The sequence below is a fragment of the Leifsonia sp. 2MCAF36 genome, assembly GCF_052115525.1.
Classification (GTDB): Bacteria; Actinomycetota; Actinomycetes; order Actinomycetales; family Microbacteriaceae; genus Leifsonia.
In genome coordinates, this window is the sequence record NZ_JBFRGV010000009.1 from 56,195 (window position 1) to 111,617 (window position 55,423).

Here is a 55,423-nt window from a genome sequence, read left to right on the forward strand (position 1 = left end):
CGACGAGCGGATGCTTCACGGTCTGCGCCGTCGCGAGCGCTTCGAGAGCGCGGCGCGGGCGGCCGGCGTCACCCCGGTCATCGTCCCCACCGACTTCTCTCCCGAGCAGGGCGCCGAGGCCACGAAGGCCCTGCTCGAGCGGGAGGACCGCCCCACGGCCATCGTCTACGGGAACGACCCCATGGCGATCGCCGGCATGGGCGTCGCGCACGAACGAGGTCTCGACCTTCCGGGCGAGCTCTCGGTCACCGGGCTGGACGGCTCCCAGATCGGGTCGTTCGTCTACCCATCCCTCACCACCCTCGACAACGACCCGGCCGGCTTCGGGCTCGCCGCCGCCACCGCACTGCTGCGGCTGGTGGAGGACGGCGAACCGGGCGACGTCGCCCTGCCCCCCGCCCGGCTGGTGGTGCGCGCTTCCACGGCGCCACCCGCAGGACGCTGAACACAATCCCATCGAAAGGCAACACCATGCGACAGAACTCCAAACGAGTGAGCAGACTCGCCGTCTCACTCCTCACCGCCGGCGTCATCGCCGGCACGCTGGCGGCGTGCGGCTCCAGCGGCGGAGGTTCCAGCGACGCCATGAAGGCGCACGGCCCCATCACCATCTGGTACTCGAACAACGCGCAGGAGGTGCAGTGGGGCAAGTCGATCGTCTCGGCCTGGAACTCCGCGCATCCCAAGGAGCAGATCAAAGCTCAGGAGGTGCCGGCGGGCAAGAGCACCGAGGAGGTCATCGGCGCCGCCATCACCGCCGGCACGACGCCGTGCCTCGTCTTCAACAACCTCCCCGCCGCGACCGGTCAGTGGCAGAAGCAGGGCGGCCTGGTCGACCTCTCCAAGTTCTCGGACGGCGCGAAGTACATCGAGGCGCGGAGCGGGGATGCGGCCAAGCAGTACAAGTCGGCCGACGGCGACTACTACCAGATGCCGTGGAAGCAGAACCCGGTGATGATCTTCTACAACAAGGCGATCTTCCAGAAGGCCGGGCTCGACCCGGAGAACCCGAAACTGTCGACCTACGCCGACTTCATGGCGGCGGCCCAGCAGATCAAGTCCTCGGGGGCAGCGCCCTACGCCATCTACCCGGCGCCGACCAGCGAGTTCTTCCAGGTCAACTTCGACTACCTGCCGCTGCTCGCGGCAGAGAGTGGCGGAAAGACCTTCATCGAAGACGGCAAGGCGACGATCACCAGCCAGGCTTCGCTCGACGTGGCGAACTTCTGGAAGCAGATCTACGCCGCCAACCTGGCCGGCAAGGAGCAATTCCAGGGTGACGCCTTCGAGGCCGGCAAGTCGGCGATGGCCATCGTGGGCCCGTGGGCGATCGCGTTCTACGGCGACAAGGTGCAGTGGGGTTCCGTCCCCGTCCCCACAAAGGACGGCAAATCGGCCGACCAGACGTACACCTTCCCGGACGCGAAGAACATCGGCATGTACACCTCGTGCAAGAACCAGGGCACGGCGTGGGATGTGATCAAGTTCGCGACCAGCAAGGCGCAGGACGGCAAGCTGCTCGAGATCACCGGCCAGATGCCGATCCGGACCGACGTGGCCACGACCTATGCGGACTACTTCAGCTCGCACCCGGCCTACAAGGAGTTCGGCGCGCAGAGCGCCCACACCGCCGACGACCCGACCGGCACCAACACCATCGCCCAGATGCAGGCTCTACGTGACGCCTACACGAAGGCGGTCGTGAACGGCAGCGGTTCGGTCGAGGACGCCTTCAAGGCCGCCGCCCAGAAGATCGACAAGCTCCAGGCCCAGAAGTAGCCATGAGCGCCATCTCCACACGACCGGCGGCGGGCACAACGCCTGCCGCCGGTCCGGGCCGGCGCCACCGCGCGCCGATCGTGCAACGCATCCTCGGCAAGAACCCGCTCGGCTGGCTGTTCGGCGCGCCGTACATCGTGTTCGTGCTGGTGATCTTCGCGTTCCCGCTGTGCTTCGCGGTGTACATGTCGTTCTTCGACTACTTCTTCGCGGCACCGGGCGCCACGGTCAACCGGCCGTTCGTCGGCCTGGACAACTACATCCAGGCGTTCACCGACCCTGCCGTGCTGCAGTCGTTCGTCAACGTCGGCATCTTCCTGATCATCAACGTGCCGCTCACCGTGGTGCTCTCGTTGCTGCTCGCCTCCGGCCTCAACAGCGTCACGCGCTTCCGCACCTTCCTGCGGACGAGCTACTACGTCCCCTACGTGACCGCCAGCGTTGCGATCATCGGAGTGTGGCTGTTCCTGTTCGGGCAGAACGGGCTGGTCAACAACATCCTCGGGTCGCTCGCGCCGAGCCCCAGCTGGCTCTCCAGCCCGACACTGGCCATGCCGACCATCGCGATCTACGTGACCTGGAAAGGCCTCGGGTTCTACATCCTGCTGTACCTCGCAGCGCTGCAGAACGTGCCGACCGAGCTGTACGAATCGGCCGCGACCGACGGGGCGGGCAAGGTCCGCCAGTTCTTCTCGGTCACCGTGCCCGGCGTGCGAACCGCCACCGTCCTGGTGCTCCTGCTCGCGACGATCACCGGCGCCAACCTGTTCACCGAGCCGTACCTGCTGACCGGAGGCGGCGGACCGGACGGGCACTCCACCAGCCCGGTGCTGCTGATCTACCAGCAGGGCATCCAGCAGGGTCACCCGGGCTACGCCGCCGCCATCGGGGTCGTTCTCGTGATCGGTGTGCTCATCATCGCGTGGCTCCAGAACCGTTTCGTAGGAGAGAGGGACTGATGACGCAGACAGCACCGCGCAGAACCGCCGAACCGTCGCCTGCCCGCAAGCGTCGGCGTGACCTCGCTACTCCGAGCCACCTGAGCCGGCGGCAGGCGATCCTTCAAGGCATCGTGCTCGCCATCGGCGCGATCGCGTTCCTGTTCCCGTTCTATTACATGTTCGTCGGGTCACTGCAGACGTCGCCCGATACGACGGTCGCCGGCGCCTTCCCGAACCCGGGGAACCTGACGCTGAACAACTATGTCGCGATCAACTCGCGCATCAACCTGCTCAGCGGCCTCGTGAACTCGGGCATCTTCACCGGTGGCGTGCTGCTCGGGACGGTCGTGTTCGGCGTCCTCGCCGGGTATTCACTGGCGATCCTGCAGTGGCGCGGTCGGGGTGCGACGTTTGCCCTGGCGCTCCTGGTGCAGACGATTCCCTTCCAGCTGCTGATGATTCCGCTGTACGTGCTCATCGCGCGCAGCTACGGGCTCGCCGACAACTACCTCGGGATGATCCTGCCCTTCGCGATCAACTCCGCCGCTGTGCTCATCTTCCGCCAGTACTTCCTCCAGTTGCCGCGCGAGCTGTTCGACGCGGCAAGGATCGACGGCGCGGGCGAGTTCACACTGCTGTGGCGGATCGCGCTCCCCCTGGTGCGGCCGGCACTCGTGACCGCGCTGCTGCTGACCTTCATCGGCCCGTGGAACGAGTTCCTCTGGCCGTTCCTGATCACGAAGGAGGCGAGCCTGCAGCCGCTCGCCGTCTCGCTGGCGAACTACATCTCGACGGTCTCGGGGTCCACCGCAAACCCGTACGGGTCGATCCTGGCCGGCGCGGTCGTGCTCGCGGCGCCTGTCGTCGTGCTGTTCATCGTGTTCCAGCGCTACTTCACGTCGAGCGACCTCGGCTCGTCCGTCAAAGGCTGAACAGACACAGATAAGGAACCATGGAAGACCTTCACACGGCACCGGCCGAGCGCGACGCTCTGCTCGCCAGCTACCGCGAGGCCCTGGCGCACACCAACGCGCTCACCGACCGCATCTCGACCGACCAGTTCTCGGCGCACTACCCCGAGCGCCCGGACTGGGCGATCGGTCCGTTCCAGCGGGACGACGACCTGACCTTCCGCCAGGAGGGCCAGTGGGACGACCCGACGGATGTTGGATGGACGAGCGACTCCATCTTCAATCCGACGGTCATCGAGCGTGGCGACGAGTTGCACCTCTTCTATCGCGCATCACCGCGCAAGGAGTCGACCGCGAGCCGGATCGGTCACGCCGTCCGCCGCGACGGCGCCTGGCACGACTCCCCCGAGAACCCGGTGGTGTACCCGACGCTCGCGAACGAGACGCTCGGTTGCGAGGACCCGAAGGTCTACGCGCTGGACGACGGCTACGTGCTGTTCTACAACGCGATCTGGCGGCGGGAGGACGGCACGGTGGCCGTCGACATCATGTCGGCCGTCTCCCACGACCTCGAGCACTGGGAGAAGCGCGGCCTTGTGGTGCCGTACGACGTCTCCGAGTACTGGGCCAAGGGAGCCGTCCTGCCTCGGGACGAGACCGGCCGCGCGGTCCGCATCGGCGGCGACTACCTGATGTTCCTGTCGGAGGGATGCGGCGGCCGCCCCACGATCGGACGCTCCAGCGACGGGCTCGACTGGCGGTTCGAGACGCAGCCGTACCTCGACCTGACACCGCTGGCCGGCTCCCTGTTCGAGGTCGCCTGCGCGGTCGTCGACGGAGATCGCCTCGTGCTGGACTTCTTCTACGCAGACGAGCACGGTGACTTCGCCGCCGCTCAGGCGCTGTACCGGCTCGACGACCCCTTCGCGCAGCTGGAGCTCAACCGGGGCGGCTCCCTCGCCTGGGGCGGCCTCCAGAAGATCGCAGGCCGCTGGTCGTTCGCGCAGGGCTGGGACGCGCCGAAGGACACCCGCGAACTGTACTTCTACCGGGAGGTGGACGCATGACCCCGTTTCCGTATCGGCTGACCCGCGCCGGCGTGGTGATGACCCCCGCTGCCGGCGACCCGCTCGAGGCGGAGGGCGTCCTCAACCCGGCCTCCGGCCGCGGCCCCGACGGTGAGCTGTACCTGCTCCCCCGGCTGGTCGCCGAGGGCAACGTTTCGCGCGTCGGCCTCGCCCGTGTGGTGATCGAGGACGGCACCCCGGTCGCGGTGGAGCGGCACGGCGTCGTGCTGGAGCCCGACCGCGCGTTCGAGCGCGGGCGCAGCAACGCCGGCGTGGAGGACCCGCGCATCACGTTCATCGCGTCGCTCGGGCTGCACGTCATGACCTACGTCGCCTACGGTCCGCTGGGCCCGCGCACGGCGGTCGCGGTCTCGGACGACCTGCGCGCGTGGCGGCGGTTGGGCCCTGTGTCGTTCCAGTACGACGACGAGCTCGGGATCGATCTGGCTCTGTTCCTCAACAAGGACACGGTGTTCTTCCCCGAGCCGGTCACCGCCCCCGACGGCACGCCGAGCCTCGCGGTGCTGCACCGGCCGGTCTGGGACCTGGGCGACATCCGGCCAGGCGAGGGTGAGCATCCACCCGCCGGCGAGTCGCGGCCGAGCATCTGGATCGCGTCCATCCCGCTCGACGCGGTGCAGCGCGACCTCGGCGAGCTCGCCCGCTGGAGGCAGAACCGCTTCCTGGCGGGACCGGAGTTCCCGTTCGAGGAGCTGAAGATCGGCGCGGGCCCAGCGCCTCGCCGCGTCCCCGAGGGGTGGCTGCTCCTCCACCACGGCGTCACCGGGCGACTGGAGTCGGGTGTTGCCCAGCAGAAGAACGTGAACTACGCGGCCGGTGCCATGATCCTGGACGCCGACGAGCCGTGGCGGGTGATCGAGCGCACCGCGGAGCCGTTGCTCTCCGCCGAAACCCCGGACGAGCGGAGCGGGATCGTGCCGAACGTCGTGTTCCCGACCGCGATCGAGTCGGTGGACGGGCGTGACTGGGTCTTCTACGGCATGGCCGACTCGAAGATCGGTGTGGCGCTTCTGGAGCGCGTCGAGGAGGCTGGGTCGAGATAGTCCGCAGATGCCGCCGAGCTGTCGAATATGCGGCAGGACGTTCGTGTAGACGGTGAGAGCGCCGCACTTTCAGTCGACGGCGCCCGGAGAGGATCACGACCATGACCCAGTACCTGCTCAGCGTCTACCAGCCCGACGGCCCCATCCCGGAGCCGGAGGTGCTCGCCCGGATCGGCCGGGACCTCGACGCCGTCAACAACGACCTCCGCGCCGCCGGCGCCTGGGTGTTCTCGAACGGGCTGCTTCCGCCCTCCTCGTCGACCGTGCTGCGCCCGTCCGGCGGCGACGTGCTGGTGACCGACGGACCGTTCGCCGAGGGCAAGGAGCATCTCGGCGGCTTCACGATCGTCGAAGCGCCCGACCTGGATGCGGCACTCGAGTGGGGCAGGCGCGTCGCGCTCGCATCCACTCTGCCGGTCGAAGTGCGGCCGTTCGCCGGGTGAGCACCGGGATGAGCCCGACCGACAGCGCGCGTGTCGTCGCCCCCACCTTCCGCGAGGAGTACGGCCGGGCCGTCTCGGTGCTGTACCGCGTCCTCGGCGATCTCGATCGCGCCGAGGACGCGGTGCAGGAGGCGTTCGCGGTCGCCACGGAGCGCTGGCCACGCGACGGCGTCCCGCCGGCCCCGGCCGGGTGGATCATCACGACCGCACGGAGGCGCGCCATCGACCGGATCCGCCGGGACGCCGTCGGCCGAGAGAAGGAGGTGAGCGCCGAGGTGCTGCGCGAGCTGACCTCCGCAGAGCCGGAGCTGCCGGCCGACGACATCGGCGACGACCGGCTGCGGCTCATCTTCACCTGCTGCCACCCCGCCCTCGCGCCCGAGGTCCGGGTCGCCCTGACGCTTCGCCTGCTCGGCGGCCTCACCACCGCCGAGATCGCGCGCGCCTTCCTCGTTCCGGAGCCGACCATGGCGCAGCGGATCTCGCGGGCGAAGTCCAAGATCAGGGATGCGCGCATCCCGTACCGCATCCCCTCGGCCGCCGACCTGCCCGGCCGCCTCAGCGCGGTACTCGCCGTGCTCTACCTGGTGTTCAGCGAAGGCTACGCAGCGAGCGCCGGCGAACGGCTGATCCGTGAGGAGCTGTGCGACGAGGCGGTCCGTCTCGCGCGCGTGCTCCGGTCGCTGCTGCCGGACGAGGAGGAGGTGCTCGGCCTCCTGGCGCTCCTGCTGCTGGTGGATGCGCGCCGCGCCGCCCGCGCGGACCCCGACGGCGCCCTCGTCCCGCTTCCCGAGCAGGACCGCACGCTCTGGGATGCCGCCGCGATCGCCGAGGGGCATGCCCTCGTGCGCGACTGTCTGCTGCGGGGCCGGCCCGGTCCGTACCAGCTGCAGGCGGCCATCCAAGCGGTCCACGACGACGCCCGGACCGCCGACGAGACCGACTGGGCGCAGATCGTGGCGCTGTACGACCAGCTCTTGCGCGTCGCCCCCACGCCGATCGTCGCCCTGAATCGCGCGGTCGCCGTCGCGGAGGTGGACGGCGCGGAGCCGGCGCTCGCGGCGGTCGACCCGCTGCGCGAGCCGTTGGCGCGCTTCTACCTGCTGCACGGCATCCGGGCGGGGCTGCTCGCGCGACTGGGGCGAACGGCCGAGGCGGCGGACGAGTACGAGATCGCAGCCTCGCTGTGCGCGGGCGACGCGGAGCGCGATTTCCTGTTGCGTCGCCGGGATGCGCTGACCGGCTGACCCCCTTCCGTGCGCGTGTCGGTGAGCGCAGAGTGGGGGCCATGGACATCGCACTGCTCGGACTCGGCCGCATGGGCCGCGAACTCGTCACCCACCTGATCGACGCGGGCCACCACGTCAGCGCGTGGAACCGCTCACCCGGGCCGACCGAGACCGTCGGCCGACGCGGAGCGAGGATCGCCGCCTCACCGGCGGAAGCCGTCCACGGTGCCGACGCCGTCCTCACCGTGCTCTTCGGACCGGACGCCGTACGCGAGACCGTCATCGAGCCGGCGCTGCCCATCCCCTCCGGTGCGCTGTGGATCGATGTGACCACCGTGGCCCCTTCGGACACCGAGGACTTCGCCGCCTGGGCGGCGTCCGCCGGCATCCGCTACGTCCACTCCCCCGTCGTCGGCTCGCTCGCCCCCGCGCGCGCCGGAAGCCTGGCGGTACTGATCGGGGGCGAGCACGACGCTGTGCGTGAGGCCCGCGGCATCGTCGGCCTGTGGGCGGATCCGGACAAGATCCGCACCTTCGACTCGCCGGCGAAGGCCGCGGCCGCGAAGCTCGTGGCGAATCTGGCGCTGGCAGTCTCCATGGAGGCGCTGAGCGAGACCCTCCGCCTGGGCGGCGCCGGCGGTCTCTCCGCCGACGAGGTGCTCAGCATGCTGCCGCTGACGTCGATCGCACCCATCGCGGCGATGAAGGGGCCGGTCGTCACCTCCGGCGACTTCGACGACACGCAGTTCTCGGCCTCCCTGCTGGCCAAAGACCTCCGGCTGATGCTCGCCACCGCCGACGTCCCGCTCCCCGCCGCCGCCCTCGTCGCTGCGGAGCTGCAGCGCGCGGTCGATGCCGGCTACGGCGAGAAGGACTTCTCGGTCATCGCGCGCGACCGGTGAGTCCGCCGCGTCCTCCCTTCGTCACCGGGTGGACGCCGTGCGCACCTTCCCGCCGGCGGGTGCGGCGTCGGCGCCGTGGACCGGACCGCAGCGCACCTGGGCGGTGTCGCAGGCGGCGACGTCCGCATCCATGCGCTGCTGGTTCCAGCCGTTCACGAAGTCCGCGTGCCCGGTGATCGGCGGACCCTGCGTGTGCGGACCCGTCGAGAGGGTGATCCCGGCTCCGCTGCTCGTGGGGTAGCTGACGTGGAGCACGATCTGCGGGATGTGGATCGGGTGCGACGCCGGGCAGCCGCTGTCGGTCGCGTAGACCGCGCCCGACTGGTTCCGGCCGTCGAAGGTATGACCGTCCCAGCAGTTCGGGAAGGTGATCACCAGGCGCAGCTGCGATCCGGCCGGGCAGTCGCGGGGCGTGTCCGCGCGGCGCGGGTGCGAGCCCGGGCCGGCCGTACACGTCCAGTCGATGACCGACGTGCTCTGCGGGGCGGTCGCCGTCTCGTTTCCCGCGATCAGGCTGATGCCGCTGGGCATCGTGGTCGTCGTGGAGGCGGTGGCGGAGGAGGTCCGCCAGTAGAGCAGTGTGCGGGAGGGGGTGAGTGCGTGGCCGTTCTGGTAGACCACCGGAGTCCAGTAGGCGGAGGCGTCGGAGGTGGTCGAGCACGTCGTCTGACCGCCCCGCAGGGTGCCTGCGGTCGACGAGGCGGTCACCGTGCGGTTGCCGAAGAAGTCGTGCTGCATCGACATCCCGGTCATCCCCGGCATCATGATCGGGTCGTTCGGCGCGGTGGATGCCTTCTCGCAGGTGTCGGTGAAGATGCCCGGGTTGCTGCCGCCGGAGGGGAAGCCCGTGGTCGAGACGCGGGGTGGAGTCACGGTCGTGACGGCGGCGGCCGTGACCGCGGCGGTGCCAGCGGCGAGGACGAGCGCGACCGCCGCGCCCAGCGCGACGGCGGTGGAGCCGCGGAGGCGGAAACGTGAGGGAGACATACCGACAGTCGACGCCCGCCCGGTTCGGGCCGTGAGAGGGGAATGTAAAGAAACGGTAAGGCGGCTGCGAAAGCGCGCTCACGGTCGGCGCCCACCGCCAAGATGGAGGGGTGGGCGAAGACAAGGGCCTGATTCTGGTCGTCGAGGACGAGGCGACCATCGTCGACCTCGAACGGCTGTACCTCAGCAACGGCGGCTTCGGCGTCCACGTGGAGACCGACGGCGCCCGCGCGCTCGACGCGGTCGCCCGGCTCCGCCCGGCCGCGATCGTGCTCGATATCGGCATCCCCGGTCTCGATGGGCTCGAACTGTGCCGCACCCTCCGGGCCCGCGGCGACTGGACGCCGGTCGTGTTCGTCACGGCGCGCGACGACGATGTGGATCGCATCCTCGGGCTCGAACTCGGAGCGGACGACTACCTGACCAAGCCGTTCTCGCCGCGTGAACTCGTGGCGCGGGTCCGCGCACTGATCCGCCGCTCCACCCTCCAGTCGGCGCCGGGGCAGCGCCGGATCGGGGATGTCCAGCTCGACCCGGTCCGCCGGCGTGTCGACGTCGCGGGCGCCCGCGTCGAGCTCACCGCCACCGAGTTCGACCTGCTCGAACACCTGATGTCGCAGCCGGGCCGTGTGTTCTCTCGCGAACAGCTCCTCTCGTCGGTGTGGGGCGTCGCCGACTACAGCAGCAGCCGCACGGTCGATGTGCACGTCGCCCAGTTGCGGCTGAAGCTGGGCGCAGCATCCGGTCTGATCCGCACCGTCCGTGGGGTCGGCTACGGCGCGGCGGAGCAGGATGCCTGAGAGCGGGAAGCGGCGAGGATGGTGGAGCGGCTCGCTGACCGGTCGGATCATGCTCGCCACGTTCGCAGTGAGCCTCATCGCCGTCCTCGTGACCGCCATCGTCTCGGTCCAGGTCGTGCAGAACGTCGCGGAGAATCAGGCACGGCAGCAGCTGAGGGCGCAGGCGACCGCACTGGTGAAGGCACGCGCGACCGGCTCGCATGTGGCGGCGGCGAAGCTGGGGGCGCTGGGCGACAGGTTCGCCGTGGTGCAGCCCGATGGAACCGTGACTGGCAACGCCCGCGAGTCGGTGAGCCCTGCGGTGGTGCACCAGCTGCAGACCGGCCGTACGGTCTCCGGCTCGACGACGCTGGGCGGCAAGGATGCGGTGCTCATCGGTCTCCCCACCGCCGACGGCGGCGGCATCGTCGGAGTGCGCAAGGTCGCGGACATCGCCGCGGCGAACGCAGAACTGGTCAGGTGGATCCTCGTCGCGCTCGTGATCGGGCTCGCGGTGGCCAGCGTGGCCGGTGCGCTGGTGGCCCGCAGGCTCGGCAAGCCGCTCAGTCGCCTGTCGGGAAGCGCGCGAGAACTCGCCGCCGGCCGCCGCGGCGTGGTCATCGCGGACGAGTCGGTGACCGAGATCGACGACATCGCCCGGGCGCTGCGCGGGCTGGACACGGCCCTCAGCGTCAGCGAGGACCGGCAGCGCGAATTCCTGCTCTCCATCTCGCACGAGATCCGGACACCGCTGACCGCCATCCGCGGCTACGCCGAGGCCCTCTCCGACGGCGTGGTCGCCCCGGAGGATGTTGCGCACGTCGGCAGCATCCTCTCCGGGGAGTCGGAACGGCTCCGGCTGTTCCTCGGCGACCTGCTGGAGCTGGCCCGGCTGGAGGCGGACGACTTCGCCCTCGACCCGCAGCACTTCGACGCGCGGCAGACCGTGCAAAGGGCGGTGGACGCCTGGAGCGGAGTCGCATCCCGCGCCGGAGTTCGGCTCGCGCCGGACATCCCGGACAGCCCGGTCTTCGTCACGACCGACGAGATGCGGCTGCGACAGGTGGTGGACGGCCTCATCGAGAACGCCCTCCGCGTCACGCCCGAGGGTGCACCGGTCGTGGTCGCGGCGCAGGCGACCGTGGACGGCGCCCGACTGGTTGTCCGCGACGGCGGTCCCGGACTCAGTGCGGATGACATCGCGGTCGCCTTCGAGCGCGGCGCCCTGCACGCGCGCTACCGGGACGTCCGCTCCGTCGGGACGGGCCTCGGACTCTCCATCGCGCGGCGGCTCGTCGGAAGGCTCGGGGGCTCGATCGCGGTGGAACCGGCAACGGAAGGCGGGGCCGCGTTCTCCGTCTCCTTACCGTCCTCTTACATTCCCCCGGCGGAGCGCTGACATGCCGCTGCGAGCCTGGGCATCATGAACACGAACGACACCCCCGAGGGCGACGACTTCGCCACCCAGCCGCTCGATCACACGACCACCCAGCCGGCACCGACCGTGGTTGACTCCCCTCTCCGCCGGCACTCCGTCGGCATTGCGATCACAGCCGGCGTCCTGGCCGTGATCGTGGTGGCGGGCGGGACGGCGTGGGGCGTCTCGGCCGCCGTCGCCGGCAGCCAGACCACGGCGTCCGCGCCGATGGCCGCCGCGTCGCACTCGACAGGAGCGAAGGCCGGAAAGCACGGCAAGAGCAAAGCGCACGGTGCCGTCGGGACCATCACGGCCATCAACGGCGACACCTGGACGCTCAACGCCGCGTCCGGTGCGACCCTCACGGTGAAGCTGAGCTCGACCACCGCGTTCGGCACCAAGAAGGCGCCGTCGACGGCCTCCTCCTTCGCCGTCGGCGACAAGGTGGGCGCACTGGGATCCCGCGCGGGCGACACCGTCACGGCGACCCGGATCGTGCACGCCCCGGCGCAGGCGCACATGTCCACGTCCACGCCCGCCCCGACGGCCGGCACCTGACCTGGCGCGCAACGGCGGGACCTCGACCGCCACCGGAAAGGGAGGCGATCGCGGCCCGAGACGGCCGGGCATCCTCCGCATGCCACCATTTCCCGCCGGAACGTCGAGAACTCCTCCGTTCGCTCGCCAACCCCCACGGAGTACCGCGCCGGGGACGGAGGAACTCGGGCCGCCGATCGCATGGAATCAACGAAAGGGAGGAACCGTCGGCCGGCCGTGGCCGTTTCCCCTCCCCGACGCGAGGTCAGGTAATAAGGCGTTTGGCGAGTTCGTTGGCGAGATCCTCGCCGAGACCCGCCTTCAGGTTCGCCGACAGCGTGTCCAGCTGCGCCTCCGTGATCGGTCCGCCCTCCGCCGGGTGCGCGGCGACGGCGGCCAGGATGGCCGGCACCTGTGAGACGAGCACGTCGATGGGCCGGAAAGGACCCGAAAAAGGGACGGCTTCGTCAGCGCGTCGACGGCCGCCTGAGCGGCGTTGCTCGCTGCGTTGCCCCAGGAGTAGCCCTGTCCGGGCACCAGCTCGATCTTGCGCAGTTCGCGAATCTTCTGCAGGAGTTCGGCCTGCTCGTCGTCGCTGAGTGCCATGAGGAAACCTCCCGTGAGAAATGATGCGCTGAGGGATGCCGTGCCGGCCGGGGTGAGGGACTCCCAGTGCCACGCCTCGCCCGACCCGTCACCGGTCGCCCAGTCGTAGCCGTACCCGGCGGCGTGCGCTTGCAGCCAGCTCCACACGGTGAGGTCGACCGCGTACGTGTGACCGGTGCGCGGACTGCGCCACGTCGAGTTGCCCTCGTACCCGGTCATATCCACGGCGCGGCCCCAGCCGTGATTCGAGGTGCCGGGTACCGCAGCGACGGGCGACCCGTCGCGCAGGTACGTTGCGTAGAAGTCTTTCTGGATCGAAAGCGGACGGTAAGCGGACGACCCCGGTGCCGGGGCAGGAGCCACACCCGTCGCCGCCTTGCATGCCGCAGCCATGTTCCGCCACTGCACGGCGGCGGTCGGCTCGAGGTAGTCGCCGCGCCCGGACACGTCGATCAGGGTGCTGGTATCGAGTTGCCCATTCCTCTGGGAACCCCATTGCAGGTTGATCATCAGCCCCCACCCTCGCGAGCTCTGCGCCACCATCGATTCGGGACCGAGGATAGCGCCAGCACGGCGGCCGGTGAATGCACCACTTGCTCGCTCCGTCTAAAGGAAGTTCTGGACGGACACCGAGAGCATGGTCACCGCGAGTGCGAGCATCCCGTCGCGCGCAGGCCGATCACTGCAGCAGCGTCACTGTGGTCATGGACAGCGCGAACCCGAACCCGTGGATGTTCTTGCACGTGACGGTGCCGCCGCTCACCGAGCAGGTGATCACCCCGACCGTGATGTTCTTGCCGTCGGGGAGGACAGGAATCGTCCTCGCGGGCTGAGCGTAGAGGTCGGCCTCCATGTACGTAGCGCCGCCGCCGTTGGCCAACGGACGAACCCTTCTTCGCGGCCTCGCGCTCATCCCTCAAAGATCGAGGGCAGCCGCGGCTAACGAGAGATCACGCCTGGGTCGCTGGCGGCCAGTTGAACTCGACCGTCTCATAGAGGAGTCCGCCGGGGAGATAGCGATGACACGTTCCGCACTCCAGGAATCCGTCGTCGAGGGCGAGCAGCTCACCATCCGCCGGACAATGCCATTCGCTTCCGCGGCCGAGGCTCGAGGCAGCCGGCTTCACAGGATGGCTCGCCACAAACCGCTCGAGCTCCCCCCGAAGATGCGGCGAGACCTCTACACCCTCCCGAGTGCAGGTCAGCCAGCCCTCCACCTCTGACATCGGCGACCCACATCGCGGGCAGAACACATCCATGCCCCGACCCTAGGCCACAACGTCACGGGGCCATCAATGGCGTCGGCAAGGAGAAGTGTCACGACTAAGACAGCTCAAACTGTCACCGATCCATTGAGACAGAACTGTCACCGATGTCCTGAGACATGACATCGTCCCGCACCGACGTACGAAAACAGAAAACCCCCGATCCCGTGCTTCCCGGGGATCGGGGGCTTCTCACACCTCGCGGTGTACTGGTGCGCCCCCAGGGACTTGAACCCTGAACCCATTGATTAAGAGTCAATTGCTCTGCCGATTGAGCTAGAGGCGCATCCGGTGCGGTTTCCCGAACCGAGGCTCAACACTAGCATCCGATCGGCGTCGGTTGCCAATCGGGCGGCGGCCGTTTCAGGTGCGGTCTTGGCGGGGCATCACGATCTCTTTGATCACCAGGATGATGCCGGCCGAGATGGGGATGGCGACCAGCGCGCCGGGCAGGCCGAACAGGGTGGCGCCGGCCAGCGCGGAGATCAGGACGACCGATCCGGGCACCTGCACGGCCTTCCCCATCACCCGCGGTGTGAGGAGGTACGCCTCGACCTGCATGTAGATCAGCATCGCGATCAGCACCACGACGCCACTGACCGGCGAGTGGATGAACGCGAGCACCGACATGACCCCGGTCGTCAGCACCGTCCCGATCAGCGGGATGAGCGTGATGAAGAAGGCGGCCAGCGCGATCAGGAAGGCGCCGGGCACACCGGTGGCGAGCAGCAGGATGAGGCTGTACACCGCGTTGCAGAAGGCGAGGATGACCATCCCACTGAGGTACTTGCCGAAGTTCTGCAGGATGCGTTCCGCGTAGCTTTCGAAGCGCGCCCGGTGGGAGCGGCGGACGAGACGGTACGCCGCCTGCTTGGTGGCGTCGTACGACGCGATGAAGTAGATGGTCAGGATGGCGATGAAGAAGCCGGTCGCCACCCCGTTGAGCACCGACAGGCCGAAGCCGACCAGGCCGTTGCCGATCGTCGCCCAGGTCTTCGGGTTCTGCGCCTGCTGCGAGATCCAGCCGACCACCTGGCCGAGCGCGCCGTTGGAGGTCTCGTTGGCAGAGTCGAACCACCCCTGGGCGCGCAGGGTCGCCACCTCTTTGGGGATCGCCTCGGCGAGGAACGAGATCTGGTTCACGATGAGCGGCACGATCACCCAGATGACCCCGACGAGCACCGCGATGACGATGAGGATGACCGTGACGAGGGCCCAGCCCCGCTTCATCCCCCGCCGCTGGAACCAGCGGATCAGCGGGTCGAGGCCGACCGTCGCGAACATCGCGAGAAAGACGGTGAAGATGATCGATCGCAGCCCGTACAGCATGAATCCGGTGGCCACGGCACCGATCGCGCCGAGCGTGATCAGGTAGCCGAACAAAAGGGGTCGACGGGTCGGGAACGGGTCCTGGACGCGCGACGGGGAGGCCGGGTGGGATGCGCTGACCGGTCTCCGGATGTATCGCATGGTGCCTCCGCTTCCGCCCGCCGGGCTACCGCGAGCGTATTGGCAGCGGGTAGCGGCCAACAAGAGCGGTCACCTCCGCGCCGGAAGGACGTTCTGTCGATGCACTCCTGCATACTCTGCGCCGGAGGTATCTTTCGTGCGCAAACAGGATCACAATGAGAGTACCGGTGCCCCGACCGAGGAGCTGGCTTGGCTCAACCGAGGGAGCACACCATGGGGACACTCACGTACGATTCCATCGTCATCGAGTTCGAAGATCGGCTGCTGGCCCATCTTCAGATCGTCATCGTCAACAAGCTCCGAAGACGCGAGTCGTTCGCCATGTCATGGCGCGACTCCCCCGAGGTGGGCGACGGCCGCAGCGCCATCTGGCTCGACCCCAGCATCCCGATCTATTTCAAGTTCGACGGCTCCCGTGTACCCGCGATCAACCGTGAGTGGGTGGAGCGGCTGGCCGAGTCGGCCGCCGGCTCCCACGGCCTGGTCGTGACCGGTGAGGACGGCGAACTCAGTGAACGTCCCGCACGCCTGGGACCAATGTCGACCCCCATCCCCCTAGGGGTCGGTGTCCATGCGCGCTGAACGAAGACGACCTCAGTAGAGGTCGTTGAAGCCGGGGCGGCCGTCGGTGCCGGTCGCCCCGGCTCCTTCGTCGAAACGCTCGGCGGAAGGCTTCCGGGGCGCCAGCTCGGCGGTCAGTTCGTTGAGCCTCTTCACGAGGTCGGCGTCCTCCACTTCGCCGCCGATGAGCTCGATGGGCTCGCTGACGATCTGGCTGGCCGGGCCGAGGAGCAGCTCGATCGTGTCGATCTCGCCCTGCGTCGTCCTGCCGGGCACGAACACGGTGTCGGCGATGTTGTGCCGGGCGAGAGCACGCGCGTACTCGAGCAGCGCCTCCGCAAGCGCATCGCCGGTGTAAAAAGCCGTCCCCGCATACATGATTCTCCGCATGCCTCCACAGGTACCCTCCGCGGCACCCGCTGCCAAGCCCGCCCGCTAGGCTCGACGTTGTGACCGACACCGCTGCATCGCTTCCTCTTGCGGCCGACCTCGAACTGGCCCTGCGACTCGCCGACACCGCCGACCAGATCTCTGCGAGCCGCTTCCGCGACCGTGACCTCCACGTCGAGACGAAACCGGACCGCTCCCCGGTGACCGAGGCTGATTTGGCCGTCGAGCGCGCCATTCGGGAGGCCCTCGCGGCTGAACGGCCCGACGACGGCATCCTCGGCGAGGAGTACGGCACGGAAGGCGACGCAACGCGCCAGTGGATCATCGACCCGATCGACGGCACCGCGAACTATCTCCGTGGCGTGCCGGTCTGGGGCACCCTCATCGCCCTGGCGGTGGACGGCGTGCCGCGTATCGGCGTGGTCAGCTCCCCCGCCCTCGGCCGCCGCTGGTGGGCGGCTGCCGGCAGCGGGGCGTGGACGACGGACGCGGTCGGCGCCGAGCCGCGCCCGCTGCGGGTCTCCGGGGTCGCCGACCTGGAGCATGCCTCCCTCAGCTTCCAGAGCATCGCGCAGTGGGATGCCGCCGGCTACCTGGACCGGCTCATCGCCCTCACCCGAAGGGTGTGGCGCGACCGCGCGTACGGCGACATGTGGTCGTACATGCTGCTCGCCGAGGGGTTGCTGGATGCGGTGGGCGAGTTCGGCGTGAAGACCTACGACCTCGCCGCGCTCATCCCCATCGTCGAGGAGGCCGGCGGCACGTTCACCTCGGTCGACGGCACCCCCGGCCCGGGCAACGGGTCATCGCTCGCCTCCAACGGCGCCATCCACGCGGCACTGCTCGACGCGCTGGCGTGAGCGAGCCTGCACTGAGCGGCCCCGGCCCGAGCGCGCGGGTCGCCCTCCCGCGTCCGCACTCCTGCCCCTAGGCTGGCTCGGGTGAGCGCATCGACACCCGGAACGACGACGGAGCCGCTGGTCCACATCGCCGGCTTCCGCATGGACTTCGGCCGCACGACCGTGATTCGCGACCTGTCCTTCGACATCGAACGCGGCGAGACGTTCGGCTTCCTGGGCAGCAACGGCTCCGGCAAGACGACGACCATCCGGGCGCTACTCGGCATCTACCAGCCGACGGCCGGCGTGCTCCACATCGACGGCCGCCCCTTCAGCCCGGAGGCCGGCGAGCGACTCGGCTACCTGCCCGAGGAGCGCGGACTGTACAAGAAGGAGTCCGTGATCGACGTCATGGTCTACTTCGGCCGACTCAAGGGTCTCGGCGCCGAACCGGCGAGGCGGTGGTCGCGCGACTACCTGGAACGCGTCGGAATCGGCGACAAGGAGAAGGTGCGGCTCGACAAGCTCTCCGGCGGACAGCAGCAGAAGGTCCAGCTCGGCGTCACGATCATGAACGACCCGGAGCTGCTCATCCTCGACGAACCGACCAAAGGTTTCGACCCGGTGAACCGGCGGCTGCTGATGGACATCATCGACGACCAGAAGCGGGCCGGCTCCACGGTGATGATGGTGACCCATCAGATGGAGGAGGTCGAGCGCCTCTGCGACCGGGTCATCCTGCTGAAGGACGGCACGGCGCGCGCGTTCGGAACGGTCGAGCAGGTGCAGGAGCAGTTCGGCGGCACGATCGTGCACGTCGACCACGACGGTGCGATCCCGCTCTCGCCCGCCTATCGGGTGCTGGCGGACACCGCCGGGCGGGCCCAGCTGGAGCCGCGCGAGGGCGCCGACACCGCCGCCATCCTGCGCGACCTGGTGGATGCGGGCGTGCGGGTGTCCCGCTTCGCCCCGACACGCAAATCGCTCGACGACATCTTCGTCGAGGTCTACGGCGCCGAGAGCCAGGAGGACTGACCGTGGCCCGTCACAACCTCAGCACCGTCATCGGTTTCGAGTTCCGCCGCACGATCACGAAGCGACGGTTCTGGGCGATCACGCTGATCATCCCGATCCTCGTCTTCGGTCTGGGCGGCCTGATCATCGCATCCAACGTCTCGACGGCGAACACCGCCGACCAACAGAAGAACGCCCGGTTCGAGTTCCTGTACTCGGATGCGTCCGGGCTGGTCGATTCGACCCTCGCGAAACAGTACGGCGGCACCCAGGTCGCCTCCGACGCGGAGGGCGTCGAGGAGGTGCAGATCGGCGGAACACCCGCCTACTTCGCTTACCCGGCGGACCCGGCGAAGCAGACGATCCGCGTCTACGGCGAGGATGCCGGGGTCTTCCAGAACAGCAAGTACTCCGCGGTCGCCGAGTCGCTGCTGTCGGCGAGCGTCGAGCACACCGTCAACGACCCGGTCACGGTCTCCGTGCTCCGCGGCGACGTGAAGACGAACACCACGACCTTCGCGAACGGCAAAGTCGCGCCCGGCTTCGAGGCGATCCTCCCGGCGCTCGTCTTCCTCGCGGCGTTTTTCATCGTCATCGTCTTCCTCGGCAACCAGATGCTGAACTCGACGCTCGAGGAGAAGGAGAACCGCGTCACCGAGATGATCCTGACCACGATCAACCCGACCAACCTGCTGCTCGGCAAGGTGATCTCGCTGTTCGCGATCGGCATCATCCAACTCGCGGTCTTCGCGCTGCCCATGCTCATCGGCTACCTGTTCTTCCGAGATCAGCTGCAGCTCTCCAGCCTCGACCTGAGCGGGCTGGTCTTCGATCCGCAGAAGATGATCGTGGGCACGCTCATCCTGATCGGCGGGTTCGCGCTCTTCACCGGCACCCTGGTGGCGGTCGGGGCAGTCATGCCGACGGCGAAGGATGCCGCACCGGTGTTCTCGGTCGTGGTCTTCGCGGTCGTCATCCCGCTCTACGCCTCGGGCTTCGCGGTCAGCTCGCCGCAGTCGCCGGTCGTGCAGATACTCGCGTACTTCCCGTACACAGCGCCGATCACCGCGCTCATCCTGAACGCGTTCGGTTCGTTGCCGCTGTGGCAGGCGATCATCATCATCCTCGAGCTCTTCGTGCTGGCTTTCATCGTGCTGCGGATCGCCGTGCGGCTGTTCCGTTACGGCTCGATCGAGTACTCGAGCAAGGTGAGGGTGCGGGATGTGCTCGGCCGCCGCTCCGACCGGGGCGCGCGTCCGCAGCGGGTGGGGCGCTCCTGATGCGCGTGGTGGCGGTATCGCAGCCCGGAGACGCGGATGTTCTGGAGCTCGCTGAGCGGCCGGACCCGGTCCCGGCCGCGAACGAGGTCCGCATCCGCGTCGTCGCTGCCGGACTCAACGGGGCCGACCTCAGCCAGCGGCGCGGGTTCTACCCGGCGCCGGCCGGCGCCCCGGAGTGGCCCGGCCTCGAGGTCTCCGGCACGATCGACGCACTCGGCTCGGACGTGCAGGAGTGGCAGATCGGCGATCGGGTCTGCGCGCTGATTCCCGGCGGAGGCTATGCCGAGCTGGTGACCGTCGACGCCGGCCTGGTCCTCCCCGTGCCCGAGACCGTCGACCTGGTGGAAGCCGCGGGGCTGCCGGAAGTGACGGCGACCGTCTGGTCGAACGTGTTCGACCTCGGCCGGCTGGCAGCGGGTGAGGCGTTGCTCGTGCACGGCGGCTCCAGCGGGATCGGCTCCATGGCCATCCAGCTCGGGCGCGCCATCGGCGCGGACGTCATCGCCACGGCGGGCAGCGACGACAAGGCCGCCTTCTGCCGCGAGCTCGGGGCCCAGGCCGCCGTGAACTACCGCGAGCAGGACTTCGTGGAGGCTGCGCGCGCGTTCACCGACGGACGCGGAGTCGACGTCGTGCTGGACATCGTCGGCGGCGCCTACATCGCCCGCGATCTGGACGCTCTGGCGACCGGGGGCCGCATCCTGTCGATCGCCGTCCGCGACCGCGAGCCCGCCTCCGTCGACATGGGCCTCCTGATGCGCAAGCGAGCGTCCCTGTACGGGACCACGCTGCGGGCGCGCCCGCTCGCCGAGCGGACCGCGATCATCGCCTCCGTGCGCGAGCACGTCTGGCCGCTGTTGGCCGATGGCCGCATCCACCCGGTCATCGACTCGGTGTTCCCGCTCGAGGATGCGCCGGCCGCCCACCGGCGGATGGAGTCGTCCGCGCACCGTGGAAAGATCCTGCTGCGCGTCGACTGACGTGGCGGCGCCGCGCCCACCGCCCGCTGTCGCCCGTCGGTGGCAGGATCGTAGCCATGACCCACGGCACCCTCACCGACGAAGCCCTGCACGCCCTGCCGAAAGCCGAGCTGCACCTCCACATCGAGGGCACGCTGGAGCCGGAGCTCGCGTTCGAGCTGGCCGCGCGCAACGGCGTCGAGCTGCCGTACGGCAGCGTGGAAGAGCTGGCGGCGCAGTACGACTTCGACGACCTGCAGTCCTTCCTCGATCTCTACTACGCGACCATGGCCGTCCTGCTGACCCGCGACGACTTCGCGGAGCTGACCCGCCGCTACCTGCGCCGGGCGCACGCGCAGGGCGTCCGCCATGTCGAGCTGTTCTTCGACCCGCAGGCGCACACCGCGCGCGGTGTCGCCTTCGACGACGTGGTCGACGGCATCGGCGACGCCCTCGACGAGGCCGAGCGCGATCTCGGGATGACGGGGGCGCTCATCCTGTGCTTCTTGCGCGACCAGCCGGTCGCCTCCGCGGAGAAGGCCCTGACCGTCGGACTGACGCGGACCGATCGGATCATCGGCGTCGGCCTCGACTCGGCCGAGGTCGGCTATCCCCCGTCGCTCTTCGAGGGCGTCTACGCGAGGGCGCGTGCCGCAGGCCTGCATGCCGTCGCACACGCCGGCGAGGAGGGCCCGCCTGCGTACATCCGGGAGGCGCTCGACCTGCTCCACGCGGAGCGGATCGACCACGGCATCCGCTCCATCGAGGACGCCGACCTGGTCGCGCGGCTGGCCGAGGAGCGCATCCCGCTCACCGTGTGCCCGCTCTCGAACGTTCGGCTGCGGGCGACGCCCGACCTGCGCGACCATCCTCTGCTGCGACTGGATGCGGCAGGCGTTCCGGTGACGATCAACTCGGACGACCCCGCCTACTTCGGTGGCTACGCCGGGCAGAACTTCACGGCGGTCCGGGATGCCCTCGGGCTGGACGAGGAGCAGGCACGGCGATTCGCGCGCACCTCCATCGAGGCGTCGTTCGCCTCACCGGAGCGGAAGCAGGGACTGCTCGCCGAGCTGGAGGGCTGGCGCCCATGACGGGTGCGCAGCGACTCCGGACGGCCGACGGTCGCGACGTCCGATACTTCGACACCGGCGGCGCCGCGGACGCACCCGTGCTGGTCTGGCACCACGGCACGCCGCAGACCGGCGCGGTGATCGAGCCGATAGCGGTGGAGGCCGCGTCGCGCGGACTGCGGGTGATCTCCGTGGCGCGGCCCGGCTATCCCGGGTCCAGCGCCCGGCCCGAGCGCTCGGTGGCGGACGCAGCCACGGACGTGCTCGCTGTCCTCGATGCCCTTGGTGTGGGCGGCTTTCTGACCGCTGGCGCGTCCGGTGGCGGGCCGCACGCCCTCGCCCTGGCGGCGCTGGCGGCTGATCGTGCCGCCGCCGTGGTTACCTTCGCCGGGCTCGCGCCCTTCGATCGCTCCCCCGACTGGTTCTCCGGAATGGCCGATCCGGGCGGCCTGCAGTCCGCTCTCGCCGGGCGACAGGCCCGACTGGCCTACGCCGAGACGGCCGAGTTCGAACCGGACTCGTTCACCGCGCGTGACTACGAGACGCTGAGCGGCGCGTGGGCAGCGCTCGGAACCGACGCCGGCCTCGGGGCGGCCGAGGGCCCGGTCGGAGAAGCGGACGACGATGTCGCCTACGTATCACCGTGGGGCATCGAACTGCGGGCGGTGCGTTCCCCCGTGCTTCTCGTCCAGGGCGGCGCCGACCGTGTAGTGCCTGCCACCCACGCCGCCGCCCTGCTGGAGCGACTGCCCCATGCGGAGCTGTGGATCCGTCCGCGCGACGGTCACGTCTCGGTGTTGACCGCACTCGGCGTCGCCCTGGACTGGATGCGAGCCCAGCAGTGAATTCACGCCTGCAGCGCAAATCTACTTATATTCGAGCGTTATAAGCGATATTGTGAAGAGATGAACGTCACTGTCGCGCTGATCACCGACATCGTGGGCTCCCGCGACCTCGCAAACAGGTCCGCCGCGCAAGACGAGATTCGCGCCGTCTTCGCCCGCGCCGACCGGAGTTTCCCTCCGGAGGAGTCCCTGTGGGCCACCGTCGGCGACGAATTCCAGGCGCGCTACCCCGACCTAGGGGCCGCACTGGGCGCCATCGCGCTGGTGCGGCTGAGTCTGCCCGAGGGACTCGACTGCCGATTCGGACTCGGTGTAGGAGAAGCAACCGAGATCGAGCCGGGACGGGACGGCAACGCCATCCAGGACGGGTCCGCCTGGTGGCGTGCCCGAGAGGCGATCGTCACCGCGCACCGACGTCAGGATCGGGGGCAGCCGTCCGTCCGGACCTGGTTCGTCGCCGAAGACTCCTCCCTCACCGCGGCGGCGAACGCACTGCTCCTCCAGCGAGATCACACCATCGGGCGTATGAAGGCCCGCGAGCGGCGCCTCGCGGCGGGACTGCTCGAGGGGCGCACCCAGACGGAACTCGCCCAACAGGAACGGATCGCCCAGCCCGCCGTCTCGCAGACGCTGCACCGATCGGGGGCGATCGCTCTGGAGGCCGGCATCGAACTCTTCCGGAAGGCGGCGACATGATCTCGGCCATCCTGCTGCTGACGATCGCCGCGATCGACATCGTGATCGGACTCGCGAAGCTGCGGCGACCTACGAGTCCAGCGGCGGGGTCCCTCGCCGCTCGCTGGGCTGCGTGCGTGGTCGCTGTCGCGCTACCCGTCGCCGGCGCGGTGTTCGTCGCGACCCCTCCCGCGTGGGCCGCCGCCATCGCGCTGTACGGGCTGGTGTGGCTGTGGGCCGAGAGCCGCTTCCTGCGCGGCCGAGGGCACACCACCTTTTTGACGGCGGCGATCCTGGCCGTCACCGTCGTCGCGGTCGCCGTGGTCTCCGAGCGCCCGACCGACGGCGACGCAGCGGCCGCGCGCGCGTTCGCAAGCTACACGACCGGCGCCGGCCTTCCCGTGTCGCTGTCGCTCGCCCTCGCGGCGGCCGCGGCCGCGCTCATCCTGACGCGCACGGCGAATGTGGTCTGCCGAGCGGCCTTCGGGCGAACCGTGACGTCGGATGAGCCGGTCGACCTGCAGCCTGAGCGCCGCTGGTCCATCACCTTCCGCTCCCGAGAGGTCGGCTCCGTCGTGGAGGCTGCGCAGCCCTGCGAGCCCGTGGGAGTCGTGGACACCGCGGCACCCGCGGCGGCTTTGCGAGGCGGACGGGTGATCGGTCCGCTCGAGCGCATCCTGATCGTCGCTCTCGCCCTGGTCGGGGCGGAGGCCGTCATCGTCGGGCTGCTCGCCGCGAAGGGCATCGTCCGGTTTCCGGAGATCAGCGCGGATGGGCGACGGGGATCGAAGGCGGAGGAGTTCCTGGTCGGCAGTCTGGTCAGCTGGACGATGGCAGGCCTGATGGCCGCCTACCTGAAGGTGCAGCGAATAACCTGATATCTGCCCGATATAAGCGAAACCGCGGGGACTCAGTCATCCGGCATCGGCACCTGCTCGACCGCCACACCGTCCCGCACGGTGCCCGGAAGGGTCTCCTCGTAGACGTACGCCGCCGCCTCCGGCCACGAGCTGGCATCCGCGAGGCGGAACACCTCTACCGCCCGCGCACCCTCGAACGTGGCCGACGTGCGGAGCAACCCGGGCGGCCTGGTGCCCTCAAGCGGCAGCAGCACGCTGAATGCCTCCCGCGACTCGTCCGGATAGAGCAGCAACGCCAGGAAGGTCTGCTCGTTCATCGGCTCTCCCCCGGGACCTCGGCGCATGCCAGCCGCCTTCCCGCGGACGAACGGCCCGGCGGCCACCGGCCCGTGAGGGAGCCGGCCGGCCCACCCCCGCGAGCCGACCGGCGCGAGGCGCCGGATATCCTCGGCTGCCGATAGTTCCCGAGTCCAGCGCATCGCTTGTTGAGCTTTCGCCCGCATGATGCACCCCCACCCTGCGGCTCGGCAACACACACTTCTGCGACGCTCGCTCAGGACGCGCGCTTGAGCGACTACTGCCTAGCCGCAGGCAACATCCGTATTGCACAATCGCCCCATGACAGATGCGGAGCACATCGGAGGGACCACGCTCGGCCCGGGCCACGCCCCCGGCGGGATCCCGTTGCGGATTCACCTCGACGAGCCGGCCTACGCAGCGCTCGTCCGCATCGCTCGACGGCGCAATACCAACGCAGCCCACCTCGTCGAGCAGTTGGTGCTCACCGCGCTCGAGCATGCGGACGTCCCGCCGCCCGCGGTCTCGTATCCGAAACGGCCGCACACCACCTACGAGCAGGCGACCAGCGGCTACCGGCCGGACAACTGAGCGCAGCATCAGAACAGCCGGCCGGAAGACTGCATTCAGTGGGACGCGTTCGTTCTCAAGGCTGTCGGCCACTACGCGGCTGACATCACCCGTCCGCTCGATCGTCGACGCCGTCTCGCGCCGACCGAGACGGGTAAGAGAGCCTCGCCATCGCGGCGACCATCAGGAGCGGACCAGCGATCAGCAGAGGGGCGAGCTCACCCCAGTGAAGGCCTGCAGCGGCGACAGCCCCAACGGCAAGCGCCGCCCCGATTGCCATCAAGGACCACGCCCACGATCGACTGCGATCTCGACGCGGCCGCACTCGTTGGCGCATGACCCGTCCACTCCGTTCTGGAAGTGCGGCGCACTATTCGCGACGACCGCGAATTACACGGTCTGAACAACGCGTGACAGCGACCTGATGGTGGAGATGGGGGGAATCGAACCCCCGTCCACTGCTGTGGTCATGTGCCTTCTACGGGCGTAGCCAGTGGAGTTCGCTTTCTCGGCCCCGGAATTTGTCGCTGGCATCTACTCCGACGGGCCCAGTATCAGTGGAAGTCCCTCTGCGCCCTCATACGCAACGCAGAAGCAAGTCCCCTAGCTGACGCCAGGATCCGGGTAGGGAACAATTCCCGGACTGACGGTCTCTTAAATGGCGGAGGTGAACTTACGCCGCGAGGGCGAAGTCGGCCTTGGCCGAGACAGTGCTGTTGTTATTGGCACTTATTTTTTCGCATGGATCGTTAACGAGATAACCATGCATCCTCGACCCGCTTCTCACAGTCACGCAGACAATGTCGAAACCGATCATCCCCATGCGCGGCCGTCTGGCCGGTCGCTGTCACGCGCTGTTGAATTGTGCAGATACAGATCCCACCGCTTCCGCGGCGAGCTTCTCATCATACAACACCGTTGCGCGGTCCATTATTCGTTTGCCGCTGCGCGGAGGCTATGACCCGGGCGTCTGCGGGGCTCCAGGGGTCGACGGCGGACGCGTCGGGAAGGCGTCCAACTTGAGGATGCGAGTGGCCGTCAACTGCCCATCCGAACGCGTTCCGATGACGATGACCTCATCACCGGTCGCGAAGTCGGACTTCGACGCCGACTGCCCAGGCACGCCGAACGCCGTCTGGGCGTCCACGGTCACCTCCACCGAGGAACCACCCGGCCGGTCGATGGTCCAGGTGTCACCGGAGAGCGAGGCGATGGTGCCGCGCGCCACCACCTGACCTTTCTGAGTTCCTCCGCCCTGCGGTGGGCCGCTCTTGCCGCCGCCCCCGCCTCCGTCGCCCGGGCGACCGGGCATCCCCGGCACGCCGGGCATTCCCGGCTGATGCGGGACGCTGTGCGAAATGACCCGCTCCCCCACGCGCGCCACCACGCTGGCGACCGCGAAACCGCCGGCCGTCACAAGCCCCAGCAGGACGACGATCGAGAGCACCAGCGTCGAGATCGCGAAGGCGAGCCCGTGGCGCTTGTAGAAAGGTTCGGTGGTCGCAGCGATGGGGCCACGGCCATACGCCCCGCTCGGAGCACCGTGAGTCGGAACGCCGTGAGCGCCCGGCGGAACGGGCGGCTCCTGGCGAGGAGGCAGCGGCTCGGTCGGCTGGGTGTTGCTCATGCTCACATGAAAGCAGCCTTCAGCCGCATCCGTGCTGTGAGGCTGTTATGCGTCCGATGAGAATGTGCGGCCGGTGAAATGCGAGGTCCTCACGCCGGCTCGATGAGCACCGAGCGGAGCTTCGCCAGCTCGAACTCGTCGAGACCCGCGCCGAGGAGGTACTGCCGAACGCTTCCGTACCGCTGCTCGACCCGGTCGATCGTCGTCGCAAGCGCCTCCGGAGGGCTTCCGCCGAGGATGATGCGCAGGTCGGGGGTGACCTCCACACCGTATCCGCGGATGAGCTCCACCATCCCCTCCAGCCAGGGTCCCTCGAGGTTCGCCTCCGTCAGCGCGTAGTCGGCGACGACGGTCTCACGATCGACTCCGACGGCCAGAAGGGCGAGCGCGATCACGATCCCGGTGCGATCCTTGCCGGCGGTGCAGTGGACGACGACCGGCTCGTCGCCGGTGTCCGCGATCTCGCGCAGCGCCCGCGCGATCACGCCCGTGTGCTCGAAGACGATCTTCTCGTACATGTGCACGATCGTCGCTCCCACCGTCGACGCCGAGGCGCCGGAGCCTTCGAAGACAGGGAGTGACAGCACCTCCACGTCCAGTCCCTCCAGATCGTCGGGGCGCGCCTGCACCTCGAAGTCGTCGCGCAGGTCGATGACGATGCGGACGCCGAGTTCGTGCAGCCCCTGGCGCCCCGCCTCCCCGAGTCCGCCGAGTGCGTCCGCGCGGAACAGCTTGCCCGGGCGCGTCACGCCGCCCTCGGTCCGGTAGCCGCCGACATCCCGGAAGTTGTACGTGCCTGCGATCGGGATGCGCTGAGCGGTGGAGTCCATGAACTCCAGTCTGTCACTCCCCCAAGTGGCGCTGGGTGGACATGGCGCGCTGCGCCTCGCGGTTGTCCTGGCGCTCGCGCAGCGCCTGGCGCTTGTCGTACTCGCGCTTACCCTTGGCCACCGCGATCTCGACTTTTGCGCGGCCGTCGTTGAAGTAGATCGACAGCGGGATGATCGTGTAGCCGCCCTGCTTGACCTTGTTCTCGATCTTCAGGATCTGCGCCTTGTGGAGCAGCAGCTTGCGCTTGCGGCGCGGGGCATGGTTGTTCCAGGTGCCGTCCGCGTACTCGGGAATGTGCACGGCGTCGAGCCACGCTTCACCGCCGTCGACGAAGGCGTAGCCGTCGACCAGCGACGCTCGTCCCAGTCGCAGCGACTTCACCTCGGTCCCGGTGAGCACCAGACCCGCCTCGAAGGTGTCCTCGATGGTGTAGTCGTGGCGCGCGCGGCGATTGGTGGCCACGACCTTCTGGCCACGTTCCTTCGGCACAGCACACTCCTGACATCGACACGGGAAGCCGCCCGGCACGATGCCGGGCAGCGGACCAGTCTATCGCCTCCTGGAGGCTTTCGGGCTCGCCCGACCTACGAGCGCGAGGCTCAGACCCGCAGGTAGCGACGGATGGCGAAGTTCGCGGACGCCGCCGCGAGCAGCACCCCGATGACGATGAGGATCGGGATGACGAGCCACGCCTGGTCCATCCCGACGAAGTTGATCGACTGGATGCGTTGGCTCAGGTATCCGCGCACGAAGAACTGCACCCCGACGGCCAGCACCACGGAGGCCAGAATCGACCCGATCAGCGCGGCGATCACGCCCTCGATGATGAAGGGGGTCTGGATGAACCGATTCGACGCTCCCACCAGCCGCATGATCCCGATCTCCCGCCTTCGGGAGAAGGCGGAGAGCCGGATGGTGGTGGCGATCAGGAGCACCGCAGCGATCAGCATGATCGCGGCGACGCCGATGGCCGTCAAACTGGCCGCATTCAGGATGCTGAAGATCTGATCCAGGTAGCTCCGCTGGTCGACCACGCTCTGCACACCGGCCGAACCGGAGAGCGTCTCAGTCAGTACTGCCGAGTTGTTCGGGTCCTTCAGGTTCACCCAGAACGTCTGCGGGATCATGTCCGGCGTGACGAAGTCGGCGATCTGGTTGCCCTTGAACTGCTGCTTGAACTGCTCGTAGCCCTGCTGCTGGTTCTGGAAGTAGAACTTCTGGATGTACGGAGCGAGCTCCGGCGACTGCAGCTGCTTCTTGACCGCCTCGATGGACTGGTCGGTCGCGGTGCCCGTCGGGCACGCATCCGTCTGCGTGCACATGTAGACGGCGACCTGGGCGCGGTCGTACCAGTACGTCTTCATCTGGCCGATCTGCATCTGCAGCAGGACGGCGGTGCCCACGAAGGTGAGCGAGATGAACGTCACCAGGACGACGGAGACCACCATGGAGAGGTTGCGGCGGAGGCCATTGCCGACCTCCGACCAGATGAGTCCGAATCTCATTTCGTCGGCCCCACATTCTGGTCGCCCTGGCGGTCGGCGCCCTCGCGCAGTCCGCTCAGGTCGAGGTTGGCGGTGAAGTTCAGGTGCTCCGGCAGCTCCTCGGAGGCGGGAGCGGGCGGGACCGGCTGCTGCTGTGCAGTCTGCTGCACCGGCTGCTGCTGGGGCGGCAGCGGCTGCACGGGCGCCGTCTGCTGCGGCACTGCGACGGGCGCGGTCGGCACGGACGTGGGGGCATGCGGCCGGGTCATCGGCGCCTCGGCCGGAGCGGCCCGATGCGCGGCGATTCCTCCGACGTGGGCGGGCGCCGACACAGGGACCGGCGCCGCCACAGGGACGGGCTCCTCGCGCTCCAGGGGCTGCGCGATCGGAACCGCTGCCGTGAAGCCGTAGCCGCCGTGCCGTTCGTCGCGGACGATCTGACCGCCCACCAACTCGATGACACGGCGCTTCATCTGGTCGACGATGGCCGCTTCGTGGGTGGCCATGATCACCGTGGTGCCGCCGGCGTTGATGCGCTCGAGCGTGGCCATGATGCCGGCGCTCGTTGCGGGGTCCAGGTTTCCGGTGGGCTCGTCGGCGAGCAGCACCTGCGGCTTGTTCACGACTGCGCGTGCGATCGCGACGCGCTGCTGCTCACCGCCGGAGAGTTCGTGCGGCAGGCGCTGGGCCTTGCCGTCGAGGCCGACCATCTTCAGCACATCCGGCACGGCCTCCTGGATGAAGCCGCGCGACTTCCCGATCACCTGGAGGGTGAAGGCGACGTTCTGGAAGACCGTCTTGTTGGGAAGCAGGCGGAAGTCCTGGAAGACCACGCCGATGTTGCGGCGGAAGTACGGCACCTTGCGCGACGAGATCGAGCCGAGGTCCTGCCCGAGGACGTGGATCTTCCCCTTGGTCGGCTTCTCCTCTTTGAGGATGAGGCGCAGGCAGCTGGACTTGCCGGAACCCGAGGCGCCGACGAGGAAGACGAACTCTCCGCGCAGCACTTCCAGGTTGATGCCGTTCAGCGCCGGGCGCGCCGTGCCCGAGTACTGCTTGGATACGTGTTCGAACCGGATCATGACCCTATGAGACTAGGCAGTCCGGCCGCGATCCGCAGTAACGACATGCCCGGGCACGCCAAGCCTGACAGCCCGTTGGACGTCCGGTGCGAGTAGCCCATGCGTCCGAGGGATCTCGTCGCGCCGCCGGATCGGGAGGATCACCGGGCTACATCGGCGCTCCGGTCCTCCTTTCCCTGCGTCCGCTCGGCGCGTCGCTCGAGACTCCTCCCTCGTCGAAAGGGACTCCTCCGGTTCAGGTCGGCAAGATTCAGTCGTCCGACTTGTTGCCGGCGCGCCAGCGGATGCCGGCGGCGATGAAGCCGTCGAGGTCGCCGTCGAACACGGAGCTCGGGTTTCCGGACTCGTAGCCGGTGCGGAGGTCCTTGACCAGTTGCTGACCGTAGAGGAAGTAGGAGCGCATCTGGTCGCCCCAGCTCGCCGTGATGGTGCCGGCGAGTTCCTTCTTCTTGGCGGCCTCCTCTTCCTTCTGCAGAAGGAGCAGGCGGGTCTGCAGCACGCGCATGGCGGCCGCGCGGTTCTGGATCTGCGACTTCTCGTTCTGCATCGAGACGACGATGCCGGTCGGGAGGTGGGTGATGCGGACCGCGGAGTCGGTCGTGTTGACCGACTGGCCGCCTGGACCGGAGGAACGGAAGACGTCGATCCGGATGTCACCCTCGGGGACCTCGACAGCGGTCGCCTCCTCCATCAGCGGAATGACCTCGACCGCGGCGAAGGAGGTCTGGCGCTTGTCGGCCGAGCCGAACGGGCTGATCCGCGCGAGGCGGTGCGTGCCGGCCTCGACCGACAGGGTGCCGAACGCGTAGGGGGAAGCGACCTCGAACGTCGCGGACTTGATGCCGGCGCCCTCGGCGTAGGACGTGTCCATCACCTTCACGGGGTACTTGTGACGCTCCGCCCAGCGCAGGTACATGCGCATGAGCATCTCGGCGAAGTCGGTGGCGTCGTCGCCGCCCGCACCGGAACGGATGGTGACGATCGCCGAGCGGTCGTCGTACTCGCCGCTGAGGAGCGTCTGCACCTCGAGCTCGCCGAGGGCCGCCTGCAGCGACTGGAGCTCGGCGCGGGCCTCGGCGGCCGACTCCTCGTCCTCCGCTTCGTTTGCCAGCTCGACCAGCACCTCGAGGTCGTCGAGCCGCCGTTCGATGGCGGTGATCCGCGCGAGCTCCGACTGGCGGTGGCTGAGCGCGCTGGTGACCTTCTGCGCGTTGTCCGTGTCGTCCCAGAGGTCCGGCACGCCGGCCTGCTCGTTGAGGTCCGCAATATCTGCACGGAGCCGCGGGACATCCACCACCTCGGTGATGTCGGAGAAGGTGGAGCGCAGGTCCGCGATCTGGGAGGAGAGGTCGAGTTCGATCATGTCGCCTTCCAGCCTACCGGGCGGTCGCAGGGCAGGCGCGGTCGGTCCCCCACGAGAAAGTTGTACGGTGTTAACGACATGACTTCCGACGAGCGCCCCTTCAGTTTCCGCTCCGTCGCTCTCGCCGCCTTCCTGCCGACGCTGCTCTTCTCCATCGGCGAGGGAGCGATCATCCCGATCATCCCGGTCGCCGCGGGCAATCTCGGCGCGGGACTGGCGATGGCCGGCTTCATCGCGTCCATGGTGATGCTGGGCGAACTGGCCGGTGACATCCCGAGCGGCTGGGTGGTCTCCCGCTTCGGCGAGCGCACCTCGATGATCGGCGCTGCGGTCGTGGCGATCGCCGGCGTGGTCGTCTGCCTGCTGTCGCCGAACTACTGGGTACTGACCGGCGGGATCTTCGTGGTCGGCGTCGCGACCGCAGTGTTCGCGCTCGCCCGTCATGCGTTCATGACGACCTACGTGCCTGCGCGGTACCGCGCCCGGGCGCTTTCCACGCTCGGTGGCATTTTCCGTGGCGGCTGGTTCATCGGGCCGCTCATCGCCTCGGCGGTCATCGCCGCCACCGGCTCGACGCAGTCGGTGTTCTGGATCTTCATCGTCAGCTGCCTCGGGTCGGTGATCGTGCTGATCGCTCTTCCCGACCCGGAGAAGATGTTCGGTCCGTCGCAGCGGGTCTCCGACGCGGCCGGTGCACAGGTGACCACGGGCGAGGAGGATGCCGAGGAGCGGACGCACGGGCTCTTCCGCACCATCTGGTCGTTCCGGGAGGTGCTCGCCCGCATGGGCGCCGGGGTGTCGCTCGTGGCCGCTGTGCGCTCCGCGCGGACCGTGCTGATGCCGCTCTGGGCCGTATCCATCGGCATCAGCGAGTCGAACACCGCGCTGATCATCGGCATCGCGGGCGCGGTCGACTTCGCACTGTTCTACTCGAGCGGCCAGATCATGGACCGTTTCGGGCGGATGTGGAGCGCCATCCCGTCGATGCTGGGCCTCGGCCTCGGCTTCCTCGTGCTCGCCTTCTCGCACGACCTGGGGTCGCCGGTCGCCTGGTACGTCGGTGTCTCCCTGTTCCTGTCGGTGGCGAACGGCGTCGGGTCGGGCATCGTGATGACGCTCGGCGCGGACCTCGCGCCGAAGGACCGGCCAGCGGCGTTCCTGGGAGCGTGGCGCTTCTCCGCCGACGCCGGGCAGGCGGCCGCTCCGCTGTTCGTGTCGCTGCTGACCGCCCTCGTCTCCATCTCGTTCGCTAGCGGTGTCATGGGGCTGTTCGGCTTGTTCGGCGCCGGGATGCTGGCCCGCTACATCCCGCGCTACGTGCCGCGTAGACCGCGCCCCGCCTGAACGGGAATACCCTCGACGCCGATTGCGCTTGTCTCCATGCAAACGCATGAATAGAGGGATGACATGGCTGGCACGATCGAACTCGGGATCGACACTTTCGGCGACGTGACGCGGGACGCCGACGGCGAACCGCTGACGCAGGCGCAGGTTCTGCGCAACGTGGTGGCGGAGGGGGTGCAGGCCGACCGCGTCGGGCTCGACTTCTTCGGCGTCGGCGAGCACCACCGGGCCGACTTCGCCGTCTCGGCACCCGAGGTCGTGCTCGCGGCGATCGCCGGGCAGACCGAACGCATCCACCTGGGCGCCGCCGTCACCGTGCTGAGCTCAGACGACCCGGTGCGCGTGTACCAGCGGTTCGCCACCCTCGACGGCGTCTCGAACGGCCGTGCGGAGGTGATTCTCGGGCGCGGATCCTTCATCGAGTCCTTCCCGCTGTTCGGCCTGGACCTCGCCCAGTACGAGGAACTGTTCGAGGAGAAGCTGGGCCTGTTCGCCGAACTCCGCTCACAGGAGCCCGTCACCTGGACCGGGCAGCTGCGCCCGCCGCTCAGCGAGCAGTCGGTCTACCCGCACGTCGAGCACGGACCGTTGAAGACGTGGATCGGCGTCGGCGGGAGCCCCGAGTCGGTGGTCCGCGCCGCACACTACGGGCTCCCGCTCATGCTGGCCATCATCGGCGGGGGTCCCATGCGCTTCCAGCCGCTCGCGGAGCTCTACCGCAAGGCGCTGGAGCAGTTCGGTCAGGATGCCGCGCTGCCGATCGGCATCCACTCCCCCGGTTTCGTCGCATCGACGGACCAGGAGGCGAAGGACATCCTCTGGCCGCACTACGAGGTGATGACCAACCGGATCGGCCGCGAGCGCGGCTGGCCGCCGGCCTCCCGCGCTCGGTTCGAGCACGAGGCCGGCGCGGACGGCGCCCTGGTCGTCGGTTCGCCGGAGACGGTCGCGCAGAAGATCGCCTATGCGGCGAAGGGACTGGGCGCCACCCGGTTCGACATCAAGATGAGCAACGGCACCCTGCCGCACGACGACCTGATGCGCTCGATCGAGCTGTACGGCACCGAGGTCGCGCCGCGCGTCCATGAGCTAATGTCGTAGCCGCGCCCAACGCGGCCGCGGGAGTGGTGAAACTGGCAGACACGCAGGATTTAGGTTCCTGTGCTTCACAGCGTGAGGGTTCGAGTCCCTTCTCCCGCACCAACACGTAAGACCAGGGGATGATCTTCGGTCCCGATGGCCGCTATTCGCACGCTTCGTGCAGCTTCGCGTGACGTGCCGCCGCTAAACTCGGCCACAGCTTTCCCACCGAATCCTCATGGAGAACAGTGATCCATCACGCCGGCCTCATCCCGTGGCTCGACCCGAACGTCATCATCCAGTCGGCGGGTCCGTGGGCTCTACTCGTGGTGTGCGGGATCATCTTCGCCGAGACCGGACTGCTGATCGGCTTCCTGTTCCCCGGTGACACCCTGCTCATCATCTCCGGCCTGCTGACGCACACCTCGAAAGTGTTCGGGGTCGACATCTGGTGGGTCTGCCTGGCGATCTCATTCGCCGCGTTCATCGGCGGTGAAGTCGGGTACCTGATCGGGCACAAGGCCGGCCCCAAGATCTTCGAGCGCAAGGAGTCCGGCCTGTTCTCGATGGAGAACGTGCGCCGCACCAACCAGTTCTTCGAACGGTTCGGCGCGCTCGCGATCATCGTCGCGCGGTTCGTCCCCATCGTGCGCACCTTCGCGCCGGTCGCTGCGGGCGTCGGCCACATGAGCTACCGGAAGTACTCCCTCTACAACGCGATGGGCGCGCTGCTGTGGGGCGCCGGGGTGACGTACTTCGGCTTCCTGATCGGCTACATCCCGCCGGTGGCGAAGTTCGTCTCCAGCTACATCGACATCATCCTGATCGGCGCGGTCGTGATCACGCTGATTCCGACGCTGTTCCACTACTTCCAGTCGGTCCGCAAGGCGAAGAAGAACGCGGCCGCTGCGCCGGATACCGCTTCGGCGCCGGTCGTCGAGGAGCCGGCGCCCACCCACCCCGAGGCCTGACCGGAGCGCCGCTCCCCGCAGGGTCCCGGGGGCCTTCCACACGAGTGGCGACACCTTGTCGCAACTCGGGCGGGATAGACGCCACGACTCACGACTCGACCGGGTGACCGTGTGCCCCGTTACGGCGGAGAATGGGCGCCAAACCTCCGACGTACCGCGGCGGGGCGGAAGATCCAGCGGCGACGGAGGCGAACGTCCGACGTGGGCATGCGAATCTCCAACGGAGCGCAGCGAAGCGACGCCGACCGGGCGACCGGTCGAGCGCGACGGCGCGGGTCAGGCGTGGAACTCGTCCTCGTGCGCGGCGTGCTCCGCCGGCTCCAGCTGGAACGTCGAGTGCTCCACATCGAAGTGCTTCGACAGGCAGCCGGACAACTCGTCGAGCAGCGCACCGGTGCCGCCAGACCGGAACACGGACTGCTCACACACCACGTGCGCGCTGAACACGGGCGCGCCGGAGGTGATCGCCCAGACGTGCACGTCGTGCACCGCGACGACGCCCGGAGTGCCGAGGATGTGGTCCCGGATCTCGGCGACGTCGGTGTCAGCCGGCGCTGCCTCGCTGAGCACCCGCACCACATCCCGCAGCAGCGAGAACGCGCGGGGGACGATCAGCACGGCGATGAGCAGGGACGCGATCGCGTCGGCCGCCACGAATCCGGTGGTCAGGATGACGACGGCCGCGACGATGACCGTGGCCGACCCGACGAGGTCGCCGAGCACCTCCAGGTAGGCGCCGCGCATGTTGATCGAGTGCCCGGCCGCCGGCCGCAGGAGCAGCAGCGCGCCGAAGTTCGCCACCAGACCGATCACCGCGACGATCAGCATCGGGACGCTGTGCACCTCCGGCTCACCGCCGACCAGCCGACCGATCGCCCCCACTGTGACGGCGACCGCGACGACGACCAGGATCAGGCCGTTGATCAGGGCGCCGAACACCTCGGCGCGCTGGTAGCCGAAGGTCTGCCGGTCGGTCGCCGGACGCGCGGCGACGACGGTCGCCACGAGCGCGATCACCAGCCCGGCGAGGTCGCTCAGCATGTGGCCGGCATCCGCGAGCAGCGACAGTGAGCCGCTCAGCCAGGCGCCCGCGACCTCCACGACGAGCACCGCCGCCACGATGCCGATGGCGATCAGCAGGCGGTTGCGGTTTGCGGTGTGGCCGTGGTCGTGACTCATCTCGTCTTCTACGGTAGATAGAAGTGCTCGCCTCCGCCAGAGGACGCGACTAGTTGGGAATGAGTGGCGTTCTCAGCTGCCGACGCGGTGGCCTCGTCCGGCGAGCTCCCGGAGCGCTGGGACGATGGCCGACAGCGCCCGCGCCCGGTGGCTTTCCGCGTTCTTCTCTTCGGCGCTCAGCTCCGCTGCGGTCACGTCGCGCCCGTCCGGCACGAAGATCGGGTCGTAGCCGTGCCCGTTCGCACCGCGCGGCTCCCGCGCGATGGTCCCCGGCCAGATGCCCTGCACGACCGTCGGCTCGCCGGCTGGTGCGAGCAGGGCGAGCGTCGCCGTGAAGTGGGCGCCCCGGTCGGCGTCCGGGATGTCGGCCAGCTGGTCGAGGAGAAGCCGGAGATTCGCGGACGCATCGTCGTGCGAGCCGGCCCAGCGTGCGGAGAAGATCCCTGGTGCCCCGCCCATCACATCCACGCAGATTCCGGAGTCGTCGGCCAGCGCCGGAAGCCCGGTGTGGGCGGCCGCGGCACGCGCCTTGATCAGAGCGTTCTCTTCAAAGCTCACGCCGTCCTCCACCGGCTCCGGACCGTCGTAGGCGACGATCTCCAGGCCAGGGATCTCGCGCCCGAGGAGCTGCTGGAACTCCCGCGCCTTGTGCGCGTTGTGGGTGGCGAGGACGACGCGGACCACGCTCACGCCTCCGAGGCGAGTGCGAGCGCTGCGCTCTGGATGCCCGTGAGCTCCGTCGTGCCGGCGAGCGCGAGGTCGAGCAGCGCGTTCAGCTCGCTGCGGTCGAACGGCGCGCCCTCGGCGGTGCCCTGCACCTCCACGAAGAGCCCGCGGCCGGTGACGACGACGTTCATGTCGGTCTCTGCACGCACGTCCTCGACGTACGCGAGGTCGAGCATGGGCGCGCCGTCGATGATGCCGACCGACACGGCCGAGACGGAGTCGATCAGCGGCGTGGCCTTCTGGCCGATGAAGCGGTGCGCGCGTCCCCACTCCAGCGCGTCGGCGAGGGCGACGTACGCGCCGGTGATGGCGGCGGTACGGGTGCCGCCGTCGGCCTGCAGCACGTCGCAGTCGAGAACGATGGTGTTCTCGCCGAGCGCCTTCATGTCGACCACGGCGCGCAGGCTGCGCCCGACGAGACGGCTGATCTCGTGCGTGCGGCCGCCGATGCGTCCCTTGACCGACTCCCGGTCCATCCGGTCGTTCGTGGAGCGCGGCAGCATCGCGTACTCGGCGGTGACCCAGCCGCGGCCCTTGCCGGACATCCAGCGGGGGACGCCGTTGGTGAAGGATGCGGTGCACAGCACTCGGGTGTCACCGAACGAGATGAGTGCGGACCCCTCGGCCTGCCGGCTCCAGCCGCGTTCGATGGTCACCGGTCGCAGCTGGTCCGGGGTGCGCCCGTCGGCGCGGGTGATGTCGGTCACGGGGTCTCCTCGATGGGGATGGCTCGAAAGGGATGGGATGGTCAGATCGGCAGATCGATGACACCGGTCTGCACCAGGTCGACCCGCGACACCTCGGGGCCGATGAAGCGGTGCGCCAGGCGCAGGAAGTCGTCGGCGTCGGAGCCGGTGGCCTCGTAGCGGAGCGTCGGGGGCAGCGGCGAGCGCCGCTCCGCTCCCTGGCTGACGAGCGTCCGGTACACGTCCTTGGCGGTCTCGGTGTCGCTGGAGACCAGCGAGACGTCCTCCCCCATCACGTAGGAGATCGCACCTTTGAGGAACGGGTAGTGCGTGCATCCCAGCACCAGCGTGTCGACGTCCGCTTCGCGTAGCGGCTGGAGGTACTCGGCGGTGACCCTCAGCACCTCGTCGCCGCTGGTGATGCCCGCCTCGACGAACTCGACGAAGCGGGGGCATGCCTGGGTGAACAGCTCGAGCGTGGGCGCGGCCGCGAAGGCGTCTTCGTAGGCACGCGAGGCGATGGTGCCGACGGTGCCGATCACTCCCACACGGCCGGTTCGGGTCGCGGCGACCGCTCGGCGCACGGCCGGCTGGATGACTTCGATCACCGGCACGTCGTAGCGCTCACGCGCATCCCGCAGCATGGCCGAGGACGCCGTGTTGCACGCGATCACGAGCATCTTCACGCCCTGATCGACCAGGAAGTCGAGCACCTCGAGCGAGTAGCGTCGGACCTCGGCGATGGACTTCGGCCCGTACGGCGAGTGCGCCGTGTCTCCGACGTACAGCAGCGACTCGTTGGGCAGCTGATCGCGGATCGCCCGGGCGACGGTCAGCCCGCCCACACCCGAGTCGAAGATCCCAATCGGCGCATCCGTCACAGCAGTCCAGCCTACCGGGCGCCCTCGCCTTCGGGCCGCGCGGATGCGCGCAGTCCGTGAGTAGGCTGGCCGGGTGACCGAGAGATCCGCGTCCACCGCGTTCCTGACCGACCGCTACGAGTTGACCATGCTGGACGCCGCGCTGCTCGCGGGCACCCACGACCGCGAGTGCGTCTTCGAGGCGTTCACACGCCGCCTGCCGGCCGGCCGCCGCTACGGGGTGCTCGCCGGGACCGGACGGCTGCTGGAGCTGATCGAGGAGTTCCGCTTCGGCGACGAGGAACTGCAGTTCCTCCGCGACAACCGGGTGGTGCGCGACGAGACGATCGACTGGCTGGCGGACTACCGGTTCTCGGGCACCATCCGCGGCTACCGGGAGGGCGAGCTGTTCTTCCCCGGGTCACCGTTCTTCATCGTGGATGCGCCCTTCGCCGAGGGCGTCATCCTGGAGACCCTGCTCCTCAGCGTCTTCAACTACGACTCGGCCGTCGCCTCGGCTGCCGCCCGCATGGTCTCCGCGGCCAGCGGCCGGCCGCTCGCCGAGATGGGCTCACGTCGTGCGAACGAGCGCTCGGCTGTCGCCGCGGCGCGCGCCGCCTTCATCGCCGGCTTCTCGGCCACGTCGAACCTCGAGGCCGGACGCACCTGGGGCGTCCCGACGATGGGCACCGCCGCGCACGCCTTCACGCTGCTGCACGACAACGAGGAGGAGGCGTTCCGCGCCCAGGTGGATGCTCTCGGTGCTAGTACGACGCTGCTGGTCGACACCTTCGACGTTCGCACGGCGATCGACACCGCTGTGCGCGTCGCCGGTCCGGAGCTCGGCGCCGTGCGACTCGACTCGGGCGACCTCCCGAAGCTGGTGAAGCAGGTGCGGGAGCAGCTGGACTCGCTCGGGGCCACCAAGACTCGGATCACCGTCACCAACGACCTGGACGAGTTCACCATCGCCGCCCTGGCCGCCTCACCGGTCGACTCGTACGGCGTCGGCACCTCGGTGGTGACCGGCTCCGGCAATCCCGCGTCCGGCATGGTCTACAAGCTCGTCGCCCACCGCAGCAGCGGCAGCGAGGGCGAGTGGATCCCGGTCGCGAAGAAGTCCGAGAACAAGGCCAGCGTCGCCGGCCGCAAGCACCCGGTCCGCAGGCGCGATGCCACAGGCACGGCGATCGCCGAAGTGGTGCACATCGTCGAGAAGGGCGACGTCCCGGACGACACCGGGCGCGACCTGCTGACTCCGCTGATCACCGACGGCCGGGTGCATCCCGAGCACCTCGGGGTCGAGGGGACGCGGCGGGCGCGGGAACACCGCGAGCTGGCGATGAGCGAGCTGCCGGACGAGGCGTTCCGCTTGGGCCGCGGCGATCCGGTGCTTCCGACGATCTTCGAGTGACCGTTCGCGCGACGGCCGGGACTACTCCCCCAGCAGGCCCTCGTAGATCTCGCGGCAGGTCGGGCACACCGGGAACTTCTCGGGGTCGCGGTTCGGCGTCCACATCTTTCCACAGAGCGCCTTGACCGGTTTGCCGGTCATCGCCGACTCCAGGATCTGCTCCTTCTTGACGTAGTGCGAGAAGCGCTCGTGGTCGCCCGGCTCCTGGTTATGCAGGAGCTCCTCGAGCTCGCGGTCGAGCGTGGTCGCACCGCCGCCGCTGGGCGCGCCGCCGGGCTCGGAGATGCTCGCGTCGTTCATGCTTCCAGTTTAGACGCCCCGAGCCCGAACGCTTCCGGGTCAGTCGTTGCGGTTGGCGAACGCCATCAGCTCCGGCCCTCGGCGATCGAAGAGCCGGCCGCCGAGCCACAACCCGAAGAACAGCGTGGCGAAACCGATCAGCACCGCCACGACCGGCGCGATGGCGAGCCAGAAGGGGTTCACGGTCAGCCCGAGCACCAGGAACACCAGCACAGGCGAGGCGAGGAGCAGGATGGCGAAGAAGCTCAGCGCCTGGACGACCGCCGCCGACGCTCCGGAGGTCTGCGGCTGGGTGAAGGCGCTGTCACCCGGCTTCGTCGCCGGGTACGGGAACAGCGCGGAGGAGATGCTCGACAGTCCCAGCCCGATCACCAGGATCGCACCGCTCAGCGCGGCCACCGACGGCAGGACCGCCCAGTCGCCGAAGGCGATCGTCGTCGCGAGCGAGCCGACCACGAGCACCGGGATGCCGACCACGACCGGCGGGAACATCCGGCCGGCGCGGTCCGCCATGCCACGGGTCCCGGAGACCAGGTGCAACCAGACCGCCGTGCTGTCGTACGCGAGATCGTTGTGGATGCTCCAGCCGAGGAACAGACAGACCAGCGGCAGCGGCACCAGCGCAATGAAGTGCGACGGCAGCCCGGCGAGCGCCAGGGCCACGATCACGAAGATGGGGATGACCGGGATCAGGACGATCGACACCCAATACCGCGCGTCCCGGCCCCAGTACGTCATCGAGCGTGCCGCGATGGCCGCTGTCGGACCGCCGGGAAGGCGGTCGAACCAGCCGAGGCCGTGGTACGCCTTCGACCGCGCCTCGCGCTCGGGCGATGCGACGACGCGCGCGATCAGCGCGGTCCACGCGAGCCACAGCAGCGCCAGGGTGGCCAGCGCGACGAGCAGCTGCAGGACGGCCGCGCCCCAGTCGCCCTGGGCGGCCGCGCCGGGGGCGGACCAGGCGGCGCCGAGCGGCGTCCAGCCGAGCCAGCCGGCGAAGCCACTGAGCGCTGCGAGGCCGTCGCGGCCCCAGTCGACGGTGAGAAGCAGCAGCAGAACCGGCGCGATGAGCACGAGCAGCAGGATGCCGACGACTCCGCCGGCCTCCCGCGAACGCCGGGTGGAGAGCATGGCGTGCGCGATCGCCGTGGTCACGCGGGACGCGAGGACGCAGGTGAGCACCGCTACCGCCGCCGAGATCACCGCGACGAGCACGGTGCCCGGGCTCTGCGACCAGGTGACCACCGTGGCGGCGCTGCACACGATCAGCACGAGCGAGGGGATGCCGATGAGACCGGCCAGCAACAGCCCGGTGGCCAGTGTGCGGTTCGGGATGCCGAAGAGCGAGAACTCGCGCGGATCGAGGGTGTCGTCCACCCCGAAGAGCAGCGGCAGCAGCGCGAAACCGGCCACCACGACGGAGCCGATCACGACGACGACGCTGTGCGTCGCGGCCGCATCGTCGACGACCCGCGCGGCGATCAGCGAGCCGACGACGAGCACGGTGATGAAGCCGCCGTAGAGCAGGCCGATCACCAGACCGAACAGCTGCCACGGGCTCCGCCGGAAGGCGTTGCCCATGATCCGGAGCTTCAGTCCGAGAAACTGTGCAACCACTCCATGCCTTCCGCTGCCTTGCGGCCGCCCGCCAGGTCGACGAAACGCTCCTCGAGCGTCTGCCCGCCGCGGACCTCGTCGATCGTGCCTGCGGCGAGGACCTGCCCGCGGACGATGATGGCGACGCTGTCGCACACGCGCTGGATCATGTCCATGCCGTGGCTCGAGACGACGACCGTGCCTCCCGCGGCGGTGTAGCGCTGCAGGATGTCGATGATGTTTGCGGCCGAGACCGGATCGACGGACTCGAACGGCTCGTCGAGCACGAGCAGGCGGGGCGAGTGGATCATCGCGGCGGCCAGCGCGATCTTCTTCGTCATGCCGGCGGAGTAGTCGGCGACCAGGCGGTCGAGCGCGTCCTCGATGCCGAAAGCGGCGGCGAGGTCGGTCGTGCGGGCTCGGACCGTCTTGGCGCTCAGGCCGCGCAGCGTTCCGGCGTAGCGCAGGAACTGGGCCCCGGTGAGACGGTCGAACAGGCGCAGCTTGTCCGGCAGCACGCCGGTGATGTGCTTGGCGCGCACCGGTTCGGCCCACACATCCACCCCGTGCACGACGACGCGACCGGCCTCCGGCCGCAGCAGACCCGTGACGATGGACAGGGTCGTCGTCTTGCCCGCACCGTTCGGTCCGACGATGCCGTAGAAGGAGCCCTCTTTGATGTCGAGGGTCACGCCGTCGACGGCGACCGTGTCGCCGTAGCGCTTATGGATTCCGGAGATAGACAGCACGGTTGGACGCGTGTCGACCGGCTTCGCCGGCTCGGCAGGGCGTGCCTCCGCAACGGTCCGGGAGGTCTGACGCGGCTTCGTCGTCGTCGCGCGTTTGCGCGGCGCGCGGGTGCTCGTCCCGGCTGCGGCCGCAGCTGTCGTCGCCGGCGCGCGCTTCGGCGCGCTTCGCGGCGCCGTCGCCGTTTCGGCGTCGCCCTGTACGGCCCTCGGCTCTGCAGCCTCCGGCATGGTGTCCCCCCTCTGCGAGTCCGGTCGCGTCCCCTGCTCCCGGTCCTCGGCGGACTCCGGGGTCTGGGGACGGGCGTGCTCGGAACTCACTCCGCTAACGTACCAATACCTTCATTCGTGCGAACCCCCCGCGCGAATTGCTACGAACCTGCTCCTCCGAATGTCCTGTGAGGAACATAACGACCCAGCAACGAGATCCGTCAACCCCTGCCCCCCGAGAGGGGCCCCCGGTATTCTAGGTCAGGCATGCAGGAAACTCGTACACGATTGGTGTCGATGACCTCACGCGCAGATGAATCCTGGGTGAACCTCACCCGGGCCAGACCTGCGGTGGTCACAGAGACGCATGCGGACCAAGGAGATGATTGTGACGACCCAGGTAGTGATTCTGGCGGCCGGCATGGGTAGCCGACTCGGACGGAGCCTCCCCAAGCCGTTGACCGAACTCAGTGACGGTCGCACGATCATGCAGCAGCAGTTCGACAACATCCACGCCGCCTTCGGCAAAGACGCCCAGGTGACGATCGTCGTCGGCTACAAGCTGGAGCACATCATCGAGGCGTTCCCGGACGCCCAGTTCGTCTACAACGAGCAGTACGACCAGACCAACACTTCCAAGAGCCTCATGCGAGCACTCCAGGCGTCGGGCACCGGCGGCGTGCTCTGGATGAACGGCGACGTCGTCTTCGACCCCGCCGTCCTCGTCCGCGGAGCCGCGATGGTCGCCCGCGACCAGTCCTTCGTCACGGTGAACACGTCTTCCGTCGCCGACGAGGAAGTCAAGTACACGACCGGCCCCGAGGGCTACATCCAGGAACTGTCGAAGACGGTCCGGAACGGCCTGGGCGAGGCCGTGGGCATCAACTACATCTCGTCCGCCGACAAGGCGACCCTGCTGCGCCAGCTGCAGCGCGTCGGCGACCAGGACTACTTCGAGCGTGGCATCGAGCTCGCCATCGAGCAGGACCGCTTGCTGGCCGAGCCGGTCGACATCTCGGACCTCTACGCGGTCGAGGTCGACTTCCAGGAGGACCTCGAGCGCGCAAATCTTTTCGTATAGTCGAAGCCGTCGCGTGAGTCCTCACGCAGCTTCGATCAATACGATGGGTTCTCGTGACCAGTATCCCGACTGAGGTGCGCCCTGCGCAGCGCTCACGCTTCACGCGCTACCGGCACTCCCTCTGGTTGCTGACCAAGCGCGACCTGCGCGTCCGATACTCGACGAGCGTCCTCGGCTACGTGTGGTCGATCCTCGATCCGCTCGTCATGAGCGCGATCTACTGGTTCGTCTTCACTGTGATCTTCAAGCGCGACGTCGGTGAGAACCCGTACATCGTGTTCCTGCTGACGGCGCTGCTGCCGTGGATGTGGTTCAACGGGGCGGTCTCCGACAGCACGCGTGCGTACCTCCGCGAGGCCAAGCTGATCCGCTCGACCATGATCCCGAGGACCATCTGGGTCAACCGGATCATCGCCTCGAAGGGCATCGAGTTCCTGCTGTCCCTGCCGGTTCTGGCCTTCTTCGCCATCATCACGGGCGCGAAGCTCAATGTCGACGCCCTGCTGTTTCCGGTGGCGATCCTCATCCAGACGGTGCTCGCCGTGGGTGTCGGGCTGATCGTGGCGCCCCTCGTGGTGTTCTTCCGCGACCTGGAGCGGGCCGTGAAACTCGCCCTGCGCTTCCTCTTCTACGCCTCGCCGATCATCTACAGCGCGCGCGACCTGCCCGGTGGATGCGGCGACGGCATCGCCGCGCGCCACTGCGCCGCCTACCTCACGGCGCATCCGGGCGCGCAGACCGATGTGCTGTTCTCGCTGCACTTCTGGTCGGCGTTCAACCCGCTGACGGGCATCTTCAGCCTCTACCGCTCCGCGTTCTTCGCGGAAGAGCTGGACTGGTTCCTGGTCGGGGTCAGCGCGGCGATGTCCCTCCTGCTGCTGGCGATCGGCTGGGCCGTGTTCAAGCGCTTCGAGCGCGACGTGCTGAAGGAGATCTGAGTGTCCCCGGTCATCGATGTCGACGGTCTCGGCGTGCGCTTCCGCCGCAATCGCGGTGCGCGGCGCTCGTTCAAGGACCTTTTCTCGACGCGTCAGCGTCGCACGCGTCCGGACGATTTCTGGCCGCTGCGAAACGTCAGCTTCCGCGTTCAGCCGGGCGAGGCCATCGGCGTGGTGGGCAGGAACGGCCAGGGCAAGTCGACTCTGCTGAAGCTCGTCGCCGGTGTGCTGCTCCCCGATGAGGGTTCGGTGACGGTGACCGATGGGGTCGCGCCGCTGATCGAGATCACCGGCGGCTTCGTCGACGACCTCACCGTGCGCGACAACGTCTACCTGACGGCAGGCCTGCACGGGATGTCACGAGCCCAGATCGACGAGCGCTTCGACACGATCATCGACTTCGCCGAGATCGCCGACTTCGTGGATACGCCCTACAAGCACCTGTCCAGCGGCATGAAGGTACGCATAGCCTTCTCCGTGATTTCGCAGCTGGAGGAGCCGGTGCTCCTGGTGGACGAGGTGCTCGCCGTCGGTGACCGCGGGTTCCGGGAGAAGTGCTACCGGCGGATCGAGGAACTCCTCGCCGGCGGACGGACGCTGTTCTTCGTCTCGCACAACGAGAAGGACCTCCGGCGGTTCTGTGAGCGCGGGCTATACCTCGACAAGGGCGCTCTGGTGCTCGATGGGCCGATCGACGACGTGCTGGAGCTGTACAACGCCGACTACAGCAGCTGAGGAATTCCCGGTCAGCGCGGTTTTTCGACCTCGCTGAAACCGTCCACAGAAAATAGTTCGGCGAGTTGTCCCCGGAAGTGGTGTTCGTGCCCGATTTCGGGCCCTCGAGCGTCGGAGGGGCTCGTTACGGTCGTTTCATGAATCGTCTCCGGTTTCTTCGCAGCCCCTCTCCGGCCCCTCGACCCCGGCGCCTCGCCTACCCGGTGCCGTGGCGCGTCGACCGCTCCGGCGCACCGCACCTCCGGCTGGTCAACACCGGCCGGCAGACCCTGAGGGGCGTGACCGTGAGCATCGCCGGCGGTTCCCGGCTGCGCGTGAGCGCGCCGAGTTCCGTCCTGCCCGGCGAGGCGATCCGCGCCAGTGTGACCGGTCCTGATTCAGCCCGCGACACCGTGCTCGTCGTCCGGTGGTTCCCGCCGGACGGCCGTGAGTACCTCTGGCAGATCAGCCTCTGACGCTCGCCCCCGGGGCCGCGGTGCGCGGCCCGGGGCGAGCTCACCAATACCGGCATCGTCGTCATTTCCGGCGAGGAACGCGTGAGGTACGACGATCGGGGCGCAGGAACTCTGGAATCCCGGCGCAGATGGTTCTGTACTGGAAACACTATGAAGAACTCCCTCGGCCCGGCCGCGACGCTGCTCGGCGATCGCATCCGTCGGGCGCGTCTCGAGCTCGGCCTCAGCCAGGAAGCGATCGCGGCACTCGCCGGGATGCACGTCACGAACTTCGGCAAGATCGAGCGCGGCCACGCGAACCCGAGCCTCCTCACCATTGTTCGGATCGCTGCCGCACTGGGCACGGACGTCGCGACGCTGGCTCAAGACATCACACAGGAGCATCTCCCGCAGGGCGTGCGCGTGCTGTCGGCCCACGACTACCTCAGCGAACGGGACCGGCGCGTACCCCGGCCCCGCTGAGAGCAGGCCGTCACCGATGGCACTCACGGATAACCGGCCTACACTCTCTGGAGATGGCCAAGAAGCAGCAACCGATCATCTCCGTCACCGGGGGCCCGCAGCAGGGCGGGGACACCCCGCGCGCGCTGAACACGACGCTGGATAGATTCCTCGCCATCCAGCGCCCTGCCGTCCTGGCGCACCTGCGCAGCCTGCGCCGACGACACCCGGACGCGACCGCTGACGAGCTCGCGCGCATCCTCGAGCGACGCTACCTGGCCGCCGTGACCAGCGGCGGCGCCGCCGTCGGCGCGACAGCGGTGATCCCCGCGATCGGCACCGGCATCACGCTGGCGCTCTCGGGGGTGGAGACGGCCGGCTTCCTCGAGGCGACCGCTCTCTTCGCGCAGTCGATGAGCGAGTTGCACGGCATCGCCGTGGACAACCCGGACCGTGCGCGGGCGCTGGTCCTCACCATGATGCTCGGGCGCGAGGGTTCCGACCTGGTCCGGCAGCTGGCCGGCCAGTTCGCCGGCGGCGGCGTGACACGGAACGCGTACTGGGGTGAGCTGGTGACCTCCAGCCTGCCCGCCATGGTGGTCGGCCCGCTGGTCGATCGGCTGAAAAGCGTCTTCATCCGCCAATTCGCCGTGCGAGGCGGCGCCAGCATGCTGGCGCGTGCCATCCCGTTCGGCGTCGGAGCGGTCATCGGCGGCACCGGGAACAACATCCTCGGCCGCCGGGTCGTTCAGAACGCACGGTTGGCCTTCGGTCCGGCCCCGTACATCATCCCGGAGGCGCTGACGCCGATCGAGGGTCCTGGCGCCGTGCGGCGCCTGGGCTCAGCGACCGGCGATCGTGCGGTCCGGGTCAGCAAGGCGACCAGTGGCAGCGCCGTCCGCGTCGGCAAAGCGACGGGTGAGCGCGCGGCCCGTCTCGGTAAGGCGCTCCGCGGCGCGCTGCCCAAGCGTGGCTCGTCTGCGAAGGGTGACGGCGGGGTCGCCTCGCCCCAGCCGCCCCGCGCCGTGGAGAGCCTGCCCGGCGACCGTCCCACAAACACCGAGACCGAGACCGACCGCAAGCAGTCTGCGGGCTGAGCGAGCAGCTCAGACGATCGGCGGACGCCCGGCCGCGGTCATGCGCGCCACCGTGCGCCAGCGAAGCGGACGCCGCTTCCCCGGGTCGGTGCGCCAACCCTCGACCCAACCGCCGAACCAGGCGCGCAGCACGGCCGGTTTCCGGAACCAGCGCAGCAGTTGAATGCCTGTCCAGGAGCCGACGTAGAGCGGGACGAGCACGAGCGGCAGGTTGCGTCGCGCGAGCCACACGCGGTTCCGCGCGTTGAGCCGGTAGTAGTCCGAGTGCCGTGTCGGCGAGACGAATGGATGCTCGGCCACGAGGTCACCCGCATACCAGACGCGCTTTCCCTGATCCCAGACCTTCCAGGCGAGGTCGATGCCCTCGTGCGCGTAGAAGAACGGCGCGGCCCAGCCTCCCGCACGCTCGAAGACGTCCCGTGGCATCACGATCACCGCCTCGAGCACGGCGAAGACGTTGCTCGAACGCTCCGGGTCTCCCTTGCGGATGCGCGGGATCCAGCGCCGGGGAGCCTCAGCTCCGCCGGGGACGCGCAAGCGGGGCTGCACCATCCCGATATCCGGTGAGGAGTGCAGCATGGCCACAGCGTCGGCGAGGAACGTCGGCGACGGGATGTCGGCGTCGTCGTCGAGGAAGAACAGCCACTCGCCCGACACCAGCGGGACGCCGGCGTTGCGGCCGGACGGGATACCGATGTTCTCCGGCAGCGCAAGCGAACGCACTCCGTCCGGCAGGGCGGGATCGGCGGTGGCCGGGTCCCAGCCGTTGCCGACCACCACGACATCCGTGTCGACGCCCTGCTGCGCCAGCACCGACTCCAGGCCGCGCCGGAGGTCGACGGGCCGGGTGCCCTGCGTGAGCACGACGACCGCGACCGCCGGGCGCTCAGTCGGCTGCTCAGCCACGGACCCGCCGTGACGCCATGATGGTCACGAAATGCCCGATGAGGGCCAGGAGCGACAGCGGGACGAGCGCGACGATGAGGATGCGATCGGCCAGCGTCGCGCCGACGAACAGGCCGATAATCGAGAACAGGAAGATCAGGATGGTCAGCTCGACCGAGTGGTACAGCCGGTGGAACGGCAGGAAGCGAGCCGCGCGGCGCAGCGTTGCGACAGCGCCGTGAGTGGGCGCGTACTCCGACTGCGTGTCGGCCAGCTTCGGCAGTCCGGCGTTGGCTCGCGCGACACGCACCATGTCGTTGAGGGCCTTGTTGAGCACGATCACCAGGGCGAGTAGCGTGCCGAGGTTGGTCCAGAGGAAGTCCTGCGGAGCCTCCAGCGGATAGCCCGCTGCGCGGATGCCGAGCGCGATCGCGATCAGTGTCTCGGTCGAGTAGTGGCCGACGTTGTCGAGGAAGATGCCGGCGGGCGACGACGTGCCCCGCCAGCGGGCCACCTCTCCGTCGCAGCAGTCGACCAGCATCTGGAGCTGGCCGAGCACGAGCGCCAGCGCCGCGCCGCCGATACCGGGGATCAGCAAGGATGCAGCGGTCGCCCATCCGGTCAGGATCATCAGGCCGGTGACCCCGTTGGCCGAGATGGAGGTCTTCAGCAGCACCCAGGTCAGGTACGGCGACAGGTTCCGCAGGTACAGCGACGCGGTCCAGTGCTCGGCATTGCGGCGTCCGCGCACCTCGGGGGGCTGCGCGACCTCCCTGAGCTCGGCGATCGACGACGGACGGGCGCCGTGCGCCGCGGGTCCCGGTGCGGTCATGCCTACCTTCCCGTGTGGGCGGTGATGTTGCGGGTGAGGGACAGGAATCCGAGGATGAAGCCGACCCCCCAGCTGAAATGGATGCACGGCAAGACTACGAGAAACCACAGGAACGGGCGAAAACCGTCGCGGCGCCCCCACAGCAGCGCCGACACCACGACGATCACCACATAGCCCAGCGGGATGACGAAGCCCCAGAGCAGCCAGGGTGCCGCGCCGAGGGCCGCCTGGACGATCCCGGCGATGCCCAGGAGGCTGCCGATGGCGACGCCGAGAACCATCACCGGCGGTGCGAAGTAGCGGAGCCCGTTCGAGGCGGGAAAGCGTCGTGCCAGTTCGCCCCGCCAGATTCCGGTCGAGAAGAACTGCCGGGCGAGCCGGTACAGGTTCGGGCGTGGCCGGTAGGTGACCTTCAACCGGGGCGTGAACCACACCGTCCCGCCGGTGGTGCGCAGGCGCCGGTTGAGCTCCCAGTCCTGGCCGCGCTTGATCTCCTCGTCGAAGAGGCCGACCTCGATCAACCGGTCGCGCCGGAACACGCCGAGATAGACGGTCTCAGCCGGCCCCGCTTCTCCCCCGACATGCAGCTTGGTGCCGCCGAGGCCCACCCGGCTGCCGTACGCGCGGGCGACAGCGCGCTCGAAGTCGGTCGTGCCCTGCGCATCCATCAGGCCGCCGACGTTGTCGGCACCGGTCTCGACGATGGTCTCCACCGCGATGCGGGCGTATTCGGTCGGCAGGACGCTGTGCGCGTCCACCCGGATCACGATCGGGTACCGCGACTCGCGGATGGCGAGGTTCAGCCCCGCCGGGGTGGACCCCACCTCGTTGTCGAAGACCCGGATGCGGTCGTCGACCGAAGCGAGTTCTTCGACCAGCTCCGTGGTCCCGTCGATGCTCGGCCCGAGGGCGATCGCGACCTCGAACGGCCCGGTGTAGTCCTGCGCGAGGAGGCTGTCGACCGCGGCCCGGACGTGGGTGGCCTCATTGAGGACGGGCATCACGTAGGAGACACCCGGGAGGGTGTTCACAGTGTCGTCCGGCATCTGATCCTTCGGTGTAGCGGGTCGGCGACGAGCCTATCAGCCGGGTCCTGCGACGATCCCGGGAGCGCGCAGCCGCCCGGTACGGCGGAAGGCCGCCCCGCGGATGCGGGACGGCCTTCGTGACCCCGAGTCGCGTTACTGGGCCTGGAGGGTGCCCAGGGTGACCGACGCGGTCTTGGTCTGGCCGTCGCGGACGTAGGTGATGTCCGCCTTGGCGCCTGCGGCCTGCGCGCGGACCTGGGCGGTCAGGTCGGTGGCGTCGGTGATCGGGGTGTCGTTGAAGTTGACGACGACATCGCCGGCCTTCAGCCCGGCCCCGGAAGCGGCTCCCCCACTGGTCACGCTCTTGATCAGAGCGCCGACCGTGGTCGCCTTGCTGTCGCTGCTGGCGTCCGCCACCGACGCGCCGAGGAGGCCGTGCGTCGCGGAGCCGTTCTTCATGATCTCGTCCGAGACCCGCTTCGCCAGGTCGGACGGGATGGCGAAGCCGACACCGATGCTGCCCGACTGCGAACCGTCGGTGCTGGAACCTCCGGCGCTCGCGATCGCCACGTTCACGCCGATCAGCTCGCCCTTGCTGTTGAGCAGGGCACCGCCCGAGTTACCGGGGTTGATGGAGGCGTCCGTCTGGATAACCGGGAGCGAGATCGTTCCGGCGCTCTGCTGCGGCTGCTGCTGCTGCGAGCCGGAGCCGCCCTGGTCGGGGAAATCGAAGTTGAACGGGTTCTGGCTGCCGCCGCCGCTGTTCGAGTCGCCCTTCGGGGCGGCCGACGAGGCGATGCTGATGCTGCGGTTCAGCGCGCTGACGATGCCGTCGGTGACGGTGCCGGACAGACCGAGCGGCGCGCCGATGGCGACAGTCGTGCTGCCGACGTTCAGCTTGCTGGAGTCGCCCCAGCTCATCGGGGTCATGCCGGAGGCCTTGTCGAGCTTGATGACGGCGAGGTCGGTCGTCGGGTCGGTGCCCACGATCTTGGCGGTGTAGATCTTGCCGTCGTTGTCCGTCACCGTGACGTTGACGTTGGAGGCCTGGCCGTCGAGGGTCACGACGTGCGTGTTGGTGAGCACGTAGCCGTCCTGCGTGAGGACGATGCCGGAACCGGTGCCGCCGGAGCTGGAGGCGCTCACCGAGATCGTGACGACGCTCGGCGACGCCTTGGCGGCGACGGCGGTGACGATGCTCGCGTTGTTAGCATCGTTGACCGTGATGTTCTGCGGGCCCGAGACGGTCTTGATCGTGGCGTTGCCCTGCTCGTTGGCCGCGAAGATGCCGACACCCGCACCGGCGCCTGCGACTCCGCCGATCAGCGCGCCGATGGCGAGCGTCGCGATGATGAGGCCGCTGTTGCCGCGCTTGGCCGGCTTTCCGGCAGGCGCGGTGGTCGTCGCGCCCGGCGCGGTCGCGTACGGCTGCTGACCGTTCTGCGCGTACGGGTGCTGACCGTACCCTGCGGGGTGGCCGAAGGAGCCGTTGCCGTAGTGGGGCTGCTGCTGGGCGTACGGCTGAGCGTAGGGCTGGCCGTACGGCTGCGGCTGCGGCTGCACGGGCTGCGTCGGCTGGGTGTGCTGGCTGGGCACGGCGGCCGGCTGAACCGGCACGGTCGGCTGCTGCTCTGCGGTCGGCTGCTGCGCCGTGGGCTGCTCTGCGGTCGGCTGCTGCGCCGTCGGCTGCTGCGCCGTCGGCTGCTCGGCCGTCGGCTGCTGTGCCGGGGTCTCAGGGGCCGCCGTCGGGGCGGCCGGGGTGTGCTCGGGACCGGCGGCAGCATCCACGACCGCGTCGGTGTCGGCGTCGTGCTGGGGCTTCGCGGGCTCCGGGGTGTTCGGGGTGTCGGTCATGGTGTTGCTCCTTCCAAGCACGATCAGCTTGGGATGCGAACCTGGGCGTTTTATTTGCCGATGCTGTGCGCGACCTTCTGCATGTCGATGACTCTCCACAACGTATCCGATGGGTCCGCCGCGAGTAAGGCCGTACCGTGGTCCTATGACCATTCCTGGAGCGTGGCGACGGGCCGCGGGTGGTGCCGGCCTCCTCGGCGCCGACGGTTCCGTCCGGCCGACGATCTTCGCCGAGATGAGTGAACTGGCCCAGCAGACCGGCGCCATCAACCTCGGGCAGGGCTTCCCCGACGAAGACGGCCCGGCCGAAGTCCTGGAGGCGGCGGTCGCGGCGATCCGGGGCGGTGCGAACCAGTACCCGCCGGGCATCGGCATCCCCGACCTGCGGCTGGCCGTCGCCGAGCACCAGCGTCGGTTCTATGGAATCGAGCTCGACCCGGACCGCGAGGTGCTCATCACGGCGGGCGCCACCGAGGCCATCGCCGCGACCCTGCTCGCCCTGCTGGAGCCGGGCGACGAAGTCGTGACGTTCGAGCCGTACTACGACGAGTACGGCGCGATCATCGCCCTCGCGGGCGGAGTGCACAGGACCGTGCCGCTCGAGCCGCCGGCTTTCCGCCCGGACCTGGACCGGCTCCGCGCGACCGTCACCGACCGCACCCGCGTCATCCTGGTCAACACCCCGCACAACCCCACCGGCGCCGTGCTCGACCGGGAGACGCTGGCGCTGGTGGTGGAACTCGCTGAGCAGCACGACGCGATCATCGTCACCGATTCGGTGTACGAGCACCTGACCTTCGGCCCACCGCACATCGCCATCGAAACGCTCCCCGGCGCGCGCACGCGGACCGTGGCCATCTCCTCCGGCGGCAAGACGTTCAACACGACCGGGTGGAAGGTGGGCTGGCTGACCGCGCCGCCCGAGCTGGTCACCGCGGTGCTCGCGGTGAAGCAGTTCCTCACCTACGTCAACGGCGCGCCGTTCCAGCCGGCGATCGCCGCGGGACTCCGGCTTCCGGACGCGTACTTCACCGGGATTGCGGACACCCTGGCGCACAAGCGCGACCTGCTGTCCGACGGCCTGCGCGCCGCCGGCTTCGGTGTGTTCCCCTCCGACGGCACCTACTTCGTCATCGCGGACGCAGCGCCGCTGGGGTTCCCAGACGCGGTGGAGCTGTGCCGCACGCTGCCCGAGCTCGCGGGCGTGGTCGCCGTGCCGTTAGGCGCCTTCGCACGCGACGAGTATGCGGCGCGCACGGCATCCCTGGTCCGGTTCGCGTTCTGCAAACGGACCGATGTGCTCGCGGAGGCTGCACGTCGGCTTGCGGCGATCAGCGCGCGCTGATCGGACGCTGCCTGCGTTGCAGGCGTTGCGGGCGGTTCAGAGCGGGCTGACCCGGTACCGTCGCAGGCGCAGCGCGGGGTTGCGTTCGCGCACCTCCCGGATGCGTGCCGACGAGACCTCGGCGACCGCCACACCGGTCGTCTCGCCGAGCCCGGCGAGGGTCACCCCCATCGGGTCGATCACCGCGCTCGCACCGACGCCGATCGAGGGCGGGTGGTCCGCCGCCGCGACGTACAGTGTGTTCTCGATCGCGCGCGCCGCGAGCAGCGTGGTCCAGTGGTGCTCCTTCAACGGCCCACGGACCCACTCGGCCGGCACCGCGACGAGGTCGGCACCCGCGTCCGCGAGTCGGCGGGTCACCTCCGGGAAGCGCAGGTCGTAGCAGGTCTGCAGCCCGACCACGATCCCGTCCACCTCGAAGGTCTGCGGATCGTCGAGATCTCCGGGCACCACCCACTCCGACTCCTGGGCGCCGAATGCGTCGTACAGGTGCTGCTTCCGATAGGTCGCGACGACGTCACCGGCGGGGTCCACGGCGACGAGGGTGTTCGAGAACTTGTGCGACTGGGTCGTCTTCTCGACCAGCCCGGCCACCACGAACACCGCGTGCTCGCTCGCGGCCGCGGCGAGCGCGCCCACGAAGTCGCCATCGAGCGTCTCGGCGTTGCGGGCGAACGATGCTCCGAGCGGGTCGGTGAAGTAGGAGGAGTACTCCGGGAGCACCACGAGTCGCGCGCCCCGTGACGCGGCGACCGCGATCAGGCCGGCCACGACATCCCGGTTGTGGACGCGGTCCTCCCCCGGCGCGAACTGCGCCACCGCCAGGGCGACCGTGCGGTCGTCGATGGCGAGTTCGGCGGGGCGGTCCGTCACAGTGCCACCTCTGCGCGCGGGATCGCCTCGGTCACCGGCCGCGGCGTCTCCACTGGCAGAACGATGCTGATCGAGGTGCCGACGCCCTCCTCGCTCGCGATGTCGAGACGACCGCCGTGCGCCGTCACGATGGCCTTCGTGATGGTCAGCCCCAGGCCGACGCCGGGCACGGCGTTGCGCGTCGCGGTGGATGCGCGGAAGAACCGCTGGGACAGCTGACTCAGCTCTACGGCGGGGATGCCCATGCCCGTGTCCGTGACGGCGATCACGACCTGCTCTCCGTCGCGTCGCAGCGAGACGGTCACCGTCCCGCCGGACGGCGTGAACTTGAGAGCGTTGGAGACGAGGTTGTCGACCGCCTGCCCGAGACGCACCGGGTCGCCGCGAACCGCAAGCGGCTCCGCAGGGCCGTCGCTGACGAGCGTGACACCGGCGTTCGCCGCGACCGGGCCGGCCGACTCGACCGAGGCAGAGACGACCCCGCCGAGCTCCACATCCTTGATGTCGAGCGGGAACCGGCCGGACTCCACCTGGGCGGTGAACAGGAGATCGCCGACCAGACGCAGGAGGCGGTGCGCATTCCGCTCGGCGACGCTCAGGTACTGCAGCTGTTCCTCGGACAGGGGCGCGTCCTCGTCGTCGCGCATCAGTTCCAGATAGCCGAGGATCGAGCTGAGCGGGGTCCGCAGCTCGTGAGAGATCAGCCCGACGAACTCGTCCTTCAGCCGGGCGAATTCGCGTGCCTCGGTCATGTCGGTCGCCACGAAGATGAAGCCGACGCGGTGCCCGTTCTCGTCCAGCCGTGGGGTGGCCGCGACCTGCACCGCCACACGCTTGCCGTCCGGGCGGATGTACGTCCAGTCGCGGACGTCCGCGGAGCCGGCACGCACGGTGTCCACCAGGGCGGAGAAGTTGTCCATGCTCGAGACCGTCGTGAACCGGGCATCCATGTCCTGGAGGCGCTGCTCGATCTCCGACGTGAGGTGGAAGTCGATGACGTGATGCTTGCCGTCGACCACCTGCTTCTCGGTGAGGCCGAGCATCTTCTCCGCCCCCGGATTCCAGACGTCGATCAGACCGTCGAGGTTCGTACCGATGACCGACTGCTCCGTGACGGCGTTCCAGATGCTCTGGATGAGACGGTTCGCGGTCTTCAGGCGCGCCTCGTTCAGCACCAGCTCGTCCTGGGAGGAGACCGCCTTCGCCAGCAGCGCATCCTGCCTCTCCCCGGCCTCGTGGGCGGCTTTCAGTTGCACCCGCATCCGATGCGCGATCTCGTTGATGACGACAGCGACGATCAGGTAGATGACCGGCGAGAAGAAGGCCCTGACGATGTCCCCACCGGTCCGGGCTCCCCCGCCGAAGAACAGCGGCGCCAGCAGGACGATGAAGGTCGTCAGCGACGCGATGAGGATGTTGATCCGTCCGGACTCCGAAGCGATCCAGACGAAGGGAAGCAGGGTCAGCACCGCGAACGGCGAAACGGACCCGCCGGTCCCCATCCGGAGCAGGCCGACGGCGAGCAACGACAGCGTCGGCACCACGACCGTCCACTCGGCGTTCACCCGCCGCCACGGAATGACGAACGACAAGATCGACG

The 55,423-nt window shown here is 68.9% G+C and carries 58 protein-coding genes, 2 tRNA genes and 1 other RNA gene (2 of these 61 cut by a window edge); 34 read left to right on the plus strand and 27 right to left on the minus strand.

Annotation, left to right across the window (positions count from 1 at the left end):
- The 9 genes from AB4079_RS14385 to AB4079_RS14425 form a co-directional block, all read left to right on the plus strand.
- Positions 1-445, plus strand: partial view of a LacI family DNA-binding transcriptional regulator gene (locus AB4079_RS14385; protein WP_441787996.1) — the end only. It extends 578 nt beyond the left edge of the window; the window shows 445 of its 1,023 coding nt (coding positions 579-1,023); its start codon lies off the left edge, out of view; it ends in the stop codon at positions 443-445.
- A 26-nt stretch (positions 446-471) separates the two neighbouring features.
- Positions 472-1,779 (plus strand): ABC transporter substrate-binding protein, encoded by a 1,308-nt coding sequence (locus AB4079_RS14390; protein ID WP_441787997.1) that lies wholly within the window; start codon positions 472-474, stop codon positions 1,777-1,779.
- A gap of 2 nt (positions 1,780-1,781) precedes the next feature.
- Positions 1,782-2,738, plus strand: a complete 957-nt coding sequence (locus AB4079_RS14395) for a carbohydrate ABC transporter permease (RefSeq protein ID WP_441787998.1) — start codon at positions 1,782-1,784, stop codon at positions 2,736-2,738.
- On the plus strand, positions 2,738-3,652 hold the full coding sequence (locus AB4079_RS14400; RefSeq protein WP_441787999.1) for a carbohydrate ABC transporter permease: 915 nt from the start codon (positions 2,738-2,740) through the stop codon (positions 3,650-3,652). The genes AB4079_RS14395 and AB4079_RS14400 overlap by 1 nt, the downstream gene beginning before the upstream one ends.
- Positions 3,653-3,672: 20 nt before the next feature.
- Positions 3,673-4,698: a hypothetical protein gene (locus AB4079_RS14405; RefSeq protein WP_441788000.1), complete on the plus strand. Its 1,026-nt coding sequence runs from the start codon at positions 3,673-3,675 to the stop codon at positions 4,696-4,698.
- Entirely contained in the window at positions 4,695-5,762 is a 1,068-nt protein-coding gene (locus tag AB4079_RS14410; RefSeq protein ID WP_441788001.1) for a glycoside hydrolase family 130 protein, read from the plus strand. Before AB4079_RS14405 ends, AB4079_RS14410 begins: the two co-directional genes overlap by 4 nt.
- Positions 5,763-5,863: 101 nt before the next feature.
- Positions 5,864-6,205, plus strand: a complete 342-nt coding sequence (locus AB4079_RS14415) for a YciI family protein (protein WP_441788002.1) — start codon at positions 5,864-5,866, stop codon at positions 6,203-6,205.
- Between the two features lie 8 nt (positions 6,206-6,213).
- Entirely contained in the window at positions 6,214-7,452 is a 1,239-nt protein-coding gene (locus AB4079_RS14420; RefSeq protein WP_441788003.1) for an RNA polymerase sigma factor, read from the plus strand.
- Between the two features lie 41 nt (positions 7,453-7,493).
- Positions 7,494-8,336, plus strand: a complete 843-nt coding sequence (locus AB4079_RS14425; RefSeq protein WP_441788004.1) for an NAD(P)-dependent oxidoreductase — start codon at positions 7,494-7,496, stop codon at positions 8,334-8,336.
- A 21-nt stretch (positions 8,337-8,357) separates the two neighbouring features.
- Here the strand turns inward: AB4079_RS14425 and AB4079_RS14430 are convergent, their stop codons facing one another.
- Entirely contained in the window at positions 8,358-9,323 is a 966-nt protein-coding gene (locus AB4079_RS14430) for a DUF1996 domain-containing protein (RefSeq protein WP_441788005.1), read from the minus strand.
- Between the two features lie 110 nt (positions 9,324-9,433).
- Between AB4079_RS14430 and AB4079_RS14435 the strand changes: the two genes are divergently transcribed.
- The 3 genes from AB4079_RS14435 to AB4079_RS14445 are packed head-to-tail and all read left to right on the plus strand — an operon-like array spanning position 9,434 to position 12,077.
- Positions 9,434-10,123 (plus strand): response regulator transcription factor, encoded by a 690-nt coding sequence (locus AB4079_RS14435; RefSeq protein ID WP_441788006.1) that lies wholly within the window; start codon positions 9,434-9,436, stop codon positions 10,121-10,123.
- Complete coding sequence (locus AB4079_RS14440) at positions 10,116-11,501, plus strand: HAMP domain-containing sensor histidine kinase (RefSeq protein WP_441788007.1); 1,386 nt, start codon at positions 10,116-10,118, stop codon at positions 11,499-11,501. The genes AB4079_RS14435 and AB4079_RS14440 overlap by 8 nt, the downstream gene beginning before the upstream one ends.
- Before the next feature lie 24 nt (positions 11,502-11,525).
- Complete coding sequence (locus AB4079_RS14445; RefSeq protein WP_441788008.1) at positions 11,526-12,077, plus strand: DUF5666 domain-containing protein; 552 nt, start codon at positions 11,526-11,528, stop codon at positions 12,075-12,077.
- A 300-nt stretch (positions 12,078-12,377) separates the two neighbouring features.
- On the opposite strand, the gene AB4079_RS14450 is transcribed toward AB4079_RS14445, so the two are convergent.
- From AB4079_RS14450 to AB4079_RS14465, 4 genes are all read right to left on the minus strand, one after another.
- Positions 12,378-13,172: a D-alanyl-D-alanine carboxypeptidase family protein gene (locus tag AB4079_RS14450; RefSeq protein WP_441788009.1), complete on the minus strand. Its 795-nt coding sequence runs from the start codon at positions 13,170-13,172 to the stop codon at positions 12,378-12,380.
- 169 nt (positions 13,173-13,341) lie between these two features.
- Positions 13,342-13,542 carry a hypothetical protein gene (locus AB4079_RS14455; protein ID WP_441788010.1) on the minus strand — a complete coding sequence of 67 codons (201 nt, stop codon included), beginning with the start codon at positions 13,540-13,542 and terminating at the stop codon, positions 13,342-13,344.
- A 595-nt stretch (positions 13,543-14,137) separates the two neighbouring features.
- Positions 14,138-14,213 (minus strand) — tRNA-Lys (locus AB4079_RS14460).
- Between the two features lie 77 nt (positions 14,214-14,290).
- Entirely contained in the window at positions 14,291-15,397 is a 1,107-nt protein-coding gene (locus AB4079_RS14465) for an AI-2E family transporter (protein WP_441788011.1), read from the minus strand.
- 213 nt (positions 15,398-15,610) lie between these two features.
- On the opposite strand from AB4079_RS14465, the gene AB4079_RS14470 reads away from it, so the two are divergent.
- The gene (locus AB4079_RS14470; protein WP_441788012.1) at positions 15,611-15,979 is read left to right on the plus strand and encodes a DUF7882 family protein; all 369 of its coding nucleotides are present in this window, start codon (positions 15,611-15,613) and stop codon (positions 15,977-15,979) included.
- A 12-nt stretch (positions 15,980-15,991) separates the two neighbouring features.
- Here AB4079_RS14470 and AB4079_RS14475 read toward each other — a convergent pair whose 3' ends face one another.
- Positions 15,992-16,348, minus strand: coding sequence for a hypothetical protein (locus AB4079_RS14475; protein WP_441788013.1), 357 nt, complete (start codon positions 16,346-16,348; stop codon positions 15,992-15,994).
- 59 nt (positions 16,349-16,407) lie between these two features.
- On the opposite strand from AB4079_RS14475, the gene AB4079_RS14480 reads away from it, so the two are divergent.
- The 8 genes from AB4079_RS14480 to AB4079_RS14515 all read left to right on the plus strand — a co-directional run bounded on the left by AB4079_RS14480 (position 16,408) and on the right by AB4079_RS14515 (position 23,911).
- Positions 16,408-17,208 (plus strand): inositol monophosphatase family protein, encoded by an 801-nt coding sequence (locus tag AB4079_RS14480; RefSeq protein ID WP_441788014.1) that lies wholly within the window; start codon positions 16,408-16,410, stop codon positions 17,206-17,208.
- Positions 17,209-17,289: 81 nt separating this feature from the next.
- A complete protein-coding gene (locus AB4079_RS14485; protein WP_441788015.1) occupies positions 17,290-18,222 on the plus strand; it encodes an ABC transporter ATP-binding protein in 933 nt (310 codons plus the stop codon).
- 2 nt (positions 18,223-18,224) lie between these two features.
- Entirely contained in the window at positions 18,225-19,481 is a 1,257-nt protein-coding gene (locus AB4079_RS14490) for an ABC transporter permease (protein ID WP_441788016.1), read from the plus strand.
- Complete coding sequence (locus AB4079_RS14495; protein WP_441788017.1) at positions 19,481-20,461, plus strand: NAD(P)H-quinone oxidoreductase; 981 nt, start codon at positions 19,481-19,483, stop codon at positions 20,459-20,461. The genes AB4079_RS14490 and AB4079_RS14495 overlap by 1 nt, the downstream gene beginning before the upstream one ends.
- A 56-nt stretch (positions 20,462-20,517) precedes the next feature.
- A complete protein-coding gene (locus AB4079_RS14500; protein ID WP_441788018.1) occupies positions 20,518-21,534 on the plus strand; it encodes an adenosine deaminase in 1,017 nt (338 codons plus the stop codon).
- Positions 21,531-22,358 carry an alpha/beta fold hydrolase gene (locus tag AB4079_RS14505; protein WP_441788019.1) on the plus strand — a complete coding sequence of 276 codons (828 nt, stop codon included), beginning with the start codon at positions 21,531-21,533 and terminating at the stop codon, positions 22,356-22,358. The genes AB4079_RS14500 and AB4079_RS14505 overlap by 4 nt, the downstream gene beginning before the upstream one ends.
- Positions 22,359-22,418: 60 nt before the next feature.
- Complete coding sequence (locus tag AB4079_RS14510) at positions 22,419-23,054, plus strand: SatD family protein (RefSeq protein ID WP_441788020.1); 636 nt, start codon at positions 22,419-22,421, stop codon at positions 23,052-23,054.
- A complete protein-coding gene (locus AB4079_RS14515) occupies positions 23,051-23,911 on the plus strand; it encodes a hypothetical protein (protein WP_441788021.1) in 861 nt (286 codons plus the stop codon). The genes AB4079_RS14510 and AB4079_RS14515 overlap by 4 nt, the downstream gene beginning before the upstream one ends.
- A 32-nt stretch (positions 23,912-23,943) precedes the next feature.
- Here AB4079_RS14515 and AB4079_RS14520 read toward each other — a convergent pair whose 3' ends face one another.
- Positions 23,944-24,210, minus strand: coding sequence for a hypothetical protein (locus AB4079_RS14520; protein ID WP_441788022.1), 267 nt, complete (start codon positions 24,208-24,210; stop codon positions 23,944-23,946).
- Between the two features lie 301 nt (positions 24,211-24,511).
- Between AB4079_RS14520 and AB4079_RS14525 the strand changes: the two genes are divergently transcribed.
- Positions 24,512-24,781: a hypothetical protein gene (locus AB4079_RS14525; protein ID WP_441788023.1), complete on the plus strand. Its 270-nt coding sequence runs from the start codon at positions 24,512-24,514 to the stop codon at positions 24,779-24,781.
- Between the two features lie 404 nt (positions 24,782-25,185).
- Here the strand turns inward: AB4079_RS14525 and ssrA are convergent.
- The 7 genes from ssrA to prfB all read right to left on the minus strand — a co-directional run bounded on the left by ssrA (position 25,186) and on the right by prfB (position 31,147).
- Positions 25,186-25,581: a transfer-messenger RNA gene (gene ssrA / locus AB4079_RS14530) on the minus strand.
- 134 nt (positions 25,582-25,715) lie between these two features.
- Positions 25,716-26,387 carry a DUF5666 domain-containing protein gene (locus AB4079_RS14535; RefSeq protein WP_441788024.1) on the minus strand — a complete coding sequence of 224 codons (672 nt, stop codon included), beginning with the start codon at positions 26,385-26,387 and terminating at the stop codon, positions 25,716-25,718.
- 89 nt (positions 26,388-26,476) lie between these two features.
- The gene (locus AB4079_RS14540) at positions 26,477-27,217 is read right to left on the minus strand and encodes a tyrosine-protein phosphatase (protein WP_441788025.1); all 741 of its coding nucleotides are present in this window, start codon (positions 27,215-27,217) and stop codon (positions 26,477-26,479) included.
- 13 nt (positions 27,218-27,230) lie between these two features.
- A complete protein-coding gene (smpB, locus tag AB4079_RS14545; RefSeq protein WP_441788026.1) occupies positions 27,231-27,707 on the minus strand; it encodes an SsrA-binding protein SmpB in 477 nt (158 codons plus the stop codon).
- A 110-nt stretch (positions 27,708-27,817) separates the two neighbouring features.
- Positions 27,818-28,723 carry a permease-like cell division protein FtsX gene (ftsX, locus tag AB4079_RS14550; RefSeq protein ID WP_441788027.1) on the minus strand — a complete coding sequence of 302 codons (906 nt, stop codon included), beginning with the start codon at positions 28,721-28,723 and terminating at the stop codon, positions 27,818-27,820.
- Positions 28,720-29,784 carry a cell division ATP-binding protein FtsE gene (ftsE, locus tag AB4079_RS14555; protein WP_441788028.1) on the minus strand — a complete coding sequence of 355 codons (1,065 nt, stop codon included), beginning with the start codon at positions 29,782-29,784 and terminating at the stop codon, positions 28,720-28,722. Before ftsE ends, ftsX begins: the two co-directional genes overlap by 4 nt.
- Positions 29,785-30,034: 250 nt before the next feature.
- Positions 30,035-31,147: a peptide chain release factor 2 gene (prfB, locus tag AB4079_RS14560; protein ID WP_441788029.1), complete on the minus strand. Its 1,113-nt coding sequence runs from the start codon at positions 31,145-31,147 to the stop codon at positions 30,035-30,037.
- A gap of 78 nt (positions 31,148-31,225) precedes the next feature.
- On the opposite strand from prfB, the gene AB4079_RS14565 reads away from it, so the two are divergent.
- The 4 genes from AB4079_RS14565 (at position 31,226) to AB4079_RS14580 (ending at position 34,542) form a co-directional block, all read left to right on the plus strand.
- Positions 31,226-32,491 carry an MFS transporter gene (locus AB4079_RS14565; RefSeq protein WP_441788030.1) on the plus strand — a complete coding sequence of 422 codons (1,266 nt, stop codon included), beginning with the start codon at positions 31,226-31,228 and terminating at the stop codon, positions 32,489-32,491.
- A 63-nt stretch (positions 32,492-32,554) separates the two neighbouring features.
- Positions 32,555-33,592, plus strand: a complete 1,038-nt coding sequence (locus AB4079_RS14570) for an LLM class flavin-dependent oxidoreductase (protein WP_441788031.1) — start codon at positions 32,555-32,557, stop codon at positions 33,590-33,592.
- 17 nt (positions 33,593-33,609) lie between these two features.
- Positions 33,610-33,694: transfer RNA gene (locus AB4079_RS14575), tRNA-Leu, on the plus strand.
- Between the two features lie 125 nt (positions 33,695-33,819).
- Positions 33,820-34,542 (plus strand): DedA family protein, encoded by a 723-nt coding sequence (locus AB4079_RS14580; RefSeq protein ID WP_441788032.1) that lies wholly within the window; start codon positions 33,820-33,822, stop codon positions 34,540-34,542.
- Positions 34,543-34,818: 276 nt separating this feature from the next.
- On the opposite strand, the gene AB4079_RS14585 is transcribed toward AB4079_RS14580, so the two are convergent.
- From AB4079_RS14585 to murI, 4 genes are all read right to left on the minus strand, one after another.
- Entirely contained in the window at positions 34,819-35,721 is a 903-nt protein-coding gene (locus tag AB4079_RS14585; RefSeq protein ID WP_441788033.1) for a cation diffusion facilitator family transporter, read from the minus strand.
- 72 nt (positions 35,722-35,793) lie between these two features.
- Complete coding sequence (gene rdgB, locus AB4079_RS14590; RefSeq protein WP_441788136.1) at positions 35,794-36,405, minus strand: RdgB/HAM1 family non-canonical purine NTP pyrophosphatase; 612 nt, start codon at positions 36,403-36,405, stop codon at positions 35,794-35,796.
- Between the two features lie 2 nt (positions 36,406-36,407).
- Positions 36,408-37,154: a ribonuclease PH gene (rph, locus tag AB4079_RS14595; RefSeq protein ID WP_441788034.1), complete on the minus strand. Its 747-nt coding sequence runs from the start codon at positions 37,152-37,154 to the stop codon at positions 36,408-36,410.
- A 41-nt stretch (positions 37,155-37,195) separates the two neighbouring features.
- A complete protein-coding gene (murI, locus tag AB4079_RS14600; RefSeq protein WP_441788035.1) occupies positions 37,196-38,014 on the minus strand; it encodes a glutamate racemase in 819 nt (272 codons plus the stop codon).
- A 73-nt stretch (positions 38,015-38,087) separates the two neighbouring features.
- On the opposite strand from murI, the gene AB4079_RS14605 reads away from it, so the two are divergent.
- Positions 38,088-39,407 (plus strand): nicotinate phosphoribosyltransferase, encoded by a 1,320-nt coding sequence (locus tag AB4079_RS14605; protein WP_441788036.1) that lies wholly within the window; start codon positions 38,088-38,090, stop codon positions 39,405-39,407.
- Positions 39,408-39,428: 21 nt separating this feature from the next.
- On the opposite strand, the gene AB4079_RS14610 is transcribed toward AB4079_RS14605, so the two are convergent.
- From AB4079_RS14610 to AB4079_RS14620, 3 genes are read right to left on the minus strand one after another with little or no spacing between them, the layout of a single operon-like run.
- Complete coding sequence (locus tag AB4079_RS14610; protein ID WP_441788037.1) at positions 39,429-39,707, minus strand: DUF3039 domain-containing protein; 279 nt, start codon at positions 39,705-39,707, stop codon at positions 39,429-39,431.
- Positions 39,708-39,746: 39 nt separating this feature from the next.
- Entirely contained in the window at positions 39,747-41,324 is a 1,578-nt protein-coding gene (locus tag AB4079_RS14615; protein WP_441788038.1) for a hypothetical protein, read from the minus strand.
- Positions 41,300-42,280: an ABC transporter ATP-binding protein gene (locus tag AB4079_RS14620; RefSeq protein WP_441788137.1), complete on the minus strand. Its 981-nt coding sequence runs from the start codon at positions 42,278-42,280 to the stop codon at positions 41,300-41,302. Before AB4079_RS14620 ends, AB4079_RS14615 begins: the two co-directional genes overlap by 25 nt.
- Positions 42,281-42,647: 367 nt before the next feature.
- On the opposite strand from AB4079_RS14620, the gene AB4079_RS14625 reads away from it, so the two are divergent.
- From AB4079_RS14625 to AB4079_RS14650, 6 genes are all read left to right on the plus strand, one after another.
- Positions 42,648-43,340, plus strand: a complete 693-nt coding sequence (locus AB4079_RS14625; protein WP_441788039.1) for an NTP transferase domain-containing protein — start codon at positions 42,648-42,650, stop codon at positions 43,338-43,340.
- 74 nt (positions 43,341-43,414) lie between these two features.
- Complete coding sequence (locus AB4079_RS14630) at positions 43,415-44,278, plus strand: ABC transporter permease (RefSeq protein ID WP_441788138.1); 864 nt, start codon at positions 43,415-43,417, stop codon at positions 44,276-44,278.
- A complete protein-coding gene (locus tag AB4079_RS14635) occupies positions 44,279-45,013 on the plus strand; it encodes an ABC transporter ATP-binding protein (RefSeq protein WP_441788040.1) in 735 nt (244 codons plus the stop codon).
- A gap of 137 nt (positions 45,014-45,150) precedes the next feature.
- Positions 45,151-45,468, plus strand: coding sequence for a hypothetical protein (locus AB4079_RS14640; protein WP_441788041.1), 318 nt, complete (start codon positions 45,151-45,153; stop codon positions 45,466-45,468).
- A 150-nt stretch (positions 45,469-45,618) separates the two neighbouring features.
- Positions 45,619-45,930: a helix-turn-helix domain-containing protein gene (locus AB4079_RS14645; RefSeq protein WP_441788042.1), complete on the plus strand. Its 312-nt coding sequence runs from the start codon at positions 45,619-45,621 to the stop codon at positions 45,928-45,930.
- Between the two features lie 53 nt (positions 45,931-45,983).
- Entirely contained in the window at positions 45,984-47,006 is a 1,023-nt protein-coding gene (locus tag AB4079_RS14650; RefSeq protein ID WP_441788043.1) for a hypothetical protein, read from the plus strand.
- 9 nt (positions 47,007-47,015) lie between these two features.
- Here the strand turns inward: AB4079_RS14650 and AB4079_RS14655 are convergent, their stop codons facing one another.
- The 4 genes from AB4079_RS14655 to AB4079_RS14670 form a co-directional block, all read right to left on the minus strand.
- Positions 47,016-47,912: a glycosyltransferase family 2 protein gene (locus AB4079_RS14655; RefSeq protein ID WP_441788044.1), complete on the minus strand. Its 897-nt coding sequence runs from the start codon at positions 47,910-47,912 to the stop codon at positions 47,016-47,018.
- Complete coding sequence (locus AB4079_RS14660) at positions 47,905-48,723, minus strand: CDP-alcohol phosphatidyltransferase family protein (RefSeq protein WP_441788045.1); 819 nt, start codon at positions 48,721-48,723, stop codon at positions 47,905-47,907. Before AB4079_RS14660 ends, AB4079_RS14655 begins: the two co-directional genes overlap by 8 nt.
- A 2-nt stretch (positions 48,724-48,725) precedes the next feature.
- Positions 48,726-49,769 carry a glycosyltransferase family 2 protein gene (locus tag AB4079_RS14665; RefSeq protein WP_441788046.1) on the minus strand — a complete coding sequence of 348 codons (1,044 nt, stop codon included), beginning with the start codon at positions 49,767-49,769 and terminating at the stop codon, positions 48,726-48,728.
- Between the two features lie 135 nt (positions 49,770-49,904).
- A complete protein-coding gene (locus tag AB4079_RS14670; protein ID WP_441788047.1) occupies positions 49,905-51,605 on the minus strand; it encodes a trypsin-like peptidase domain-containing protein in 1,701 nt (566 codons plus the stop codon).
- A gap of 145 nt (positions 51,606-51,750) precedes the next feature.
- Between AB4079_RS14670 and AB4079_RS14675 the strand changes: the two genes are divergently transcribed.
- Positions 51,751-52,950: a pyridoxal phosphate-dependent aminotransferase gene (locus tag AB4079_RS14675; protein ID WP_441788048.1), complete on the plus strand. Its 1,200-nt coding sequence runs from the start codon at positions 51,751-51,753 to the stop codon at positions 52,948-52,950.
- Between the two features lie 36 nt (positions 52,951-52,986).
- Here AB4079_RS14675 and AB4079_RS14680 read toward each other — a convergent pair whose 3' ends face one another.
- Both AB4079_RS14680 and AB4079_RS14685 read right to left on the minus strand, forming a co-directional pair.
- A complete protein-coding gene (locus AB4079_RS14680; RefSeq protein WP_441788049.1) occupies positions 52,987-53,823 on the minus strand; it encodes a carbon-nitrogen hydrolase family protein in 837 nt (278 codons plus the stop codon).
- On the minus strand, positions 53,820-55,423 hold the 3' portion of the coding sequence (locus AB4079_RS14685; RefSeq protein ID WP_441788050.1) for a sensor histidine kinase. Its footprint extends 175 nt past the window's final position; the window shows 1,604 of its 1,779 coding nt (coding positions 176-1,779); its start codon lies beyond the right edge, outside the window; it ends in the stop codon at positions 53,820-53,822. The genes AB4079_RS14680 and AB4079_RS14685 overlap by 4 nt, the downstream gene beginning before the upstream one ends.

Coding starts and splice junctions, on each gene's coding strand:
- AB4079_RS14670 (WP_441788047.1), bottom strand. CDS start 51,605: ATGACCGACACCCCGAACACCCCGGAGCCCGCGAAGCCCCAGCACGAC.
- AB4079_RS14420 (WP_441788003.1), top strand. CDS start 6,214: ATGAGCCCGACCGACAGCGCGCGTGTCGTCGCCCCCACCTTCCGCGAG.
- AB4079_RS14675 (WP_441788048.1), top strand. CDS start 51,751: ATGACCATTCCTGGAGCGTGGCGACGGGCCGCGGGTGGTGCCGGCCTC.
- AB4079_RS14515 (WP_441788021.1), top strand. CDS start 23,051: ATGATCTCGGCCATCCTGCTGCTGACGATCGCCGCGATCGACATCGTG.
- AB4079_RS14465 (WP_441788011.1), bottom strand. CDS start 15,397: ATGCGATACATCCGGAGACCGGTCAGCGCATCCCACCCGGCCTCCCCG.
- AB4079_RS14525 (WP_441788023.1), top strand. CDS start 24,512: ATGACAGATGCGGAGCACATCGGAGGGACCACGCTCGGCCCGGGCCAC.
- AB4079_RS14665 (WP_441788046.1), bottom strand. CDS start 49,769: ATGCCGGACGACACTGTGAACACCCTCCCGGGTGTCTCCTACGTGATG.
- AB4079_RS14520 (WP_441788022.1), bottom strand. CDS start 24,210: ATGAACGAGCAGACCTTCCTGGCGTTGCTGCTCTATCCGGACGAGTCG.
- AB4079_RS14565 (WP_441788030.1), top strand. CDS start 31,226: ATGACTTCCGACGAGCGCCCCTTCAGTTTCCGCTCCGTCGCTCTCGCC.
- AB4079_RS14470 (WP_441788012.1), top strand. CDS start 15,611: ATGGGGACACTCACGTACGATTCCATCGTCATCGAGTTCGAAGATCGG.
- AB4079_RS14585 (WP_441788033.1), bottom strand. CDS start 35,721: ATGAGTCACGACCACGGCCACACCGCAAACCGCAACCGCCTGCTGATC.
- AB4079_RS14540 (WP_441788025.1), bottom strand. CDS start 27,217: ATGGACTCCACCGCTCAGCGCATCCCGATCGCAGGCACGTACAACTTC.
- AB4079_RS14610 (WP_441788037.1), bottom strand. CDS start 39,707: ATGAACGACGCGAGCATCTCCGAGCCCGGCGGCGCGCCCAGCGGCGGC.
- AB4079_RS14415 (WP_441788002.1), top strand. CDS start 5,864: ATGACCCAGTACCTGCTCAGCGTCTACCAGCCCGACGGCCCCATCCCG.
- AB4079_RS14650 (WP_441788043.1), top strand. CDS start 45,984: ATGGCCAAGAAGCAGCAACCGATCATCTCCGTCACCGGGGGCCCGCAG.
- ftsX (WP_441788027.1), bottom strand. CDS start 28,723: ATGAGATTCGGACTCATCTGGTCGGAGGTCGGCAATGGCCTCCGCCGC.
- AB4079_RS14430 (WP_441788005.1), bottom strand. CDS start 9,323: ATGTCTCCCTCACGTTTCCGCCTCCGCGGCTCCACCGCCGTCGCGCTG.
- AB4079_RS14405 (WP_441788000.1), top strand. CDS start 3,673: ATGGAAGACCTTCACACGGCACCGGCCGAGCGCGACGCTCTGCTCGCC.
- AB4079_RS14510 (WP_441788020.1), top strand. CDS start 22,419: ATGAACGTCACTGTCGCGCTGATCACCGACATCGTGGGCTCCCGCGAC.
- AB4079_RS14620 (WP_441788137.1), bottom strand. CDS start 42,280: ATGCCGGAGGCTGCAGAGCCGAGGGCCGTACAGGGCGACGCCGAAACG.
- AB4079_RS14500 (WP_441788018.1), top strand. CDS start 20,518: ATGACCCACGGCACCCTCACCGACGAAGCCCTGCACGCCCTGCCGAAA.
- AB4079_RS14475 (WP_441788013.1), bottom strand. CDS start 16,348: ATGCGGAGAATCATGTATGCGGGGACGGCTTTTTACACCGGCGATGCG.
- prfB (WP_441788029.1), bottom strand. CDS start 31,147: ATGATCGAACTCGACCTCTCCTCCCAGATCGCGGACCTGCGCTCCACC.
- AB4079_RS14395 (WP_441787998.1), top strand. CDS start 1,782: ATGAGCGCCATCTCCACACGACCGGCGGCGGGCACAACGCCTGCCGCC.
- AB4079_RS14440 (WP_441788007.1), top strand. CDS start 10,116: ATGCCTGAGAGCGGGAAGCGGCGAGGATGGTGGAGCGGCTCGCTGACC.
- AB4079_RS14400 (WP_441787999.1), top strand. CDS start 2,738: ATGACGCAGACAGCACCGCGCAGAACCGCCGAACCGTCGCCTGCCCGC.
- AB4079_RS14640 (WP_441788041.1), top strand. CDS start 45,151: ATGAATCGTCTCCGGTTTCTTCGCAGCCCCTCTCCGGCCCCTCGACCC.
- ftsE (WP_441788028.1), bottom strand. CDS start 29,784: ATGATCCGGTTCGAACACGTATCCAAGCAGTACTCGGGCACGGCGCGC.
- AB4079_RS14645 (WP_441788042.1), top strand. CDS start 45,619: ATGAAGAACTCCCTCGGCCCGGCCGCGACGCTGCTCGGCGATCGCATC.
- AB4079_RS14660 (WP_441788045.1), bottom strand. CDS start 48,723: ATGACCGCACCGGGACCCGCGGCGCACGGCGCCCGTCCGTCGTCGATC.
- AB4079_RS14535 (WP_441788024.1), bottom strand. CDS start 26,387: ATGAGCAACACCCAGCCGACCGAGCCGCTGCCTCCTCGCCAGGAGCCG.
- AB4079_RS14445 (WP_441788008.1), top strand. CDS start 11,526: ATGAACACGAACGACACCCCCGAGGGCGACGACTTCGCCACCCAGCCG.
- AB4079_RS14390 (WP_441787997.1), top strand. CDS start 472: ATGCGACAGAACTCCAAACGAGTGAGCAGACTCGCCGTCTCACTCCTC.
- AB4079_RS14495 (WP_441788017.1), top strand. CDS start 19,481: ATGCGCGTGGTGGCGGTATCGCAGCCCGGAGACGCGGATGTTCTGGAG.
- AB4079_RS14410 (WP_441788001.1), top strand. CDS start 4,695: ATGACCCCGTTTCCGTATCGGCTGACCCGCGCCGGCGTGGTGATGACC.
- AB4079_RS14425 (WP_441788004.1), top strand. CDS start 7,494: ATGGACATCGCACTGCTCGGACTCGGCCGCATGGGCCGCGAACTCGTC.
- AB4079_RS14450 (WP_441788009.1), bottom strand. CDS start 13,172: ATGATCAACCTGCAATGGGGTTCCCAGAGGAATGGGCAACTCGATACC.
- AB4079_RS14505 (WP_441788019.1), top strand. CDS start 21,531: ATGACGGGTGCGCAGCGACTCCGGACGGCCGACGGTCGCGACGTCCGA.
- AB4079_RS14570 (WP_441788031.1), top strand. CDS start 32,555: ATGGCTGGCACGATCGAACTCGGGATCGACACTTTCGGCGACGTGACG.